Source organism: Croceitalea sp. W27 (assembly GCF_055693185.1).
Genome location: NZ_CM146327.1, coordinates 3,377,692 through 3,434,371, shown reverse-complemented (window position 1 = coordinate 3,434,371; position 56,680 = coordinate 3,377,692). Strand labels below are relative to the sequence as shown.

Genomic DNA, 56,680 nt, shown 5'->3' with positions numbered 1-56,680 from the left:
TGAAGAAACGGCCACAGCTATAATCGTAAGTACAAAGGCTGCAACTGGTAATGCCCATCTTTTGTATTTGACCAGTACATATGAATTTATATTTGATGCGCCTTTTTTTCGCTGTTCTTCAATAAAATCATTCAACTCAAAGAGGTTTTTGGTATCCGCTACATAGGATACCGGTGTTAGGTCGTCTATTTGAAAGCTGAAGATGGTATCTAAACGTCTTTTGGTTTCAATCAATTCTTTACCATCTCTGACCTTTCGCTTTCGATAGTTGGTTAATCGATACAAGCTATCTTTTTCTACCCATCTGATATTTGCCGCAGAAATTTTATAATCTAAAACCTCATTTTTGTCAAAGTGTTCGTAGGTGAAATTATACCCTATTTGTCTATCTGGGTCAAAACTGCTTACATAAATAAGGTCTTGGTCGTTAAGCTGGTTAAAGATATTCGTAGTTTGTTGTACCTGCCTGCCCTTTTTAAAGTATTTATATTCGAACTCATTATATCCAATACTCGCATTAGGCACTATGAACATTCCCATAAAAAAGATGAGAATTGCCACCAAACTAGCGCCAATCATATAGGATCTTAAAAAACGCCAATACGAAACCCCAGAGCTTAAAATAGCTACAATTTCGGTGTTACTGGCTAATTTTGATGTAAAAAAGATAATAGATAGAAAAAGAAAGATGGGTAAAAGAAGATTGCCGATAACTAACGTAAAATTACCGTAGAACATAATAACTTCGCTTAACGGAGCTTCATTATCTATAATTTTACCTATTTTCTCTGCGAGATTGGCCATAATTCCAATAGGCACAAATAGTAATAGCATTCCTAAAAAGGTAATTAGGTAGCGTTTTAATATGTACTTATCAAGAATGGTAAGCATTATAGTCTTTTATCCATTTGTTTTACCATCATTGTTTTCCATTCATAGAATTGCCCAGCAACTATTTTCTCTCTAGCCGTGCGAACAAGCCAAAGGTAAAAACCTAAATTGTGAATCGTTGCAATTTGTTTTCCCAAATATTCATTTGCAGCAAAAAGATGTCTTAAATAAGCTTTTGAATACTCCGTATCTACAAAAGTGATTCCCATTTCATCTATAGGCGAAAAATCGTTCTCCCATTTTTTGTTCTTGATATTGATGGTACCATGAGCTGTAAAGAGCATGCCATTTCTTGCATTTCGGGTAGGCATTACACAATCGAACATATCTACACCTAAAGCTATATTCTCTAAAATATTTAATGGCGTACCAACTCCCATTAAATATCTTGGTTTATCCTCAGGTAGAATATCGCATACAATCTCTGACATTTCATACATTTCATCGGCAGGTTCACCAACCGATAAACCTCCAATAGCATTACCCTCTGCCCCAACAGATGCAATATATTCTGCAGATTGTTTTCTTAAATCTTTATAGGTAGAGCCCTGAACAATAGGAAAAAAAGACTGTGAATGTCCGTATTTAAAAGGCACTTTGTCTAAGTGGGCAATACATCTATCTAACCAACGGTGCGTCATATGCATAGAGCGCTTGGCATAATTGTAATCGCAAGGGTATGGAGTACATTCATCAAAGGCCATAATAATGTCGGCACCAATTGTCCTTTGCACTTCCATCACACTTTCTGGAGAAAAAAAATGGCTAGAACCATCTATATGCGACTTGAATTTAACCCCTTCCTCTTTAATTTTTCGATTTCCAGAGAGAGAATAAACTTGATAGCCTCCGCTGTCTGTTAAAATATTTCTATCCCAACCCATGAATTTATGCAATCCGCCAGCTTGTTCTAGAATTTCCATTCCTGGTCTTAAATACAAGTGGTATGTATTTCCTAAAATAACATCAGGGTTTATCTCTTCCCGTAGTTCTCTCTGATGAACGCCTTTTACCGAAGCTACTGTGCCAACGGGCATAAAAATTGGGGTTTCTATCTTACCTCTATCCGTAAGCAACTCCCCCGCTCTAGCCTTACTCCCCGAATCTTTATGTAATAATTTAAACTGCAAAAGCAAATTTTAATTGACAAATATAGGCATCTGACCTAGAGTAAATACTTAACAAAAAAATAAAGTTCACAGCTTGTTAAAAGCTTTGTTAAAAGAATCGGAGTATGCCCTTGTATTACAGCATATATGACCTTACTTTTGAAAGTATATTTAAACAATTGACCAATGGCAAATTTGGAAGAACTGCAAGACCTTGTGGTTCAAGTTAGAAGAGATATTTTGAGAATGGTGCATAAAGTAAACTCCGGACATCCGGGAGGTTCACTCGGTTGTACCGAATTTTTTGTTGCCCTATACAATGAGGTAATGGAGTTAAAAGATGGTTTTGATATGGATGGAAAAGACGAAGACCTGTTCTTTCTTTCCAACGGACATATCTCACCGGTATATTACAGTGTGTTGGCCAGAAGAGGATATTTTTCTGTTGATGAATTAAATACGTTTAGGCTCATTAATTCTCGTTTACAAGGGCATCCTACAACACATGAGGGCTTACCTGGCGTAAGAATAGCTTCTGGTTCATTAGGTCAAGGTATGTCCGTAGCAATAGGTGCGGCACAGGCCAAAAAATTAAATGGTGATAACAAACTTATTTACAGCCTTCATGGCGATGGTGAACTTCAGGAAGGTCAGAACTGGGAAGCCATCATGTACGCCGCGGGCAATAAAGTAGATAATTACATTGCTACAATCGATTTAAACGGTCAACAGATAGATGGGTCGACCGATGATGTTTTGCCGCTAGGTAACGTAGCTGAAAAGTTTCGTGTCTTTGGATGGGATGTTGTGGAAGTTGAAAATGGAAACGACCTTGAACAGATAATAGCAGGTCTAAACGAAGCCAAAAGCAGAACTGGAAAAGGAAAGCCAGTTTGTATCGTTATGACCACCATGATGGGCAATGGTGTAGATTTTATGATTCATACCCATGCATGGCATGGAAAAGCCCCTAATGATGAACAGTTAGCAACTGCATTGGCACAAAATCCTGAAACCCTAGGGGACTATTAATTTTTTAAGCAACAAGATGACAAAATATACAGATCAAGGAAAAAAAGATACGAGAAGTGGTTATGGTGAAGGAATGACAGAATTAGGCAGAACCAACCCTAATGTTGTTGCATTATGTGCAGATTTAGTAGGCTCTTTAAAGATTCAAACCTTTATTGATGAAAATCCGGAGCGCTTTTTTCAGGTTGGTATCGCCGAGGCTAATATGATGGGCATTGCCGCTGGCTTAACTATTGGTGGCAAAATACCTTTCACCGGTACTTTTGCCAACTTTTCAACCGGTCGTGTTTATGACCAAATTCGACAATCTATAGCATACTCAGATAAAAACGTAAAAATCTGTGCCTCTCATGCAGGCATAACTTTAGGTGAAGATGGGGCTACGCATCAGATTCTAGAGGATATTGGCTTGATGAAGATGTTACCTGGTATGACCGTGATAAATCCATGTGATTTCAATCAAACCAAGGCTGCTACTTTAGCCATTGCTGAACTTCATGGCCCTGTTTACCTACGCTTTGGGAGACCGAAGGTGGCCAACTTTACGCCCGTGGACCAAAAATTTGAAATTGGTAAGGCATTACATCTTACCGAAGGAACAGATGTTACCATTATCGCCACCGGTCATCTGGTATGGGAATCTTTAATTGCGGCGGAAGCTTTAGAGAATCAAGGTATATCTGCAGAGGTTATAAACATACATACCATAAAGCCATTGGATGAGGAAGCAATCATTAAGTCTGTGAAAAAGACGGGCTGTGTGGTGTCTGCCGAAGAACATAATTATTTAGGCGGACTAGGAGAAAGTATTGCAAGAACCCTTGCCTCACACCACCCTACCCCACAAGAGTTTATCGCCACTCAAGATACTTTTGGCGAAAGCGGAACCCCAGAACAATTAATGGAGAAATATGGCCTAAACAATAAAGCCATTGAGGCCGCCGTTTTAAAAGTGATGAAAAGAAAATAGTTTACCCTCTTAGTAATCCTAAAAATTTTTTGATTATTGAAAAAATCAAGAACAATAGATGAAACACTGGGCAAATTAAATCTCGATTATTGAGTTTGGTATCGTCTTTGATACCTCTTTTCGCATAATTAAAAAACGGAACAAAATGAAAAAAACACTTATGATTGTGGCAGTTGCTCTTTTTAGTGCAAGTGCCTTCGCACAAAGCGGTTCAGGATTTGGTATCAAAGCTGGACTCAATTACAACGGTAACGGTGATTATTTTAAGTCAGCTGAGCAGGCTTTTGAAAACCCTGATCGAAACGCCGGATACCATGTCGGTTTTTACGGTAAACTTGGTAACCGAATCTACTTAAGACCAGAACTGGTCTATACAAGCACCAAATCTGGTTATGATGAGGGTGATTTAAAAATTCAGAAACTAGATGTACCTGTATTATTAGGTGCTAAGGTAATCGGCCCTCTTCATGTTTTTGCAGGACCTTCTTTCCAGTATATACTAAACACAAAATTCGACGGTATTACTATTGATGATATTGAGAATGATTTTTCAGTAGGCCTTAATATCGGTGCCGGGGTAAACCTTGGTAAGTTTGGAATTGATTTACGTTACGAACGTGGCTTTAGTGAAAACGAAATTAATTTTATTAACACCAACATCACTGAATTAGGAGCCGATAGAGTAGATACGCGACCAGATCAACTTATTCTAAGTTTTTCCCTGAAGATATAAATATAACTTCATGTTGTTTAAATAAAAAAGCCTCGATTATTTATCGAGGCTTTTTTATTTTATTAATTATCACCTGAAGTTCGTTGCACATCAGGATTCAAATAATCTGGCACTCCTCCAGTGCTAGGATATGGAAAAATAATATTTCCATCGGCATCCGATATTTCTTCTCTAGTTGGCACCCCATCGTCATCGTCGTCGGCATCTAAAAAGTTTACAGACAAAGGAAATCCAGCTGATTGTTCTGAATCTTCATCGGTGTTATCATCATATAAAAAGCCGTTTCCATTTAAATCTTCTTGAATTGAGGGAATACCATCTCTATCATGATCACTTTGGTTTATTGTAAAAAGATCTATCTCAAATATTAACGGCGCGTATTGGGGAATACCTCCTGTAGCATTACTGAAACCACCTAAGCCAGAAGGGAAAATCATCATTCCAATACCATAGTCTTCTACTGTAAAGGTTCCATCTGGATTTTCAATAACGTTATCTCCTTTAGTAAAATTAACCATGGCCTCTGCAAAACCTCTAAAACCCTGCAGCGGAGCCTGTATTCTAGCCAAATCAAACCAAATCGGATTAGTTGTTGAACCGTCAAAAGAAGTGCCATTTAAGAGTTTACCTTCATATCTGACAAAAACGGAATCTGCAACCGTAGGGCTAACCCCACTCTCGGTAGTATCGACTCGTACATTTAAATAATAGTATTGGTGCGGAATATCTTCTTCTCCATCACTTAATGCAAACTCAGACGCCGACACATTAATTATAGCAGAATCTACTTGTTGAATCAATGGAATCTTATCAGAATTATCACCTGCTATTGTATCCAATTCAATTTTAAAATCAAAACTTGCCGGAGGATTTAGAAACTCTTCATAATTGTAAAAATGTGTTTTGAGAAAAGCTATAATCTCTACCCTGTTTTCTGGCTCAACCTCACTCAATAAACGTGGTGGAACTTGTGTGAAGTTGTCTTCGTCATCATTCCCACAGGATATAAACAAAAGTGCAATACCTAGAAGACTTAAAATTCTTTTCATTTTCATTTTTTTATTGAAGGCGCAAGATACAATTTTCAGCTATTTTTGTTCTTTACCTTAACAAAGATTAGCATTATCTATGCGTATTGATAAGTATTTATGGAGCGTGCGTTATTTTAAAACTAGAAACATAGCCACCACGGCCTGTAAAAAAGGGCACGTCAGGGTCAACGATCAAGTTATAAAACCCTCAAGAGAGGTGTATCCCTTTGATAAAATCATAGTGCGCAAAAATCAAATCGATTACCGTTTAAAGGTATTGGATATACCTGAAAGCAGGGTCGGGGCCAAGTTAGTGGACATGTACAGAAAAGACACCACACCGAAAGAGGCATTTAAGCACAATGAATTATTAAAATTTTCTAAGGATTACTACAGAAAAAAGGGTGCTGGTCGCCCAACAAAAAAAGATAGAAGAAACATCGAAGACTATTTAGACGAATCGGAATAAGTCTATTCTTTATCTTTGAAGAGAAACTTGGTATCATGGTCAACAAAATTCTTACCCACAAACAGATTCAACATAAAATTAAACGAATTGCCTACCAAATATATGAGGCAAATGTAGATGAAACGGAACTGATTATTGCTGGTATCGATGGTGGTGGTCTCAGTTTTGCAAAGAAGATAAAATCAGTACTTGAAAAGATTACCCAAGCGGATATCGTGCTCTGTAAAGTTTCTATGGACAAGAAAAATCCTTTAGAGAGTGGGGTTACTACTTCACTGAATGAAAGCGAATATCAAAACAAATCGATAGTACTTATAGATGATGTTTTAAACTCAGGAACAACCCTGATTTATGGAGTACATCATTTTTTAAAGACTCCTTTGAAACAGTTGAAAACAGCAGTTCTAGTGAATAGAAATCATAAAAAATACCCGGTAAAAGCTGATTATAAAGGTATTTCACTATCCACTTCACTAAACGAGCATATTAAAGTAGAGTTTAAGGCCAAAAATGATTTGGTCTATTTAGCCTAGTACTTCTTTAATTTCTTCTACTACCTCATTCACTGTTTTAGCATCACAGGTAACAATACTATCCGCCTTTTGGTAGTGCATACTTCTTTCAAAAAGGTGCTTGCCTACAAATTCAGGTAAATCATCGTTCGCGATACCAGCAACCAATGGTCTTGTTTCCTTTTCTTTACTGATTCTATTAAGTAATGATGGTATTGACAACTTTAAATAAACGGAAGTTGAGGCATTCTCAGTAATAATTTTCATGTTATTTCCGTAACAGGGTGTACCTCCTCCGGTAGCAAGGACAAAACTTTTATTACTATGAAGCAACTTTTCCAAAACAAGTGCTTCGGTTTTTCTAAAGAAGAGTTCTCCCTTAGTTCTAAATAGTTCTGTAATTGAAAGTCCTGCCTCTTCAGCTATTGCTTTATCTAAATCAACGAAGTCAATTCTTAAAGTATTCGCCAATTCTTTACCTATTGTCGATTTTCCACTGGCCATATAACCCACTAAAACTACCTTCATTTTTACTATTTGAACACTTATTAAAAAAAAAGACAAATTTATTATTAATTCAGGTTGAAAAATGAAATTATTGATATTATATTTGCAGCCGCTTTAGGGCAATAGTCAAAACATAAAAAGCGAAATGACCTGATAGCTCAGTTGGTAGAGCATCTCCCTTTTAAGGAGAGGGTCCTGGGTTCGAGCCCCAGTCAGGTCACATAACCTTCAATTAGTTAAACTAGTTGGAGGTTTTTTTGTGGACTTCAATTTAGAATTGCAACAGTTAATCTTTAAAAATAATCCATTCTAAGAATTTTCCAATTATAATACTTTTCTTACATTTGTAATGTACAAGAAATAATTTATGTTTTACCAACTTACCTACCGCTCAGAGGCTATGAGCGATATATCTTTAGAAGATATTAGAGAATTAGTCGATACCTCAAGGAAAAATAATCAACAAAAAAATATAACCGGGTGTCTTGTGTATCGAAGCGGTTACTTTGTACAACTTATTGAAGGTAATAAAACGGATGTCAAAGAGTTATTCCATAATATCGAGGACGACATTAGGCATGAAAATGTAGAGGTATTAAACGAAAGCCACTGTCAAGAACGGATTTTTCCAGAATGGACCATGGGTTTCACGAACCTTAGTCAAGAGCAAAATGTTGAAAAAAGCAAGTTTAATATCGAAGTACTGAATACTTTAACGAACGCTAATACTTCAAAAGTTTTCACCACAAAGGTATTTTGGTATAATGTCAAACAGTTACTTGAAAATACTGGGTTTTATATCGAAAAAGTTCAAGATAACTCCTTTAGGTAGCCATTTTTACTAGGTGAATAACGTATTGTTTCAACCCCTATTTATTCGATTACAACATTTTTCTTTTTAGAAAGCTATCTTAAGTATGGCTCTCACGGAAAACAGGGAGTACTTCCATATTTAAATATATTACTTTTATTCCCTTATTTTGTATAATTTGATAATCATCCAAGGAAATAGAAGTATCGTTTACGCCATCGCTGCAACCATACTATTTAATTTTATTACAAACGCTCAAGAAAGTGTTCGCTTTCAGGCCTACGGGCATACCCCTGACGTAATAAGTGATACGCTCTACAAAGCTTTGATGAATACCTCAGAAACTAATGAGAGAGCAAATCTTTTCTATCATATCGGAAATGAACATCAAAAACATGGCAACGGAGATTCAACAATATATTATGGAAATCTTATTAACAGCCTGGTCTCATTAAAAAGCAAAGAATTAAAAAATATTCAACTCAATAAAGCTCGGGGACACTTGTTATTGGGCAAAGGCAATTATCTAAATGGCCTTCTTGATGAAGCACTAAAAGCATATATCGAAGGTGCGTCACAAACAAATTTCTCAGAATATGCAAAAGAGCACATAAATCTAAAAATGGGACTTGCGGAAACCTATGTGCAAAAAGGTTCTTATAAAGAAGCCAAGGTTATCTTTTCCGAACTACTACAAAACAGCACTGATAATACCATTAGAGCTAGGTCTAATTTCTATTTGGGTACGATAGCCCTTCAAAGAGAAGATATTGACTTGGCCAAAAAGTATTTTGAGTCAACCAAAACCATTCTGTCGGATATGGATTCCCCTCGATTAAAACTTTGGGTAAATCTAAGTTTTGGCAGATTGGCGGCCATGGAAAATAAGAACGACCATGCCTTTACCTTTTTCGAAAATACCATGGCCGCTGCTCTAGACCAAAAGTATTTTGATATTTATACCGAAGCAGTGCTTGACTATGGTAAGGTATGTACTAAATTAGAACAGTTTCAAATGGCAGAAATGGCCCTCTCGATGGCCTACGCCAATGCCATGCAATGGAATCGACTTGAGCTTCAAAAAAAGATAATCAATAGTCTACGTATAACCTATCAGAAAAAAGGGGACTTTGAGAATGCCTATAATTTGATGACGCAATACCTAAGGGTATCCAATCAAATTTTAGAACAGCAGAATAGTAAGGCTATAAAAGAAATAGAAATAAAGTATCAAACCCTTCAGAAAGAAAATCAGATCTACGAACTCAAAGAAGAACAATTGGCCAAGCAAAGCGAAATTGAACGTCAAAAAACCATTAAAAAGGCTTTTTTATATGGATTCTTGGTACTATTAGTGCCTATAATAGCGCTTCTTTTTGTCTATTATCAAAAATTGCAGACCCAAAGCCAACTGAACCAGCAACAAGAAGAGTTAAACTCCCAAAAAATCGCTTCACTTTTAAGTTCTCAAGAATTGGAACTTGCCCGTGCTTCTTTAGATGCACAGCAAGAGGAGCGCTACAGAATAGCGAAACAACTTCATGATAGTATAGGTGGTAATTTAGCCGGTATTAAACTACAATTGGCCAATTTGAAAGAAGATGCCAAATTTCAAAAAGAAGTTATGGCCCAAGTGAACGATACTTACGAACTGGTGCGGGATATCTCTCATGATTTGGTGCCAAAAAAATTTAATCAAAATGCATTTATTTCCTTATTGGAAAACTATATAAATCAGCTCAAAAAAAATTCTAAGGTTGAAATTGCCTTTTCCGCTCATCCTGAAGAAGCCATCAACAATTTAGAGCCGAAGCTAAAGGTTGAATTATATCAGATCATACAAGAGCTGTTTACCAATACCATTAAACATGCAGAGGCGAACAGTGTTGAAGCTCACCTTAACATTCACGACGGATTGTTTCAATTGATTTTTGAAGATGATGGCAAAGGTTTTGAGGTGGAAAATTTAAGAAAAGGAATAGGACTAAAAAATATTGAAAATAGATTACATAACTTGAATGCTAAGTTAATGTTAGATAGTACACCAAATCGAGGAACCGTAGTGACTATAGAAATACCTTTAAAAGATTCATAAAGTGAAAAAGTACAGATTAATTATTGCAGACGATCACAAAATGTTTTTAGATGGTCTTTTAAGTATACTCAGCGCTAAAAAAGAATACGATATTATTTTAACGGCCAATAGTGGGAAAAATGTCGCTAAATATTTAGATATCAATAATGCTGAAGAACCTATAGATCTTGTTATAACCGACGTGAATATGCCAGATTTAAATGGTATAGAGCTCAACAAGCATATCAAAGTAAAGCACCCCAAAACAAAAACTTTAGTAGTAAGCATGTTGCATGATGCAATGACAGTACAAACGCTTACCAAGGATAATGTAGATGGCTATGTACCCAAAAATGCAGAAAAAGACGAATTACTTGAGGCCATTGAAAGTATCTTAAAAGGTGATAAATATTTCTCTCAAAGTATTAAGGATGTGTATCTAAAAGGAATGTTCTCTAACGAGCAATCACTTATCGAATCACTATCGAAAAGAGAAAAAGAGGTGCTAAAACTAATTGCGGAAGAATATACCACGCAAGAAATAGCCGATAAGCTATTCTTGAGTAAACATACTATTGAAAGTTATCGGAAAAATCTTATTTCTAAACTTGATGTTAGAAACCTTGCCGGATTGACTAAATATGCCATAAAACTTGGATTGCTAGAAGAATAACTTTAAGCAAATAAGAACATCCATTCTAGTCATTTTGTTCTTACCCCCCCTGTTTTCAGGGATGTCATTTCTACTACAACTAGGGCTGTTTTAAGGTCGTTATGTGTGCAAATTTGCTTCATAAACAATTTAAAACCTTTAGTATTATGATTTATGGAATCACCCTTGTACTTCTGAGCATTATAGCAGTGCCTTCATTAGTATTGTCTAAAAAACCCAACGCCAAAGAATTATTAGAGAAAATTGAACCTTATCAAGGATGGATAGGTTTAGTATTCTGTTTTTGGGGTGTTTGGGGTATTGTAACGAGCATCTTGAATATTGGATGGTTAACATCTGCCCCAATTTGGTGGATTACCCTATTAGCGGGCAGTATAGTTGAAGCTACGCTTGGTTTTATGCTTGGTTTTGGTTTAATGAACAAACTTTTCTTAGGAAAGAATGAAAAAGCCAAAGAGAAAGCAGCCGAAATTAGAAGCAAAATTGCACCGAAACAAGGAAAGCTTGGCATTTTGGGCATAATAGTAGGTGTATGGATGATTGTAGCATCATTCTTATTCACTATTGCCTAATTCTAATAAAGAAAAAGATGAAGAAAATAGGACTGTTTATTGTGCTTTTGTGCTCATTTTGGGGCACTGCACAGCTGCAAAGCGCTGAAAAAAATACAGTTTCCGTTTCGGGTAGAACACCAGTTGAAAGAACTACTGCCCTGTATAGGGCAAGAGTATCGCTAAATATGGAACAGTTGTATTACTCAGACCCAACATGTAAAAGTCTAGATGACTTAAAGGACAAGTATTTTAAAGAGCTTAAAATTCATGGTTTGGATTCCAATGAGTTTACCGAGAAGCAAATGGATTTTCTAGCCTACGGCTATCAAAGAGACGGCACGATACTAGAATTAGAGACCGACTCGGAAGAGAAAATCAAAAGTTTGGCAAAAGTTAAAATGACCGGGGTTTCTGTGCAATATCAATTGAAAGGAGTAATTACCAAAGAGAAAAAAGAAGCTCTTTTAGAAACCGCCTTAGAAAATGCCAAACAAAATGCTGCTCGTGTATGTAAAGTAGTCGGCAAAAAATTAGGCGATATCGTTTCCATCTCAGACACCAACACCCAGATGGAATTATGGAATAGCTACGGTAATACCTATCAAGAATATATTACGATTTATGTAACCTATAAAATGGAATAAATATTTGGTTAGTTGGTTGGGTAACCGGTCTATAAGCATAGCTTTGGGCCGGTTTTTTTGTTTTTTAAAGTTAAGATGGGAGAAATAAACCAACGGGAATTATTTGCCTAAACAAGCCTTATTATCTATTGCCTTTAAAAACATATGGCTTGGGGCAAAGAGTAAGTCTTTTGAAAAACACTACAATTGCGGCGAAAACAACAATCAATATCTCTTCTAAGAAATAAGAGACTATGGGGACAGATAGCGCCTATTCAATAAGACTTCATTTTAAATAACAAAAGCATTGCCAATTGGAATTCAGTAAGAGGTAAAGACATTGTGATTTTTACAATAATAAAAATCATCTGTTTTTTAAATCGAGAGCGTAGAATGGCTATTCAAAAAAGAATGAAAATTACTTTAAATATTTAATGACCTGGTTATTTCTGGTGCATATTATAATTTTCAATTCGCAATTAAACACTTAATAATTAAAATTAAATCCCTGTTTGCTAAACATCATGGTAAGGTTGAATAAAAATCCATGAAAGAAACTAATCAACATAAAAAAACGCCATCTGCAATAGATGGCGTTTTAGGCTTTTAAAACAAGTCAATATTTTTAATATAAATTCTGATAATTGATATAAGTAAGACCTAGATTAAGTTTCTCAATATGTGATTGAATACCGACTTGAGGGATTTCTTTTGCCTTAAAGACTTCATCACCTGATTTTGAAATAAAGCCAACTTCATACAAGGCATCCGTTTTTTTACAGACAATCTTTTCTAGATCTTTTTGATCATACGAATTTGGCAACACCCAAATTTCTCCACTTTTAAATTTTCCATCAACAAAATTTGCGGTATGCATTGCTTTTCCATTAGCGTCAAATCGGGTTACCTCTCCGTTTAATACACTTCTCTTTGTGGTAAAATCATACTTCTTCACTTGGGTTGAAGGGTAATAAACCGTTACGCGCTCTTCATCATCACCGCCATAAACAGTATAAATATCACCCGTCTTATTCTCTTGAAGTTTACTAACTAACTTCCCCTTTGCATAAACCTCGGTAATAGCACCACCATAATTCCTAATAACTTGTTTTCCATCATAAGGCAAATCATTCTTAAAATTCATTGTAGAAGCAATCGTGCCATCTGCATTGAAATATGTTGCTTCACCTTCTCTTTTATCTTTGCTGTAATTGATAAAATGGGTAAGGATACCGGAAAAATTATAAAAAGTGAATTTTCCTTCTTTTAAACCTGCTGTGTAATTTCCAGACTCTATTACATGGGTTCCATAATCGAACTTTTCGTACTTTCCATTGCGTTTTCCGTTCTGATAGGTAACCCTTGTTCTTGTTTGATAATCATAAAAAGTACCTTCAAAAGGTTCTCCATTTTTATAGGTCAGTTTTGATAACAAACTTCCGTCCCTTGCATAAATAAGAGCCTCTTTTGTAACGTCTATATCCTCTAAAAGTAGATATCTTTTGTCTTGACTTCCTCTTATATATTCATCTTCATAACGAAGTAGACGCACCAATTTGCCATCGTTCCATTTCGCTATTTTTTGCACTTGGTCAGAATGATAGAAAAATTCATACAGTTTTCCATCTTTGCTCTCATAGTCGTAGCTACCTAACAGCGCCCCATCTTTATCATAATACTTGCCAAATTTTTCAGTATATCTATTATAATCGATTTCTGACTGCTTTTGACCATTTGCATAATATTTGATTTTCTTTATATAACTGTATCCATCAGTATCAAAAAAAGTCTCTTCTCGATAACCAAGATCACTTTCTCTTGCATAACTGATGTAGGCTTCTTTTACCTTCTTATCGTTCTTATATGTAATTTCAGAGGTAATTCTATCTAAATAATCTATTGTAAGCTGTGTGCCTTCTTCTAATGCATAATAGTTATCTTTTTTTAGCCTCATTACGGCAATCTGGTTTCCTTCTTTATCATAAAAAGTTTCTAACAGTCCCTTTCTGTATTTGAAGACTTTATCAATATTTCGATATTTTATGGTCTCCTCTACTACCTTACCATCTTCATATTTTCTTATTCCATAGCCCTTTGTATACTCCGTACCATTGAAAGGCACATAGTTTTTATACAAAAGAGAATCTTTAGGCGCTCCTTTTTTGTCGTAATATATAATTTTATCAGTGGCATTTTTATCGTTGTAAAGGGTATATGAGAAAAGCTTGTTCTCCTCAAAAACTTTCGTCCATCTCAAGCTACCGTTTGTGTAATTGTAAATACTGGTAATCTCTATGATTTCGTTGTTCTCTTTATTGGTCTTGTAATAATATTTTTTTCCGTTGTAGGGCGATAACCTTCCGTCTTTAACTTCATAAATGATGCTATCAAGTTTTTTACCGTTTTTTGAGAAATAAACCGATTTGTATTCTGGCTCTAAATAGAATTTTTCTCTAACCTGGCCCTTTCGATCGTAAAATGTAGTTCCTAAAAATTTACTGTTTTTGTAATAGCTAATGGTATTTATGCTATCGGTAACTGAGTAAAAATAAACCTCTCCTCCCTCTACAGGGCTTCCGTTATCATAGCTTACCTCGGTAATTAAGTCTCCGTTTTTATCAAAATGTTTTGCATACACTGCGCTATAATAGTTTGCATCTTTTACCGAAAAACGCTCGGTTCGTCTACCTTTTAGTCCATTTGAGTACGTGATTTCAATTAAAGTATCCTTTTTTAGCTCTTTGTAATACTTGCCTGAAGAAAAATCAACATTTTGCTTACCGGACAAAAAACGTCCATTCTTATAAACGGCCTTTAACTTTTTATCGCCTAAAAAAGTGATAAACTCTCCTTCCAATTTATTGTCCACATAATTTCCTTGTTGATATATGGTACCGTCCTCATTATACCAAGTCACCTTACCCTGCCAAACATCAACATTAGGGCGTTTTGAGGTACCGACCATTTGCTTATTACCACTTATATAAAAGTCTTGCATGAGAAAAAGACCGTTCTTTTCTTCTACGGGAATTCGATAAAATTTGGCATCTTGTTTCTCCGCTACTTTCCAGTTATCTGCGTACCATATCGTATCGTTCTGAGCCGTCACTTGCGTAGAAACCAAAATCAATAAAATTCCTAATTGACCTATAATTTGCTTTGATATTATTCTTGTTAATCTTGAAGTATTCATCTTAAAATTTTAAATAACGAAACAAAAATACCACTTGCAATAAGATTAGATTACCCTGTTTACCGTGTAATTTTAAATCCATAACTTTTTCAAAAACAGTAAACGAATCTTAGATGAAAAAGTTTAAATCCGCTTATGCGGATAAAATGTTCTTTCTAATATTTTGATTTTAACTATTTTTGCAGCCTATAAAATTATACCCACGTGGTGGAATTGGTAGACACGCTACCTTGAGGGGGTAGTGTTCGCACGAACGTGCTGGTTCGACTCCAGTCGTGGGTACTTGAATCCCTTAGGTCAACTAAGGGATTTTTTAGTTGAAATCATTCCCTTTTAGACCACAGTTTAAAAGACAATTCAAGGAATTCTAAAATTTTAACTACCCTTTTTGAAGTTCGCATTGTATTAATCGTAAATTTGTTTAACGATTATTAAAAAATAATGAACAACGTTAAGAAGCATTTCAGTATTAGAGATTTGGAAAATCTTTCTGGTATTAAGGCACATACTATACGAATTTGGGAGAAACGTTACAATTTATTAAATCCGGAAAGAACCACCACCAACATAAGAACTTACAGTTTAAAAAGCCTTCAAAAGCTATTGAACATCACATTGCTCTACAATAATGGCTATAAAATCTCAAAGATTGCGAGAATCGCCGAGAATGAAATACCTGTTATTGTCAGAGAAATAGTTGCTAAAAACAGTGAAAAAAGCCATGCTATCAATGCGTTTAAACTGGCTATGATCAATTTTGACCAGAACCTGTTTTTTAGTACGTATAATAGTTTATTGAACGAACGCTCTTTTAGGGAAATCTTTAATGAAGTTTTTATACCCCTATTGAATGAGCTCGGCCTTTTATGGCAGACAGATACCATTAGTCCGTCTCATGAACATTTTATCACGCATTTAATTAAACAGAAAATATTTATTCATACCGAGAAGCTTCAAATAATAGAGCCCACCAAAAAAGATAAAGTATTTGCACTGTTTCTACCCGAAAATGAAATACACGAATTAGGCTTGCTATATCTTAATTATGAAATCGTTCTTAGAGGCTATAAATCAATATATCTAGGGCAAAGTATGCCAATTGACAGCCTTGTTGACCTCTTAAAATATTATGAGAATATTCATTTTATTTCATACTTTACGGTCTCGCCAAACAAAGACAATCTAGAAAAGTATATTTCCGAATTTGCCGATAATTTAAGACACACTGGCAATAGCAAACTATGGATACTCGGACACCAAATTCAACATTTATCTCATGTAGATTTACCAGATTACATTCAAACATTCAGCTCTATAGAGCGATTAACAAATTCTCTTTAAGCACCGTCATACCCTAAATGAATACTATATCGATAATCGGTTCCGGTTTCTCGTCACTGTCTGCGGCATGCCATTTAGCAAAAGAAGGATTTAAAGTATCTCTATTTGAAAAAAATAATACCGTTGGCGGTAGGGCAACACAGCTTATAAAAGACGGTTTTACTTTTGATATGGGACCAAGTTGGTATTGGATGCCAGATATTTTCGAAAAGTTTTTTGCAGCTTTTGATAAAAAACCATCAGATTATTACCAACTTGATAAATTGGATCCCGCTTACAAAATTTTCTTTGCTGATGATACCATTACCATTGGCGATTGTATGGATAAAATATGTGTGGAATTTGAACGAATCGAACCCGGAAGTGCAATCCATCTTAAAAACTTTATCGCTAAAGCACAGACCAATTACGATATAGCCATAAACAAAATAGTTTTAAAACCAGGTCTCTCACCACTTGAACTGGTTACCAAAGAAACGGTGCTTCGTGTTGACCAATTCTTTAAGACGATTAGTCAAGAAGTTAGAAAGAGATTCAAAAACCCTAAGTTGGTTTCAACGTTAGAGTTCCCAGTATTGTTTTTAGGTGCTAAACCTAGTAAAACACCATCTTTTTACAGTTTTATGAACTTTGCCGACTTTGGTCTTGGTACTTGGCACCCAAAAGGAGGAATGTATGAAGTAATAAAAGCAATGCGAAGTCTGGCCGAAGAACTTGACGTTACGATACTAACCAATGCCAATGTTGAAAAAATAGTGGTTACCAACGGAAAAGCAGTGGGTATTGTAGCTAATGGCAAGACATTCAATAGTGATTGGGTCATTAGCGGTGCCGACTACCATCATTCAGAAACCCTTTTGGATAAAAAATTTAGGCAGTATTCTGAAAACTACTGGAACAAAAAAACTTATGCCCCCTCATCTTTGCTATTCTATGTAGGTTTCGACAAAGAATTGACCAATGTAAACCATCACAATCTGTTTTTTGATACGGACTTTGAAAAACATGCCGAAGAAATCTATGATAATCCACAATGGCCGAGCATGCCGTTATTTTATGCTAATTTTCCTTCGGTTACAGACAAAAGTATGGCTCCAACTAATTGTGAGACAGGATTTTTCCTTATTCCCATCGCTCCAGACCTCGAGGATACGCCCGAGTTACGCAGTAACTATTTTAATATTATCATTGATAGATTTGAAAAACGTACTGGACAAGAAGTGAAAAATAACATTATATTTAAGGAAAGCTTTTGTGTGAACGACTTTATCGAAGAATACAATTCATATAAAGGAAACGCCTATGGTATGGCCAATACGCTATCGCAAACAGCTTTCTTAAGACCAAACCTAAAAAGTAAAAAAGTAAAGAACCTGTTCTTTACTGGTCAACTTACTGTACCAGGCCCCGGGGTACCGCCCGCTTTAATCTCTGGTAAATTGGTTGCCGATTTAATTATCAACAAACACTAGAGAAAATGAAAACCATTTTTGACAATGTATCTTATAGCTGTAGCAAGATTGTAACCGAATCTTACAGCACTTCTTTTACCCTTGCGACTAAAATGCTTGCCACCTCAATACGATGTGACATTTACAATATTTATGGTTTTGTGCGCTTTGCAGATGAAATTGTAGATACCTTTCATAGCTACGATAAAGAAGTTCTATTCAATGATTTTGAAGATCAATTAGAAAAAGCCTTAACCGATAAAATTAGCCTGAACCCTATTCTGAATTCGTTTCAGCATACCTACCATAAATACGGCATACCACATCATTTAGTCGCCTCTTTTATGAAAAGCATGCGAATGGATCTGGCAAAGAAAGAATACAGAACTAATGCAGAGTATAAAGAATATATCTATGGTTCTGCCGATGTGGTCGGCCTAATGTGCCTTTGTGTTTTTGTGAATGGCGACCAAGAAAAATATGAAAGTTTAAAGGAGTCGGCAATGGCTTTAGGTTCCGCCTTTCAAAAAGTAAATTTTCTTCGTGATTTGAAGGATGACTATGAGCTTTTAGAACGTTCTTATTTTCCTAACACCAATTTATTGGAGTTAGATGAGGCCTCAAAAAAGCGCATTGTAGATGAGATAAGGGCAGATTTTCAATTAGGTTATTCTGGAATCGTAAAATTACCGGCAGAAGCTAAATTCGGGGTTTACACAGCCTACAAGTATTACAACAAGCTGCTACAAAAACTACAAAAAACACCGCCTCTTGAAATTAAGAATACTAGAATAAGAGTGCCCAATTACCAAAAATTTGGGCTACTCGCAAAATCATATGTTAACTATAAATTACAATTAGTTTAAAATGAATATTATTATCGGAATCGTCATTTTTCTAGGTACTTTTTCCATTATGGAGTTTATGGCTTGGTTTACCCATAAGTATGTCATGCATGGTTTTTTATGGAGTTTGCATAAAGATCACCATAAAAAAGACCATGATTCTTGGTTTGAAAGAAACGATGCTTTTTTTATTTTTTATGCGATTGTTAGTATGATTTGTTTTTACCTAGGTGCAGAAACCACATTTTGGTATGGTTGGCCCTTAGGTTTTGGAATTCTAGCTTATGGTATTGCTTACTTTATGGTTCATGACATTTTTATTCACCAACGCTTTAAAATGTTCAGGAATGCCAATAATTGGTACGCCAAAGGAGTAAGACGTGCCCATAAAATCCATCATAAACACTTGGGTAAAAAAGATGGTGAATGCTTCGGAATGCTCTTTGTTCCTTTTAAATATTTTAAGCGATAGGCTAATGCTCAACTAGCAAAGTATCCAATAAATCCTTGACTGCCTTAGCATTCCAATCGGCCGCGCCAATTTCTTTTAGCACAATATTTCCTTTTTTATCCAAAATATAGGTGGTCGGTAAGCTTGATGCTTTAAGTGCGGTAGGGGTTTGAGTATTTTCAAAAAACACAGGTATTGCGTAGTCTTTTTTATTTAAATAAGACCTAACTTTTGCGCTATCATCATTCGCCAGAAAAATAAATTTCACTTTTTCTCCATAGTCCTCATGCAAAGCTACTAGACTGGGCATTTCTGCAATACAAGGCGGACACCAAGTAGCCCAATGGTTTATAATAACAACCTCACCACGATTGATACTGAAATTACTTCGATTCCCTTGAACATCAAGAAGCTGCCAATTATAGTCCGTAAGTTTTTGAGATGTTTCCTGTTTTTCAATACTTGGGGCAAATGAAAACAAACGCATCAACTGCACTTTTGCATAAAAACCTAAAGGTGTAAACAAAAATAACAGTATCAGCAATATCCAAATTGCATCAGAAAGTTGCCCTTTTTTAAGTGTCATGAATCTACTTTGCCAGTAAGTCGTCTAAAAGTGTTCTTACCTTACTGGTATTCCAATCGGCAATTCCCTCTTTATCTACCGCAATAAACCCACCTTTATCGATAATATATGTATGAGGTGGTTTTTCAGGAGCTTTAACTGAAGATTTATCGCCAATTATGAGATAGGTTACAGGGAAACTAAATTCGTTTTTCTCCATAAATTCTTCAACGGGAGGTCTATTTTCATTGGTGATGATGTAAAAATCCACTTTGTTTTTATAGTCATCATACAATGCCTGAACACTTTTTAACTCTGCCTCGGAGGGGAGTCTCCAGGAAGCCCAAAAATTAATAAAAACCACTTTCCCTTTTGACCTATCAAAATTGAAAAAATTCCAATCGGCGTCCTTTAACCGCCAAGAATAATCGGTTATTTTTTCCCGATTTACCTCCTCGACAATAGGTGGGGAAAATGCAAAAAGTTGGTTTAAAAATAATTTCCCATAATGGCCTAAAGGGGTAACAAAAAAAGAAAGTATAAAGAGTATTAGAACAATATTAAGTACTGTCTTTTTTCTTGTTTTCATTAATATGTATTTGCTTGAAAAAAAGAAACTCCTGAAAAAATCAGGAGTCTCCATAAATATTAGTTACTGTGCGTTCTCTTTCTTAATTACATTAAGAGCAGAACCTTCTTTGAACCAGTTTATTTGTGCATCATTATAGGTATGGTTTGCCATAATTGTGTCTTTACTGCCATCACTATGCACGACTTCTAGAGTCAATGGCTTGTCCGGTGCAAATTCCGCAATATCTATAAAATTGAAAGTATCATCTTCTTGTATAAGGTCGTAATCATTTTCATTGGCAAATGTTAAACCAAGCATGCCTTGCTTTTTCAGGTTGGTCTCGTGGATTCTTGCAAACGATTTTACCAATACGGCACCCACGCCAAGATGTCTTGGTTGCATTGCCGCATGCTCTCGTGAAGAACCTTCGCCATAATTATGGTCACCAACCACGATAGACTTGATACCCTTTGCTTTGTAAGCTCTTTGCGTATCTGGAACGGCACCATATTCACCGGTCAATTGATTTTTAACAAAATTTGTTTTCTTATTAAAGGCATTGACCGCTCCAATAAGGGTATTATTTGCGATATTATCTAAGTGCCCTCTAAAACGTAACCATGGCCCGGCCATTGAAATATGATCCGTAGTACATTTACCAAATGCCTTAATAAGCAGTTTAACACCTTGTAAACTTTCTGGCTGCATTGGAGTAAACGGTTCAAGCAACTGCAATCTTTCCGAACTTGGAGAAACCACTACTTGTACCCCACTACCATCTTCCATTGGCGGAACGAAACCAGCATCTTCTACCTCAAAACCTTTTGGTGGCAATTCCCAACCTGTTGGTTCATCAAACTTTACTTCTTCTCCATTCTCATTGATCAACGTATCGACTAGCGGATTGAAGTCCAATCTACCTGCTACTGCAATTGCAGCTGTAAGTTCAGGAGAGGCTACGAAAGCGTGTGTATTCGGGTTACCGTCGGCACGTTTTGCAAAGTTTCTATTAAACGAGTGTACAATGCTATTTTTAGGTGCATTCTTTGGGTCGCTATATCTTGCCCATTGGCCTATACAAGGTCCGCAGGCATTTGTAAATATCTTGGCATCGAGCTTTTCAAAAATGCCCAAAATTCCATCTCTTTCCGCTGTAAAACGCACTTGTTCAGAACCTGGATTAATACCCAGTTCTGCTTTCATTTTCAACCCTTTGTCTATAGCCTGCTGCGCTATGGATGAAGCTCTTGACAAATCTTCATAAGAAGAGTTCGTACAAGAACCTATTAGTCCCCACTCCACTTGAATCGGCCAATCGTTCTTAGTCGCTTTTTCGGTCATAGAAGTTCCTACCTCGGTAGAAAGGTCTGGCGTAAAAGGTCCGTTTAACAATGGGCCTAACTCAGACAGATTAATTTCTATTACTTGATCAAAATATTGTTCTGGGTTTGCGTATACCTCATCATCTGCGGTCAAGTGCTCTTTTACTTCGTTAGCTGCATCTGCAATATCTGCTCTATCGGTCGCTCTTAGATAACGTTCCATAGATTCATCATACCCAAAAGTAGAAGTTGTAGCCCCTATCTCTGCGCCCATATTACAAATTGTTCCTTTACCTGTGCAGGATAAAGCCTTGGCTCCAGGGCCAAAATATTCTACAATAGCTCCGGTACCACCTTTGACGGTAAGAATTTCCGCCACTTTAAGAATAACATCTTTTGGTGCGGTCCATCCTGAGATGGTACCCGTTAACTTTACACCGATAAGTTTGGGAAATTTAAGTTCCCATGCCATTCCTGCCATTACATCAACAGCATCGGCACCACCAACACCGATGGCGACCATTCCTAATCCACCTGCATTTACCGTATGTGAATCCGTTCCTATCATCATTCCTCCAGGGAACGCGTAGTTTTCCAACACCACTTGATGTATAATTCCCGCACCTGGTTTCCAGAAACCTATTCCATATTTATTTGATACCGACTCTAAGAAGTCAAATACCTCGGCACTCGTACTGTTTGCAGACTTTAAATCAGCTGCAGCGCCACTTTTAGCTTGAATCAAGTGATCACAATGCACAGTCGTCGGCACCGCTACCTTTGGTTTACCAGCTTGCATAAATTGCAAAAGCGCCATTTGGGCCGTTGCATCTTGACAGGCAATACGATCAGGAGCGAAATCAACATAATCTTTTCCTCTAGTAAAAACTTTATCCGGATTTCCGTCCCAAAGGTGGGAATACAGTATTTTTTCTGCTAAGGTTAGCGGTTTTCCAACCAATTTTCTTGCTATGTCTACCCTTTCTCCCATGGTAGCATAAACTTTCTTTATCATGTCGATGTCAAACGCCATTCTGCTATGTAGTTTTGAAGATTATAGTTGTTAAAATTACGAAATAGAAATGGGGGTATAAAACTTTTAATTCCGTATTCAAGAAAAATTAAGGAATAGTAAAAATTTGAAGCTCACTTTTATTTTAACCTCAGCTATAAAAGTGTTTCGATAATAATTTCTTCTGAGACCCCTTCAGCCTCTGCTTTATAGTTTTTTAGAATACGATGCCTTAATATTCCAATGGCTACCGCTTTTACATCTTCGATGTCTGGCGAAAACTTTCCATTGATCGCAGCATGCGCTTTTGCTGCCAACACCAAATTTTGAGAAGCTCTAGGGCCTGCACCCCAGTCAATATAATTTTTAACATACTCTGATGCATTCTCCATATTTGGGCGAGTACTGTTTACCAAACGAACGGTATAGTCCACCACATTATCGGGCACAGGAATACGTCTTACCAAACGCTGTACTTCATTAATTGCATCTGCACTAAATAATGTATTAAGTACCACTGAACTATCGGAAGTGGTAGATTTTACAATCTGTATTTCTTCTTCAATCGATGGGTATTCAAGTTTGATAGCGAACATAAAACGGTCTAGCTGGGCCTCTGGTAAAGGATAGGTGCCTTCTTGTTCGATAGGATTCTGCGTTGCCAAAACAAAATAAGGAAGGTCCAGTTTATGCTGCTGCCCAGCAATGGTAACAGCTCTTTCTTGCATAGCCTCTAAAAGAGCTGCTTGTGTTTTTGGAGGTGTACGGTTAATTTCATCAGCTAAAATAATATTGGCGAAAACTGGGCCTTTGATAAATTTAAAATTTCGGTCTTGATCTAAAACCTCGCTCCCTAAAATATCGCTTGGCATCAAATCTGGAGTAAACTGAATGCGTTTAAAATCTAGCCCCAAGGTCTGTGCAATGGTGTTCACCATCAAAGTTTTTGCTAAGCCAGGTACGCCAATCAACAAGGCATGGCCTCCCGTGTAAATAGCCAATAAAATCTGGTCAATAACTTCGTCTTGACCAACAATTACTTTTGAAATTTCATTTTTTAAGGCCTGGTGTTTTTCAACCAAGTTTTGGATGGCAGTTACATCTGACATTAATTTATTCTTTTACCCAGTTGTTGGCAAAATCGCAATCCCTATTTTCAGCGTCTACATGAATGTAGGTGTCTTCAATATGCTCATCCATCCATTCTTTAATCGCTTTATATTGCTTTTCTCGAAGTGCGAGTTCTTGAATCTTTAAATAGTCTTGGGCAAAATCTGCCTTATGCTCATCATACCTATTTGTAATTTTCATGATTTTAAACTTAGGTGCTCCTCCTCTTGGGTCGTCTTCTCTAAGTGGCCTTGAAATTTCATTATCCTTTAAATCACGTATTTGATTGTAAAGTGTCGGGTCCATTTTTGTGAGTTCAAATCGAGATCCAAAATCAATAGGGTTTCTCAGTACCCCCCCATCATTTCTAGTTTCTTTTTCATCCGAAAAATTTTGCGCTGCTTCCGCGAATGTATACTTTCCGTCTAAAAGCTGATTACGAATACTATCAAGTTCTTTCGCAGCCTCTTTCATTGCGCTATCTGGAATTTCAGGAATCATTAAGATATGCCTTAAATCTACCTCTCTACCCCTAATTTTTTCTACCATTATAATATGGTATCCATACTGGGTTTCAAAAGGTTCTGAAATTTCACCTTCTCTTAAACTAAAGGCAACGTCTTTAAATTCTTTAACAAATGGCGTCTGTCTGGTAACTGTATAAAACCCTCCATTAGCCCTAGACGGCTCATCCCTGGTATTTAATACCGCCTTAATTCTAAAACTAGAACCATTCTCCTCTACATCTTGCTTAATACGTTTTAACCTATCTATTATTTTTTGAACTTCGGCTTCAGGAGCTTTTGGTTGTTTAACTATTTGGGCAATCTCTAACTCCGCTCCAAAAATAGGACGTTCCTCTTCGGGTATTCTATAAAAAAACTGCCTTACTTCTTCTGGAGTCACCTCTACATCCTTAGTGATTTCGGTCTGCATTTTCTCTGAAAGAATACGAAGCTTGTTTATTTCAAAAAGTTCTGTTCTAAAACTCTCTATATCGGGTTTCTTATAGAATTTCAACACTTTCTCCATAGAACCGACTTGCTGCACCAATTGTTGAATCTGTCTATCGCTGGTTGCATTGACCTGATCATCAGAAACTAGAAGACTATCTTGAACCGCCTGATGCGCGTACAAACGATCTTCCATTAGCTTACCCAATAACTGACAATGGGTCACATCTTCAGTAGAAGCTCCTTGATTTCTTAAGTCGACAAGTGTTTTTTCGATATCAGAATCTAAGATTACATAGTCACCGATTACGGCAGCAATACCATCTAATTTCATTCTTTTTGCAACCACACTATCTTTTACCGATACTTCGCTCACTAAAGTTTCAGTAGTTTCATCCGTTGCTTCTTGACCAAAAGCTGAAGTAAAAATCACTACAAATAATAGTCCTATATTTTTTCTAATCTTTTCCATAAATCTCAAACTCATTTTTCTTGATGGCCTCATCAATAATTTCTGTCTCTATTTTTTTTATTTGTGAAAGTCTTCTGCGATTGATAATAATCTGTTTTATATCTGGAGTAACGTAAGACAAAGGTGCGGTGTCGTTTATATCCAGTACATTGCTCACCCTTCCCAAATATACCCCGATTGAATCCTGCAATTCAAAAAATTGTGAATTTTTTAAGTACTTCTCCTCGTTCTGTGATGTCAACGGCGGAATTTCTTCGATCAAACGTGATGCGCTTACCCAAATAGAATCATTAAAATGAAGCTTTTTAAATTGTACGGCAATCGAATCTAGATAATTCTTATCGGCTGCTTTAAAACTTTTGAGTTTGGTTTCAACAATATCCTTATCTAAAAATTGAAGTGGTAATGCAACAAATCGCAATTGCACCAATTTTTCACTGAGCCTAAAATTCTCCTTTTCATTATTATAAAATCCTTGCAACTCTTGCTTGGTAACAGATGTATCTGAAGACTGTTGTACCAAGGCCTCTAAATATGCCCTGGTGTAGAGGTCTGTTCTATAGTTATCCACCAACCTATTAAACTCTTGAAGCTGCTCTTCAGGAATGTTTATTTTTGATTTATCAAGTAGAAGCTCCTTAGATGCCCAATTGTTGATGTAATTTACGACAAAGGCAGCGCTATCGCGACCTTTTAAACCCTGAGGAATTAAATTTGCAACATCATCCTTATATAAATAAGAATCTCCGACTCTAGCTATAGGTTCTTTCTCTGGCTCTTCTTTAAATAAAGAATTGCATGAAGCCATGCTTAGAACTAAGGCAAGACAGTAAACCAAAACAACTTTACGGTTTAAAAAATACATTCAGCAAAAATAACAATAACTTAAAGTCGTGCAAGCGATGGCCAAAACCATTAACAGATTTTTAGTAGCTTCTCAAAATCAATATTTTAGTACATTAGTTCAATTAAACCTGACCGATATGAAATATACAACCGAAATAACCATTGACCTGCAACGAGAAGAGTTTATTAAGATATTGGATAACCCAGATAATATGCAGCATTGGATGCGTGGTTTGCTTGGTTACAATATGATTTCGGGTGAACCAGGCCAAGAAGGGTCAACGATGAACATGAAGTTTAAACGTGGTAAAGGAGAAATGGAAATGGTGGAAACTATACTAAAAAGAAATATGCCAGAAGAATTCCATGCCACCTACGACACTAAGGGAGTGCATAACATTCAGCGAAATTATTTTAAAGAAGAAAACGGAAAAACGAGATGGATTTCTGAAAGTGAATTTCTATTTTCTGGATTTGGAATGAAACTAATCGGGTTTTTAATGCCAGGTGCATTTAAAAAGCAGTCTATGAAATATGCACAAGATTTTAAAAATTTTGCAGAAAAAGGAATTTCAGTAACCAACTCATAAAAACCAATGAAACCAGTACTTGACAAAAAAATTAAATTAATTTGGGACTTTAAAGGACCTGCTGCGGCCAAAACGGCCGAGCATCATGAAAAACACTTAAAAGAATATATTGTAATTGAAGAATTAAAATTTAATATCACAGGGGTGTCGCATATCAACGAAATGCACAGCATTGCTTATTTGGTCGCGGCTGAATTCGAAATGATTTCGGTTAGGGATATGCTTAAACCTCACCGTGGAGAAATTTTTAATGATTGAGAGCATGCTTAAAAAAAACCATCTTTTATACCTATACATTTGTCTTACAGTCTTTTTAGCAGTTTGCTGTTCTGAAAAAGCAGTAGTAAATCCGTTAGAAAAAGCCTTAGCTTCCAAAGACATTCGTATAAAACGAGTAATAGATAGTTTAGACCAGTACGAAGTTCAGATTAGGTATACTCAAATAGATAGAAGAAACGATAGTGTTTTATTTACAGATTTTGACTTTCAGGTAAACCCAAACCATTATTTCTACCCTGCAAGTACCGTTAAATTTCCTGCAGCTGTTGCAACTTTAGAAAAGTTGAATGAAATAGATTCTATCAACAGAAACACCAAATTCTATATTGAAGGTGATTCTGTTGAAACTACCTTTGCTAAAGCAATACTAGAAATTTTTGCGGTAAGTGATAATGAAGCTAATAATAGATTGATAGAATTCCTAGGTTTTGATGCTCTTAACCAACAAGCACGTAAAAGAGGGGTAAATCCAATACGGATTTCGCATAGGCTTTCTACAAAAAATGCCGATGATGTTACTACAAAGCCTTTGGTAATTTATGTCAATGACAGCACTACCGTAAGCTCTAAAAGCATTGTTAGTTCATACCCGGTAAATCTGCCCATGCAGAAAGTGTTAAAAGGAACAGGTTTCTATGACGAAGATTCACTCTATAATGAACCGTTCGATTTCAGCTTAAAAAACTTTTATGCTATCCCTGCACAGCACAAGCTGTTGAAGAAAATTATCTTTCCAAATCATTTTCCAGAAAAAGAACGATTTAATATTAGCGAGAATCAGCATACATTTTTACTAAAAGCAATGAGCGATTTACCTAAAGTAGCGGGGTATGATAAAACCGAGTACTACGATAGTTATGTAAAATTCTTTATGTACGGTGATTCTAAAGAACCTATACCCGACCATATTAAAATCTATAATAAAGTAGGATATGCCTATGGCACCTTAACCGATTGCGCCTATATTAAAGACACCAAAAACAAAGTAGACTTTATGTTATCTGCAACCATTTTGGTTAATAAAGACGGTGTTTTTAATGATAATGTCTATGAGTATGATGAAATTGGCATACCATTCTTGGCTCAATTGGGAAGAGAATTATATAATATAGAACTAAAACGTAAAAGATGAGTACGCTAAGTTTTGATCAATTCACGAAAAAAATATACATAAAGACCACTATCGAGAAACTGTTTTGGTGCTGGGGTACTGCGGAAGGAATCGAATCTTGGTTTTTAAGCAAGGCCATTTATACATCACCAGAAAATCACGTAAGAAATGTATCGGAGTACGTTCAAGTAAATGACAATTATGTTTGGGAATGGCATAATTGGGATGGACAAGAGAAAGGAAGCATCTTGCAGACAAACAATTTAAATTTCATAGAATTTTCTTTTGCTGAAAGCTGTAAAGTGTCCGTTAGGTTAGCGCAAAAAGATAATGCAGTATTACTCACTTTACGACAGTATGATATACCTACGGATGAGAAAAGCAAATTGAATATCCACTTTGGTTGCAGTAATGGTTGGACGTTTTGGTTGGCAAACCTTAAAGCGTACCTTGAGCATGGCATCTTACTAAATGAGAGAGAATTTGATTTAACCAAAATACCATCGGCAGGTTTTGAGTTTGTAAACATTTAAAAAGCACCGCGATGCGGTGCTTTTCTTTTAATCAAATTATTTTTTAGGCATCACCACATTTTCAATGGCATGTATTACCCCGTTAGAGGCCATGACATCTGCAATAATAACTTTAGATTTGTTTCCTTTAGAATCCGTTAAAATTACATTACCACCAGATAATTCTCCATAAATCGCTTCTCCTTGTAATGTTTTGGCCATAAATCCGCCGCCATTGGCTTTAATAGACTTTACAATATCCGCTGCAGTATATTTTCCTGCTAGTACGTGATAGGTAAGAATTGAGGTTAAAGCACCTTTATTTTCGGGCTTCAATAAGGTAGCCACAGTTCCTTTAGGTAACTTATCAAATGCGGCATTATTTGGTGCAAAAACCGTTAATGGTCCCTCACCTTTTAATGCATCGACCAAATCTGCCGCCTTTACCGCTGCCACCAAAGTTGAAAAATCATCCATTGAAGCGGCGATATCAACAATATCTTTAGATTTTTGCGCTTCGGTTGTTTGTGTATAAAAAGCGAAAGTTGCAATTGTTAGAATAAATACTAATTTTTTCATGTTTCTGTTTTTAAGATTTAATTATTAATTAAAATTATTTGAGCGCTTCTATTCTATTTACACGGCATTTTAGCATTTGGATGAACGCATTATGATTTTATCATATCTTTAACAAAGTATATGGCGAACTACCCAGAAGATGAGCAACTAATTCGGCAATTATCCAATAAGGATAGGCTTGCACTATACACCATATATGATAAATATGCTGGTGCCCTGTACGGTGTAATTCTGCGGATGTGCAGAAACGAGGCTATTGCTAAAGATTTACTACAAGAGACGTTCATTAAGATTTGGCAGAAAATCGATAGTTATGATGCTGCCAAGGGAAGATTTTATACGTGGGCCTATAGAATTGCAAAAAATACAACCCTAAATGCCTTAAGAAAACCAGATTTGCTCATCCAATCAGAAGATTTAGGTGTATATAAAAATAAAACCCAAGAAGAAAAATTACCAGATTACACGGAATTAAGTGGGGCCATCAAAAGGTTGGAGCCACATCATCAAGAAGCTATAGCGCTAGTTTATTTTAGGGGATATACCCATAGAGAGGCCTATTTAGAAATGGGTGTTCCCTTAGGCACTTTTAAATCTTACATAAGGCAAGCCCTGAATTTACTACGTGATAGCTATAAGAACGAATTGGTCGTAGTTTGGTTTTGTATAGAAATTTTGGCATGATGGACAGAAAGAAAATATTGGACGAAGGACTTCTAGAAAAATATCTATTGGACGAGCTAAGCACTTCCGATAGGGATTATATAGAACATGCATTAAAAACTGATAAGGAGCTGCTTAAAAAGTTTAGCGAATTAGAGGAGGATTTTGAAAAGATGGCTTTTGAAAATGCCATACCCCCTCCGCTCCAAGTAAAAACCAAGCTCAAAGAACAGTTAGATACTAAAAAAGTAAGAAATATATCGAACAGCCCATTATTGGTAGCGGCAAGCCTCGGAGTCTTATTTCTATTATCATCTATTTGGATGTATACCAAATGGCAAAATACAAGAGCTGAATTTGAATCGCTACAAAATCAAACCACTGCCTTACAAGAGCGTTTAAATACTTTAGAAGAAAACTATGTTTTAACCAATACAAGATTAAAAACCATAAATAGTCCTAAAACCATTCCCCTTGTTTTATACAGCAATGAAGCCGTACCTAATTCTAGAGCCGTCGCCTATATAAATCATGAAAGCAAAATGGTTCATGTGAATGCTCAAGGACTACCAGTGTTGCCAAAGGATAAAACCTATCAAATGTGGAGTGATGTGGATGGCGAAATGATTGATATGGGAGTGCTAAAAACTGATAAAGAGCTTATTAGCTTAAAATATATCGATAAAGCCGAATCGCTGAACATTACGATAGAGCCGGCTGGCGGAAATGACCACCCTACGGTAGCGAATTTGATTGCATATGTGACTTTATAATTATAATTGGTTCTTAATTAGCATACTAACTAATAATTAGAACCTTATGAAAAAATTAATCGCAGAATTTATTGGAACTTTTTGGCTTGTGCTTGGCGGATGCGGGAGCGCTGTATTAGCCGCAGGATTCCCTGAACTTGGAATCGGATTTTTAGGCGTAGCCCTTGCCTTCGGACTTACTGTAGTCACAATGGCCTACGCTATCGGCCATATCTCTGGCTGCCATTTAAACCCTGCTGTTTCTATTGGCTTGGCAGTTGGAGGTCGTTTTGACAAAAAAGATTTAATACCCTACATTATCGCCCAAGTCATGGGTGCAATTGCCGGTGCCGGTGTTTTGTATTTAATTGTTAGTGGTAAATCTGGTTTTGAAATTGGTGGCTTTGCCGCAAATGGTTACGGAGAACATTCACCTGGTGGTTATGATATGCTATCGGCTTTTGTTACCGAAGCGGTCTTAACCTTCTTTTTCTTGATTATCATTTTAGGTGCCACACATTCAAAAGCGCCAAAATATATGGCAGGCTTAGCGATAGGTCTTGGTTTAACCTTAATCCACCTTATCAGTATTCCTGTAACGAACACGTCCGTAAATCCAGCGCGAAGTACGAGTCAGGCATTATTCGCTGAAGGTACCTGGGCTATTCCACAGTTGTGGTTATTTTGGGCCGCACCTATAGTAGGTGCTATTTTAGCTGGCATGGTCTATAAAATGATTTCCCCCGAAAAAGAATAAAATTTACTAAATAAAGGCAAAGCTCAATATTTGGTTTTGCCTTTACTTTTTTAAACAGGAGCCCCGTACAAGTCAAAATCAGATGCTTCGGTAATTTTAATAGTGGTAAAGTCACCGATTTTCACATAAAACTTTGTAGCATCGATCAATACTTCATTGTCAACATCAGGCGAATCGAACTCGGTCCGTCCGACAAAGTGATTACCTTCCTTTCTATCAATAATACATTTAAAGATTTTCCCTATTTTCTCTTGATTCAGCTCCCAAGAGATTTGAGACTGAATTTCCATAATTTCATTGGCGCGTTGTTGCTTTACTTCTTCCGGCACATCATCCTCTAGGTTATAAGCATGGGTATTTTCTTCATGGCTATAGGTAAAACAGCCCAAACGCTCAAAACGCATTTCTTTTACCCAATCCCTTAGAATTCTAAAATCTTCTTCCGTTTCACCTGGATAACCTACAATCAATGTTGTTCTTATGCTCATCTCTGGTACCACTGACCGAAAATCATGAAGTAGTTTCGTGGTCTTTTCATAAGTAGTACCACGGCGCATACTTTTTAAAATAGCATCCGATATATGTTGTAGAGGAATATCTATATAGTTGCATATTTTGGGCTCCTTTTTCATAAGATCCAATACATCCATCGGAAAACCTGTTGGGAAGGCATAATGCAAGCGAATCCATTCGATACCTTCAACCTTAACAAGTGCTGCCAGCAGCTCGGCCAGATTTCGTTTCTTATATAGGTCTAACCCGTAGTAGGTTAAATCTTGGGCTATCAAAATCAATTCTTTAACCCCTTTAGCGGCCAGTTTTTCAGACTCAGCAACCAACTCTTCGATAGGTTTACTCTTGTGCTTACCGCGCATTAAGGGTATCGCACAGAAGGAGCATGGCCGATCGCAACCTTCGGCAATTTTCAAATAGGCATAGTTTTTAGGGGTGGTGGTCAAACGTTCACCAATAAGTTCGTGTTTATAATCGGCCCCTAAAGCCTTTAATAGATTCGGCAAGTCGCTTGTGCCAAAATATTCGTCTACATTGGGTATTTCTTTTTGCAAATCTGGTTTGTAGCGCTCACTTAAACATCCTGTGACAAACACCTTATCCACATCTCCGGCTTCCTTCTTTTGAACGTATTCCAAAATAGTATTTACGCTCTCTTCTTTGGCATTGGCAATAAATCCGCAGGTATTGATGACCACCACGTTGCCTTCTTCCTCATGCACAACTTCTTTGTTATTTGCCCTAAGCTGCCCCATAAGCACCTCAGAATCGTAAACATTTTTGCTACAACCTAAGGTTACTACATTGATTTTGTTCTTTTTAAGTGATTTTGTGCGCATACCTATATAAATGGAGGGCAAAAATACAACAAGCCCCTGCAATTGGTCGATTTTAATGCATATTTCTTTAGCCTTTGCGTTAAACCCTTATGTAGTAATTAGGTCTTATTGAAAAACAAAGCCATGAAAAACCTAGTATTTACGCTAAGTATAGTGTTCGTTTTAAGCGCTTGCTCAAGTGACTCTAGCGATAATGAAAATCAGGTAATCACCCTAAATCCAACAAATCTTGAGATTTATTTTCCGCCGGCAAATTCTAATGAATGGGAAACCATCTCTATTGAAGATTTAGGCTGGAATTCAGCTGGGGAACAGCCTTTATATGATTTTTTAGCGGAAAGGGAAACCGATGCTTTTCTGGTTCTTAAAAATGGCAGGATTGTCATTGAAAGATATTTTGGCGATTTTCAGCAGAATGACAATCATGCATGGAATTCAGCAGGAAAAACCTTAACTGCAATGACCGCAGGAATTGCCCAAGAGGAAGGTTTTTTAAGTTTAAATGATTCTTCGGCAGCTTATTTGGGTACAGCATGGTCTAGTTTATCAACGGAACAAGAAGCACAAATCACGGTTTTTAACCATTTGACCATGACTACTGGTCTTGATTATGATGTTGACGACACCTTTTGTACCAACCCTGAATGTTTGTTATACAAAAACGAACCAGGGCAATTCTGGTTTTACCATAACGGCCCCTACACCTTATTGGATAATATTATTACCAATGCCGTTGGGCAAGATTTTGAGGATTATTTTTCGGCCAAAATAAGTTCTCGTATCGGAATGCAAGGAGCTTGGCTTTCTATCGGATATAACAATGTCTATTTCAGCAATGGGCGCAGTATGGCGCGTTTTGGCATTCTTAACCTCAACAACGGGGTTTGGGACGGACAAACCATTTTAGGCGATGCCACTTTCTTGACCGCTATGAAAAATACGTCTCAAAACATGAACCAAGCCTACGGTTACCTCTATTGGTTAAACGGAAAAGATAGTTATCGGGTGCCTGGCAGTGAAATAGAATTCTCAGGAAAATTGATACCAAATGCACCCAATGATTTATATGCCGGATTGGGCAAAAACGACCAAAAATTATATGTAGTACCTAGTGAGGAATTAGTAATTGTGCGCTTGGGCGGTGATGCCGGTGAAACCCTTTTAGGGCCTTCAAGTTTTGACAATGAACTCTGGGGATTGCTTGATGATTTGATGGATTAATGGTTCCGCTATGAGTAGTCTCGTAAATCAGAAAGTACATACCAAACTGAAAATCCTTGCGGATTTTCAGAAGAAGTCAAGAACAAGTAATTACTTATTACCATTGTTAGCTGTTGGTTTTTATTCATTTTTAGTTGTCCAAATACCCGTTTTCCCATACTCTTTCAGGGTTGTGATTCCTTAAATCAATTCCGAAATCCACAGCTCCTTTCATTGCCATCAATACTGAAATCCAACCTGCAGTCATTTCATTTTTCACACTGTCATTAGGCGTCATTGCTTTCAAATAGAGGTCAGTTCCGTTGTCATCCGTTTTGAATAGTTTAAAGGTTACATCAGTTCCAAAGTATTCTAATCTGAAAAGTTCTTGAGGTTTCTTCTCAATTATTTTCGATTTGTATTTCGGGTAGTTAAGTATTTTAAATTCAACAAAATCATTTTCTTCTTTCGTTTCTTCCGCCCAATATTTACTTCTTCCTTTGTCCGTTGTCAAAAATTCATAGACTTTCTCGATTTGTAGCCTTACCTTTTTTGTAGCCTTCCCTAAAAAAGGTAAGGCTACAGTGAACTTTCCCGTTACTGACGCACCTAAATTAGCATACGTGTTGAATTTCGATTAGGAAATTCCTACCCAATTAATTATACACTGCATTGTAGAGCGTTTTTATTTCATTTCGTAAATTGGAACACTCTCTTTAGAATCAGAAATTAATATCGCATAATCTAAAAAATCTAAAGTAGACATTCCTTTTACAGCTTCTCCATTCGATTTTTCATCTTTCATAATAACCTCAATTAGGTCAGGTTCATTTACTAAATATGGTGAATTCTTTTTATTTAATCTGAATAGAGTTTTTTCTGATATTTTATTGTCTTTTAAATTTTGAATACCTCTAAAATATTCTTTTTCATAATCTCCTATTCCATAACCTGCTTCAACAGTATAACCGCTGTAATTTCCTTTATCATCATAAGTTTCGTCCCAAACTACTTTACTATTCGTAAGATATCCAATTATTGATAAAACTTTATCCCTTTGGTATATTTCGTGCTCAATAAGTCTTGCAAAAAATGAAGGGTTACCCTTTTTCCCTTCTCTGGATTTCTCTAGGTGAAAAAAGCCAACTCTCATAAATTGAGGTTTATTTTTGAAATCATAGATGGAGCCAAGGCTTAAATAATTTTTATAAATAACTTCCTCTCTATTTACGTTCTTTTCAAAAGAAATTTTAATATTTTCTAATATATACTCAAATACTTTAACATCATTGATTTTTGATTCGTACAACTCTTTGTTCTCTTCATAATCAACGATAAGCCTTTTTAGTTTATGAAAGGCAAAACTTAAATCTCCTAAACTATAACTTGTAGTATCTAGCTTAACCATTTCTTTTATTTCCCTAATTGGTGTTAAGGTTTCATTGTCATCTTCAACAAGTTCTAAAATGTGTTTTGAAACGTATTTGTAATTCCTTATCCATTCAATTCCAAGTACTTTAATTTTAGATTCTAGAGGTAATGAATCATTTAGAATTTTAATTTTTTTCCATTTCTCATAAAATTCAATAGTACGTTCTTGAGGTGTGTGATATCCATTATAAACAACTAACTCCTTTAAAAGATTTGTATCTCCTGTTTGTAAGAAATGATTAAAAAAGTGCGCAGTACTATAATCGACTTCAGGTAAATAATATTTTATTGTTCCTTCTTTTGTTAGAGATTCTAAAAGTTTCAATTCTACATTTTCTGTTTCAGCACTTCCGTGATAAGCCCCAAACCCAATTATTTTAAAATCTTTTTGTGGAAATTCGAATTTAGATGACGTTAAGTCATATCTATTTTTTTTTAAATAATCTTTTTTCGTTTGTGTGCAAGATTGTAAAACAGCAAGGGTTAAAAGGACGGCAAAAGTTTTTTTCATTGCTCTAATTTCTTACAAAGATTGTATTCTTATCAAAATGTTACTGTTTAGTTGTGAATTTTCTTCAAATGCTCTACAACCATTACATCAAGTTACTAGTAACTATATATCTTTTTTATGTCAACTACTTTTTATACCCTTCTGGCTGCCTACGCACTTTAGTCAAATCTTCAAAAGACTTGCCCATTCGCAATAAACTACCCTCTGAGAATTGCTTGCCTATAAAAGTTAAGCTAATAGGCTCCCCAGTAGCTTTATACCCCATAGGTATTGTTAGTGCCGGGTATTTCGCCACCGCAGCGTACCCTGCATGGTAATTGTTGATGGACAAAATAGCGTCCAAATCGTGTTTTTTCATAGCATCATTAAAATACAAGCGGCCATTCTGTTCTAAGGTGTTTTTTATCTCCGCTAAGCCTTCAGCAGTTGTTGAATCTGCCAATATACCTTCGAACAAGGCCTGCCCATAGGGAATACGAACCAAAGAATCTTGCTTGTTAAATGCCACCGCATCTGCTATAGAAGTAATTTTAACCGCATCTTTATCTTGAACTTGACTATCGATATAATCAGGTAAATCGTTTTTCATATCAATATTCAAAATGGATAAAAATCCGTTCATCTGAACTTCTGGGGGTGTGAACTCTACGATTTCCGCTCCTGCATTCTTAAGTTTTTCAATAGTCGCCTTGTAAATAGAGTCGCCCTCCATAAGATTTTTAAAAACACCTAGTCGCACTTCATTTAATGGTATCGGTCTTTCACCTGAAGTAAAGATTCCCGAAAAATTTTCTCTAGTCGAAGCCTTATCATCATAGTCGTGCCCCATCATTGCAGATAGTAAAATAGCATTATCGGAAACATTTTTTGTCATTGGCCCTGGTGTATCTAAAGTACTTGAAATAGGTACGATACCGGTTCTACTCAACAGCCCAATTGTGGGTTTTAGACCTACCACCGAATTTTGACTAGAAGGTGATAAAATAGATCCAGATGTTTCCGTGCCTACCGCAGCCACGGCATAATTGGCGGCAATAGATGTACCACTACCAGAACTGGAGCCCCCGGTCTCAAATATTCTACGACCATAGGGGTTCAGTGTTTGGCCACCAACGGCACTATACCCCACCGGACAGCCGCTACATAAAAAGTAGGCCCATTCACTAAGGTTTACCTTACCTAAAATTAAAGCCCCGTTTTCTTTTAAACGATTTACAATAAAGGCATTATCGGTAGTATTATGCTGCAAAGCGATAGCGCCAGCAGTTGTTTTCATGTTTTGTGTACCAATATTATCCTTTAAAAGAATGGGCATTCCGTAGATAGGGTGCAATCCTTTCTTATCCTTATCAAGTTTTCGTGCTTCTTTAAGTACATTGGGGTTGAGCGCAATCACTGTATTTAGGGTGGTACTGTTATCCAATTCGTACTTATAAATCCGTTTTAGATAAAAAAGCACCAATTCTTCATAGGTCAATTTCTCTGCTTCAATATGTCCTTGAATTGTTGGGATGTCTTGTTCTAAAACCAATGGTTTTATTTGCTCATAGCGCTCTTCAGAAAACTGGGACACCTCATTATACAAGGGCCTAAAAACATCGTTTTTATCCAATACTTTTGATTGAATGAGCTTGTAACGCATTCTACCATTCTCATGTTCGGCATTGGCAGCAACTTCTGTAGAGTCGTTATAGGGCGACCATAATACTACATCTGTATTCTTTTCTTGTGGTTTTTTTTCATTTTTACAAGCTGTACCCAAGCAAAGAATTAATAGAAAAACTACTAAAGTATTACCTATTGAAGCGATTGATTTTGTCATTTTTTAAAGGTCTTTTGAGAATTCTAAATATAAGATTTCTCCCTTAGGCTTAAAAATGACCGGCTAGTTATTTTGTGAAAGTGTTTGCCACTTTTTAATGTTCTTTTCATTCATTCTCACAAACTCATCTTTCCCCAGTTCTGAGGCTATTTTTAAGGACTTTTTAGCCGAAGCTATTGCCCCTTTAAAATTTCCTAGTTCAGCCTCTACCAGAGATTTCACCCTATGAAAATAATAGGTGTCACCACCAAGCTCAAGTGCTTTATCAAGATATGCCAAGGCTCTTTCAAAATCTTTTTCCTGTTCTTGAAGATAACGGGCAGCCTCATAATAGGTTTGTGCAGTCGGATTTTCTTTCAGTTGTTTTGCTATTTCCAATTCCATCTGGGTATCGGTATCGACTTTAAAAGGAATGGTCACTTTTGTACTCGCCCAAATCAAATTGAGGTTTACTGTATTATGCGTGATGGAATCAAAAGCCATCAAAAAGTTTTCTTGGTGATAGGGAATGGATTCGGGTTTTACGGTTATCCGAAATAAGTCTTCAGCAGGATTATACCTTTTTCGGCCATCACCCCAATGAGAAATATTGGTATGAAAGGCAATTTGCCATTCCTCTTTTTCTGGGAAGGCATAAAGCGCGTAGATTCCCATCGGTAATAGTTTTCCTAAAATCTCCATATCGGTATCTACCATGATTTTGGTACTCTCATTGGCACCTACTCGCCAAATACGACCATAGGGCACTATACCTCCGAAAATAGCTCTTCCTCTAGCCGCTGGTCGTGAGTATTGAATCGAAATCTTAGCTAAACCAACTTCTTGCATTATGCTTGTTGCGGGGCTGGCCTTTGGGTGCGCTATCTGTCCGTAAGAAAAACTTAAGAAAAAGCTTAGTAATAGAGTAGTTATTTTAAATAGTATTGACATCTTATCGTAATTTTAAAATGAGAATCAACCTGTCGCAGATGCTTTGGTTATGTCAATAATACAGTAATAGCCTAAAACTTAAAAGTTTTAGGCTATTGAATGTTACCTTACTAAAGCTTTCTTACTTGCTATTAGTGGCATTAAACATCTCTGCCTTAGAAGGTCTAGGCCGTATTCTGGCATCGGTCGGTAAACCGGTTTCCCTATCAAAATCATCGGGAGTTCTTGTTTTTGGCAATACATCTTTACTTTTCTTTCTAATGTAGGCCATTCGTTTTCTCAAATCATTTATAGCGGACTTATATTCTGGAAGCATTGCTAAATTATTGAGTTCATTAGGATCTTTGGTGACATCATACAGTTCCTCTTCAGGGCGTGGTACAATAAAACATCGCATTTGAGCCTCGTTTAAGAGGTTAGCATCTTTTTGTTCTAGCATACTTTGATACGTAAGTCCTCTAAAAGCGTCCGCAGAAGGCGTATTTGGTAAATCTGGATAAAAATTACGGATGTATTTTAGACTATCGGTTCGAATGGCCCTTGTATAATCTTCATAATCATGCCAATGGTCTTCGGCATAAATTTCTTTATGCACGACAGTATCTAGATTGTTTAGCATAGGTGAAAAATCCGAACCTTCAAATTCATCTAAAGCTTCTAGTCCCGCCATTTTCAAAAAGGTTGGGGCGATATCAATTGCGCTTATCAAATTTTCATTTCTAGTGCCAGCGACTACATTCTTTGGCCATTTTACAATCCACGGGGTTTTTATACCGCCTTCATATAAGGTAGTTTTGTCTCGTGGAAAAGGTCTTCCATTATCTGAAATGAATAAAATCATGGTATTCTGTGATACCCCTTGCCTATCAAGTTCAGCAACCACATCACCAACATATTTATCCATCCTAGAAATTTCATCATAATACAAGGCCAAGTCTTTTCTGACTTTTGGAGTATCTGGAAAATAAGGTGGCACTATAACCTTTTCAGGACTGTGGGGTTCATCAATTATCCCCTCATAATAGGGTCTATGCGGGTCTACTGCGGCCAACCACAAGAAAAAAGGAGTTTCTTCTTTTCTTGCTTTTACTAATGAAACCCATGATTCGCAACCGCTTCCGTCGCCATTTAGCTTTTGTTGCTTACCATCGGCTCCCAATTGAAAACCGGCGGTTCCGACTTCTAGAATAGAATCAAAATGACTTTTAACAGCATCCCCAAGGTGATACTTACCGGCCAGACCGGTCCAGTACCCAGCTTTTTTCAATTCTTCGACGAAGGTGCGATGCTCCTCAGGTAAAGGCCAATGTAACTGTTCTGCATCTGTATTATGCGGATACTTTCCTGAAATAATACTTGTTCTACTTGGGCTACATGAGCTTGTAGTTAAAAAGGCATTGGAAAAAAGCATGCCTTCTTTTGCCAGCTTATCAATATTTGGAGTTCTAATGACAGGGTTTCCATAGGCCCCACTGTCATTCCAATTCATATCATCTGCGATGATAAGTACTAAATTTGGTCTTGAGGTTTCTTCTTTGGGCTTCTCTTTGCAAGAAAAAAAGGTAAGTACTAGGCCTAAACTGAAAAGTATTCTTTGCAGATTCATAAATACCGATTAAAAAGTTATACCTGCAAAATAGTTCTTGAAGACTATTGTAGCCCACTAGGTATCACAACTTTAACCATATGTTCTGCATTTTACAGCTTAAAAAAAGAATCTACGAACTCATATTTATTGAACACTTGCAAGTCTTCAATACCTTCACCTACACCAATATACTTTACCGGAATTTGAAACTGGTCCGAGATACCTATAACAACGCCACCTTTGGCAGTACCATCTAATTTGGTAACGGCCAATGAAGAGACCTCCGTAGCCTTTGTAAACTGCTTGGCCTGCTCAAAAGCATTTTGACCAGTAGAACCATCTAAAACCAATAAAACCTCATGTGGAGCATCTGGTACTACCTTTTGCATGACCCGTTTTACCTTAGAGAGTTCATTCATTAGGTTTACTTTATTGTGAAGTCGGCCAGCGGTATCAATAAGTACAACATCGGCGTCATCTGCAACCGCAGAATTTAGTGTGTCAAATGCTACAGAGGCAGGGTCGCTGCCCATTTTCTGTTTTATTATGGGCACATCGACTCGATTTGCCCAGACTTCTAATTGGTCGATTGCGGCTGCCCTAAAGGTATCACCGGCACCTAATACGACTTTTAGACCTTTGTTTTTAAATTGATTGGCCAACTTGCCGATAGTAGTTGTTTTACCTACTCCATTTACACCGACCACCATGATTACGTGTGGCTTATGCGTTTTGGGTAAAGTAAAATCAGTATCCTCACCAACATGGGTTTCAGAAAGTAATCCTGCGATTTCCTCACGAAGAATCTTGTTCAATTCTTCAGTACCCATATATTTATCTCTAGAGACACGTTCTTCAATGCGCTCAATAATCTTAAGGGTGGTGTTTACACCAACATCAGAGGTTACCAAAACTTCTTCAAGGTTATCAAGCACTTCATCATCTACCTTTGACTTTCCGGCAACTGCCTTGCTCAGCTTACCAAAAAAGCTGGTCTTGGTCTTTTCCAGACCTTTATCCAGCGTTTCTTTTTTGTCTTTGGAGAATATATTTTTAAACAGACTCATGATGTGTTTGGTTGAAATTCAAAGATAGGAAAGTACCGTGAGTTTTATAAACTAAAAAAGCCACTCCGTAGAGTGGCTCCTATGTATTTTAATATTGCTTGCCTATTGTTTAGACAACCAATCGTTTACCAATTCTGGTGACATTACAGATTCTACAAAAGTATAGGCCCCAGTCTTTGGAGACTTTACCATTTTGATAGCTTTTGTCAATCTTTTTGAACTTCCCTGTAGTGTTGCTACTGTCTTCTTTGCCATGGGTATTGTACTTTACGTTTCTGTAAAAACAGAAACTTTACTTAATTTCTTTATGAACGGTCATACGCTTAAGAATAGGATTGAATTTTTTAATCTCCAATCTATCTGGCGTGTTCTTTTTATTCTTTGTAGTTATGTATCTAGAAGTACCTGCCATGCCTGACTCTTTGTGCTCTGTACATTCTAATATAACTTGAACTCTGTTGCCTTTCTTTGCCATTTTCTAATACTTTTTACTTAACAAAACCTTTGGCTCTTGCATCTTTTAAAGCAGCATGAATACCTTTTTTGTTAATTATTTTGATTCCTTTTGAGGAAACATTAAGCGTTACCCACTTATCTTCTTCAGGGATATAGAATTTCTTCTTAGAGATATTAACGTCAAACCTTCTCTTCGTTTTATTGATGGAGAAGGAAACATTATTACCAAACATCACCTTTTTACCTGTAACTTCACAAATTTTGGACATCTGCCTAACTTTTGAGTGATTTTATTGAGGCTGCAAATTTAGTTATTTCTCTTAGACACACAAAATTAAAGTTCAGAAATTTAGAATTTCTTTCTGTAATAATTCAAAAGCTTTATTTACGGACTTTTGAACGATTCTTTCCCGATGATTTCCCATGGTAAATTTTTGGGCAAAACTGCGCTCCGGAGAACTAATTGCAATAAATACCGTACCGACCGGTTCTTCAGAGTCTCCTCTGGTCGGGCCTGCATTTCCGGTAGTGGCTATCGCGAAATCTGTACCTAGCAGTTGTTTGGCATTGCGGGCCATAGCGACCGCAACTTCTTCACTAACTACAGAATATTCATCCACAAGGTTTGCATCTACTCCGAGAAGGTTGATTTTGGTTTCAGTAGCGTAACTTACTACCGTACCCTTATAATATTTTGATGCTCCCGGAAGTGCCGTTATTTGCTCTGCAATTTTACCTCCGGTAAAACTTTCTGCTGTAGCCAATGTCATTCCCTTTTCCGTTAACATATTGGCAATGCTGGCTTCTATACTTTCATCTTCTTCCTCTCCGTAAATAATGTCACCAATTAATGGATAGAGTTTTTTTGCTTCGGATTGGACGAGCTCTTGTAGCGCTTTTTTATTTTTGCTTTTACCGGATAAACGTAGTCTTACCCTACCTAGACTTGGCAGATAGGCAAGTTTTATCGCTTCGGGAAGGTTATTTTCCCAGTCCTCAATCTTTTCTGCAATCGCACTTTCTCCAAGACCGTAAGTCATAATTGTTTTGTGTACAATATGAGGACGTTCGTATTGCGAAATAATTCGTGGTAAAACTGCAGATTTGATAATATTTTTCATCTCAAAGGGAACACCTGGTAAGGAAACAAAAGAAGTCCCATCCTTTTCCATCCAAAGTCCGGGGGCGGTACCAAATTCATTTTTTAGTACATCTGCCTTGGTGGGCACCAATGCCTGTTGCCTGTTTAAATCAGAAATTGGGGTGGAAATGTATTTGGCGAACAACATTTCTATATGTTCTAAGACCTCCTTGTTTTGTACGAGGTTGTCTTCGAAATACTCGCATAGGGTGTGCTTCGTAATATCATCTTTTGTAGGCCCTAAACCACCTGTTACTATGACAACTTGTGAGCGGCTATTGGCTTCGGCAAAAGCCTGCAAAATATGTTGTCTATTATCTTGTATGGATGTAATTTGATATACAGAAACTCCTATTTTATTGAGTTCTTTGGCGATAAATGCTGAATTTGAATCAACTATTTGTCCGATAAGAATTTCATCACCAATCGTAATTATCTCTGCTTGCATGCACTGAAATTAAGCTTGAAAATGGTTCAAGATATTCAGCTGCAAAAGTAACTAAAAAGGGAGTTTGGTAAGTGAATTATCGTATTATACCTGGAAGTCTTTGTGAAGTTCGGCAACGACTTGTTCCACATCTTTCTTCAACAAAGGGAATTTTTCTTCTATGGTTGCCAAATTGTCTTCACTTTTACCTAATGTTTCTATCTCTAGAGCAGTTGCACGTGTCTGTTCCATGCCTAAAAGATCTACATTTGGCTTTATTTTATGCGCCATCTTGTAGACCTGTTCAAAATTTCTTTCTTCAATGGCTTTTTCTAAATTTTGAAGATCTTCAGGTACCTCCTCCAAAAAAACGGTTACCACAGAAATCACAAAATCTTGATCGCCTTCGGCCATCTCATTTATTTTATCTAGACTATATATCATTAGCGAACATTGATTGCAAAAAATTCCTCTCCTTCAATTCTTCCTTCAAGGTAGTCATTTGCTACAACTTTACCAACACCTGCTGGAGTGCCTGTAAAGATAATATCACCCTTTTTGAGCATAAAATAGGTAGATACATGCGCTATTAGGGCATCTATCTTCCACAACATCAAGCTAGTATCCCCTTTTTGCACTATTTCCTTATTTTTTAACAAGGAAAACCTTAATTTGTCCAAATTTTCGTACTTTTTTTTGTCAATCCACTTACCAACTACTGCGGCGCCATCAAATCCCTTCGCTTTTTCCCAGGGCAAACCTTTCTCTTTTAACTTCGATTGAAGGTCTCTTGCAGTAAAATCGATTCCCAAACCGATTTCATCGTAATACTTATGGGCAAATTTTTCATCTATGTGTTTCCCCACTTTTTTAATCTTTACAAGCACCTCAACTTCGTAATGTATTTCATTAGAAAATTCAGGAATATAAAAATCTTGCTCCTTTGGTAAAACGGCCGAATCGGGTTTTATGAAAACAACCGGTTCCGTTGGTCTTTCATTTTTTAATTCATCAATATGCGCGGCGTAATTTCTGCCAATACAAATTAGTTTCATTTGAGCTGTAATATTAGATAAGACTATCCCTTAGCAACCTTAACACTGATTGCTGGAATAAAGTTTTCTGTATTGTTCTTTGATTTCACCATAAAATCTTGCCATTCACCCATACCATATATCATGACCTTAAAGTTTTGATTCTTGGTGTACATGCCTCCAAAAGTAGGTGCAAAACGATCCTCTAATCGTTGCTTGTTGGTTAGTTGGTCTTTTTCATCTTTATTATACCAATTATAGGGTATAAAAAGCCATTCTAAACCAATATAGATACCTTCTTTAGGAACTTTTATTTTTAAGGATGATACATCAATAGAAGTATAATCATAAGATTTTAGTGATTCAAGAATGATGCTCTTTTGCACCAAATCTTTTTCCGGTTTTTTCGTATCTGGATTCACACCATAAACACGCAACCTAAATTTAGCACGTTCTCTTGTAAATTCATTTTTCTCCCTAAAAAATACCGTAACCGTCTCCAGATATTTTTTACTTGCCCCGATATTAGGAAAGTACAGTGCCAAAACCCAAGGTGTGGAAGAAGAATCGAATCCACTAGTAATGCTATAACTCGAAATAGGGTTGAGCACCTGTGCTTCTCCTAAGTTTTTGGCAACCACAACTTCTTCCAACTCAAAAGTAGCCTCTTCCATTTTAAGAAGTTTTTTGTCATATAGCCGTTGTGCTAATAAAATGGTGTCTTTATAACCTAATGAAGAAACATGTATCTTTTTCTCTAAATATTCTTTGGGGATTTCCAAAGCGTATTTTCCTTCCTCTGTAGTAGATGTTCCTGTTAAGGTGTTTAAAAAACTAATGTTTACATATGGTATAGGTTCATTGGTCTTAGCATCTACAACCCTACCATCAAAATCAATATTCTGTGAGAAGCAGAATACCGAAAAAAACAAGAATAAAAATGTCAATCGCATTAAGACAACTTATTATTTAGCTTGCTCAACTTCAATTGCGTTAGCACTTTTTTAGTATAAAGCGGAAAATCGGCATTCAGCATCCAACCAAAATAACCCGGCTCTTTCTCCAATACCTCATCTACTGTTTTGCCCTTGTGCTTACCAAAGGCAAAAGTCGGATTATCATTTTCATCAACCCCTATAAAACCAGCAAAATCTAATGATTGTTTGCGCGTAGTGAATTCAGAAAGTTTCTTAACATTGTTCTCCAGATCTGGGTAGCGGTCTAGTTGCGATAGCAGCACTTCATAAGTGGCCATGGTATCTGCTTCTGCACTATGGGCATCTTCTAAATCTTTATTGCAATAAAACTTATAGGCTGCACCTAAAGTACGCTTCTCCATTTTATGAAATATAGTCTGCACATCGACTGAAACCATGTGCTTCATATCAAAATCTACTTCTGCCCTAAGCATTTCTTCAGCCAATAAAGGAATATCAAAACGATCAGAATTGAAACCCGCTAGGTCACTATCCTTAATCATGGTATAGATTTCTTTGGATAATTCTTTAAAAGTTGGTTCGTTGACCACCTTTTCGTTCGAGATACCATGAACTGCAACAACCGCAGGAGGAATTTCCATTTCGGGATTGACCAACCATGTCTTGCTTTCCTTATTTCCGTTAGGAAAAACCTTAAGAATGGAAATTTCTACTATTCTATCTTTAGCTACATTGACCCCTGTAGTTTCTAAATCGAAAAAGCAGATAGGTTTCGTTAAGTTTAATTGCATTTTGGAATATCATTTTCCACAAAGATAGGTCTTCAATAAAAGTCACCTAGTAGATGCAATAAAATTTAGTTCGAATCAGTATGGAGCAACATTTCTAAATCTCGCGATTCACATCCCATGACTCAAGGTAATCGGCCACTGTTTTAATAAACATGCCACCCAAGGCACCATTTACCACTCGATGGTCATAACTGTGCGACAAGAACATTTTACTGCGTACACCAATAAAATCACCTTCAGGGGTTTCAATTACAGATGGCATCTTACGAATAGCACCTAAAGCCAATATACCTACTTGAGGTTGATTGATTATTGGAGTGCCAAAAACACTACCAAAAGTACCTACGTTTGTTACCGTATACGTACCATCTTTAATTTCATCAGGTTTAAGGGCATTATTTCTAGCGCGATTCGCCAAATCGTTTATTGTTTTGGCCATGCCCACCAAATTCAATTGATCTGCGTTTTTGATTACAGGAACAATTAGATTACCATCGGGCAAAGCTGCTGCCATACCTAGATTGATGTTCTTTTTCTTGATGACATTATCGCCATCTAATGAAACATTGATTAACGGAAACTTCTTTATGGCCACAGCAACGGCTTCCATAAAAATTGGTGTAAAGGTCAATTTTTCACCTTCGCGTTCCTCAAAGGCTTTTTTGACTTTATTTCTCCAATTAACCACATTGGTGACATCTACCTCAATAAAGCTTTGAACATGTGCAGAAGTAGATACACTTTCTACCATGTGATGGGCAATTAATTTGCCCATTCGAGATAATGGTATAATTTCATCTCCACCTGAAACTTGTACCGTACTTGTTTTTGGAGGACTAGCCACCGGTGCAGCTTTTGGAGTTTCCTTTACTTCAGCTACCCTTGGAGCTTCTTCTTTCTGTTCTACAGCAGGAGCACTGCCATTGGAACCTCTATTTTCAATAAATGCTAGAATATCGTTTTTGGTTACGCGTCCTTCCTTTCCAGTACCAGGAATTGTATCCAATTCCGCCACAGATATATCTTCTTCTTTGGCAATATTCTTTACAAGAGGAGAATAAAAACGTTCTGAACTTGAGAAATCTTGAACAGCTGTCGCAACAGTTTCTCTTGCTGCAAAAACTTGTTGTTGAATTTGTGCTACTGGCTCTTCAGCATCAATCTCTACCTCCTTCTCAGCAGGGCTTTCAACTTCGGCATTTGGTGCATCTCCTTCAACTTCAATGACAGCAACCACTTCACCTACCTTAATTACATCATCAACCTCGAACCTTTTTTCAACTAAAGTTCCCTCTACTTCACTAGGTACTTCAGAATCCACCTTATCGGTTGCAATCTCAAAAATAGCTTCATCCATTTCGATGGTGTCACCAACTTCTTTGAGCCAAGTAGTTAGCGTTGCTTCTGCAACACTCTCTCCCATTTGCGGTAATTTCAATTCAAATTTTGACATATTCTTAATTAACGTATCAATTGACGCTTATATTTTGCAAAAATAACAAAATAATGACCTTATCATTAATTTTTATGTATTAAATAACACTTCTTTCATCAATCTATTTTGATTGATGGTCAATTGGCTTTAATAGAGCTTTCAAATGGAACACGGTTTAAAATACTCCTTCCTAAAGTAACCTCATCGGCATATTCCAATTCATCTCCCACAGAAATACCTCTGGCAATCGTAGAAGTAGTTATGTCCGTACCCTCTAATTGCTTATAAATATAAAAATTAGTGGTATCGCCTTCCATAGTTGAGCTTAGCGCAAAGATGAGCTCTTTAACCTTTCCCATTTTTACTTTGGTCACTAATGAAACAATATTCAAATCTTGCGGCCCTACACCTTCCATTGGAGAAATCTTTCCACCAAGAACATGGTACAGCCCTTGATATTGCGAGGTGTTTTCAATAGCCATTACATCTCTAATATCTTCTACAACACAAACAAGACTTTCATCACGTTTTGGGTTAGCGCATATTTCGCATAGTGCCGTATCAGAAATATTATGACAAGAACTACAAAAATTTATTTCTTCTCTCAGCTTCATTAATGAACCGGCCAAAAATGCTGTCCGTTCTTCCGGTTGTTTTAATAGGTGCAACACCAAACGTAACGCCGTTCGTTTACCAATACCGGGTAATTGCGACATTTCATACACGGCATTTTCCAAAAGTTTAGAAGAGTATTCCATTGCTGTAAAATTACAATTTTACATTTATTGGCGTCGCCAAAATATATAATACTCTGGGGCTTTACTTAAATTAAAATTCAATTCTGTTTAAAGCTTCGTTTTGCCGCACCAAGGTAGCTTAGCTAGCTAGCTTTTTGTATTTTGCCAAACAAATAGATTTTATGTCTGCAATTCAGATATTACTGCTTATTGGAGGGTACTTTTTAGTACTTCTACTTATCTCTTACGTTACAGGCAAAAATGACTCCAACACCGATTTTTTTAAGGCGGGTCAAAAGTCTCCATGGTATTTAGTCGCGTTCGGAATGGTTGGGGCCTCACTTTCTGGGGTAACTTTTATTTCTGTGCCAGGTTGGGTAGAGGCTTCGGAGTTTAGTTATATGCAGGTGGTCTTGGGTTATTTGGTAGGCTATTTTGTTGTGGCCTTTGTCTTATTACCTGTTTATTATAGACTAAACTTAACCTCAATCTATGAGTATCTTTTAGAGCGCTTCGGCCATGTAAGTCACAAAACAGGAGCTTTTTTCTTTTTTGTTTCTCGCGTTTTAGGAGCCGCTTTCAGGCTATATCTAGTAGCAATAGTATTACAGCAATTTGTATTTGATGACTTAGGCGTACCTTTTGAAATAACAGTTGTAATTTCTATAGCCTTAATATGGATATACACCAATCGCGGAGGTATAAAAACTATAGTCTGGACGGACACACTACAAACCACTTTTATGATTGCAGCGGTAATTCTCTCTATCATATTAATCAATAGAGAGCTGGACTGGAGTTTTGGCGAGTTCTTAGAATCTGATGAATTAAAAAATTATAATAAGTTTTTCTTTACCGATAGTCTTTTGGCTAAAAACCATTTTATAAAATCGTTTCTTGGTGGAATGTTCATTACTATCTGTATGACGGGGCTTGACCAAGATATGATGCAAAAAAACCTAACCTGTAAAAATCTTAAGGATGCCCAAAAGAACATGGTTTCTTTTAGTTTTGTTTTGGTAGGCGTCACCTTTCTTTTTATGCTTTTAGGAGCTTTACTATTTATTTACAGCAAACAAAATGGAATAGCAATTCCATTAATGGATGGCGCACCAAAAACAGATTTGCTCTTTCCGGAAGTTGCTCTGAATAGCGGATTAGGTCTTACGCTTTCCATTACATTTATGCTCGGTCTAATCGCTGCGGCCTATAGCAGCGCAGATAGCGCATTAACCTCTTTGACCACTTCTTTTTGTGTAGATTTTTTAAACATTGAACAAAAATCTGAAATTGAGCAAAAAAAGATTCGCAAAAAGACACATATTGCGATGAGCCTTGCTTTAATCTTGGTTATTATCTCTTTTAAGTATATCTTAAGTCGGAATGTTATTGACAGCCTCTTAATTGTAGCAGGATATACCTACGGCCCACTTTTAGGCCTCTTTGCCTTTGGCATTTTTACAAAACACAAAATAAAGGACAAGTACGTATGGATTGTCGCAATTCTATCGGTTGTGATAATAGCAATTATTGGAAATATAGATGCGAAATTTCTAGGCGGTTATGCCGTAGGCTATGAATTACTGCCTTTAAATGGTCTACTTACTTTTATTGGCCTATGGCTCATACGGGATAGAAAGCAAAAGGCACCTCTTTAAAACATAAGAAACTATGAAAACAATGACCTGTAAACAATTAGGTGGAGCCTGTAATATTGAATTTAGGGCTGATACTTTTGAAGAAATAGCCGAATTAAGCAAAAAACATGGCATGGAAATGTTTCAAAAAAATGATGCAGCACACTTAGATGCTATGAACGAGATGAAAACACTCATGAAATCACCAGAAGCCATGCAGGCATGGTTTCAAAACAAAAGGGAAGAATTTGAAGCCTTACCAAGCGAGTAAGATTCCTTTTTTAATATTGGCCGGTAGCTAATAAAACCAGGGTGCAGGCAACCTCAACTTGTATTCCTTTTTCTCCTAACAATTTATAAAATTCTGGGTTCTCGGTACCAGGGTTAAAAATCACTCTTCTCGGTGCCAATTCCGTAATTTGATAGTAATACTCGCTTTGTCGAGAAGGGTTCATGTATAGGGTGATGGTATCTATGTTTTTAATATCCGACAAATTGGTTTTAATTTGCACCGAACCTACATATCCGGCCCTTAACCCAAATGCCTTTGTATCAATATTATTCTCCTGTAAACGGTGAATAGCTATGTTACTGTAACGATTGGTTTTTAAAGAAGCACCAAAGACTAAAGTTGTTTTCATTTGTTATTTATCTGTTAAACTAGGTTAAAAGTCGTAACGATTTACGAAAAATATCGTCTATTGGTAATAGACTTAAAATTTTAATCATTGGTAAGACTGTATTTTTTATAGTTAATGGTTAGTGTTTAGTATAGCTTATCAATGACAAAACCCTGACTTCTTTATTGGAGTCAGGGTTCTTTTTTAAATGCTTACCTAAGAACAGCATCAACCGCACTCTTAAAAATTGTTAAAGCCAGGTTTTAATGTAACATCATTTAGATATTGGCGTCTTTTTAAAAAGGAATTAAAGTATTGGTTTGTTTGAGATAGAAATTGGTTGGTTAGTTCTACATCAAGAAATCAATAAGAAACCCTAGTGTAAAAACTAGGGTTTATTTTTACCATCTAATAATGGCACTGCCCCAAGTAAATCCACTACCAAAGGCTGCCAGTACTACTAAATCACCGTCATTAATTTTACCTTTTTCCCAAGCTTCGGTCAAAGCTATAGGTATTGAGGCCGCAGTTGTATTGCCATAGTGCATAATGTTATTATACACTTGATCGTTCGAAAGCCCAAACTTCTTTTGTACAAACTGAGAAATTCTAAGGTTTGCCTGGTGCGGAACCAACATATTAATGTCAGAAGGATTTAATCCGTTTATCTGCAGGCCTTCCATTATCACTTCGCTAAAACGAACTACAGCGTTCTTAAAGACAAACTGCCCGTTCATGTAAGGAAAATAGGATTCATCATTAGGATCATTGTCATCTATAATATCGGTTACCCATCGTTTGCCCATGCCTGGCGCAATAAGCGAAAGTTCTTCTGCGTGTTGCCCTTCGGAATGCAAATGGGTTGAAAGAATACCTTTTGTGGTATCTTCTTCTCTACTCACAACGGCAGCGCCTGCACCATCCCCAAAAATAACGGACACTCCCCTACCCCTTGTTGTCATATCCAACCCTGTAGAATGTACCTCAGAACCAATGACCAAAACATTTTTGTACATACCACTTTTTACATATTGGTCGGCAACCGATATTCCATATACGAACCCAGAACATTGGTTTCTAACATCCAGGGCACCTACAGTTTTGATACCTAAATCTCGTTGCACCAAAACGCCCGGGCCAGGGAAATAATAGTCTGGACTCAAGGTTGCAAAAACAATAAAATCAATGTCATCTTTATCTATTCCTGCTCGTTCTATAGCTACTTTGGCTGCTTTGACCCCCATTGTAGTCGTAGTATCTTCACCTTTTACTACATGTCTTCTTTCTTTAATACCTGTACGTTCTTGAATCCATTCATCATTGGTATCCATTAACTTAGAAAGATCATCATTGGTTACAACATTCTCAGGAACGTAATGGCCAAGGCCTATAATTTTAGAATTATACATAAAAAACGTGTTTGAAACCCATTAGAGATGAGTAATTGAATCGGTAAAGTAAAAAATAAATTGATGGTACTAAAACATTCGGATTTATTTTAAACCTTGGATATTACATTTAGTCCAGATACTGTCTAAAATTATTTACCGTGACCTTGGCCTTTAAATCGTGCAAAAGATTGTAGAGACCGAAGAAAGTACGGTTCATATATAAAAAATGTTTTGAGCCACGATTACCGTTCATTTTTCGTATTTGCTCGTCTTTGGAATAGCGTTCGCTAAGGTCTGCTATTTTAGCCCAAAAGACATCAGAACCAAAGTCGAACTCTTCTTCATGAAAAGGCGAGGTAAATAGACTTAGCATCTCTTTAAACAAGGCCGTGAAAAAATCTAGTTCTTTTTGAGAATCTGTTGGCGTCAATATTTCAAGTTCATAGAGCTTTTCCATAAAGATTTCATCGTTATTGATGTTTTCTTTCTTGGCCAACTCAAAATAGGGAATATAAAACTCATCTGGAATCTCTTTAATACAGCCAAAATCGATAGCGATTAAAGTATTTTCTTTACTGACTAGAAAATTACCTGGGTGGGGGTCGGCATGCACTTTTCGCAAACCGTGAATTTGAAACATGTAAAAGTCCCAAAGGGCTTGCCCTAGCTTATTTCCGATTTTTTGTGCGAACCCGGCTTTAGCAAACTCACTTAGATGAACTCCTTTCATCCAGTCCATCGTAATGATTCGTTCGCTAGAAAGTTCTTCATAATATTTAGGGAACTCCATATTGGGTATAACCGAACAAGCTTCAGTTATCTCCTTACTTTGTTTTAACTCTAAAATGTAATTGGTCTCTTCCACCAATTTATTCTCAACTTCCTTAAAATATTTATCGGAGTCTTTTCCCTGCAAGTTGAACATACGAATGGCAATAGGTTTAACTATAGCTAAATCACTGCTTATACTTTCCGCAACACCAGGATATTGAATTTTAACAGCTAGTTTTCTGCCATCTTTAGTGGCTTTGTGTACTTGACCGATACTCGCAGCGTTAACCGAATCACGCTCAAAGGTGTCAAAAATCTCCTCTGGATATTTGCCAAGATATTTTTTGAAGGTTTTACGGACCAATGGTGCAGAAAGTGGTGGTACAGAAAATTGGGAGAGTGAAAATTTCTCTACGTAGGCACTAGGTAGTAGGTTTTTCTCCATGCTTAGCATCTGGGCTACTTTAAGTGCACTGCCTTTTAAACTTTTTAGCCCGTCATAAATATCACCTGCATTATCCTCATTAAGTTCATCTTTACTTAAATTAGGATTGACTAGTTTTTTACTATAGTATTTGGCATAGTTACCACCTATTTTCACACCAGTTTTTACCAATTTCCCAGCACGCTCAATCTTTCCCGTAGGTATCTTATCTAGTGTCTTCATATTTATAGTACTAAGCGAAGTTCTCTTTGTATAAAAACTTACCGAAATCGATAATACTTTCTAAGGGGGTATTATCAAAAAGGTCAAATATTGTGGTAACCGACTTTTCTATTGCTAAATCAGTTTTTTCAAAACCAGCTGAAGAGTCATCTATCCAAAATTTCAGCAAAAACAAAAATTGCACCCAAGCACCCTCTGAAAATATTCTCGGACTCTGCTTTGTTATCTTTAGGGTCTTATCTGCATTACCTTCTTCAATAAGCTCCGTTGCAAAACCTTTAAGATGTGACCTTAGCTCTTTAAGTTCTCCCATCTTATCCAATAACTGTCTTTTTCCGTCCAAAGAAAAAAGTACATAACTGCGATTTAGGGTTAAAAGTTCAAAAAAGGTGTAAAAATAAGTGAGCATTTTGTCTTTGTTGCTAAAGCTACCGTACTCCTTATTTTTATTCAGAAGATGAATTGTATTAGAATGAAACTTATTCCATATCCCTTTTTGCAAAGCTTCGAAAGAACCAAAAAAGCCGTAAAATTCATCTTCTTTGATTTTATTTTCTTTACAAAATTTATAGACCGATTTCGGATGCATTTCGTGTTCCAAAACGTAATCCATATAAAATGCGATGATTTTATCTTCTGTTATTTTTGTCGTGCTTGCCTTTGTAGCCATATTCAATTTTTTGTTAAAACGAATTTACAATATTATAAACATAGATTCTGTTAATAATCTAACAAAAAGAGAAAACGTGTTCCCTTAGCAAGAACACGTTTTCAACAACCTAACCAATAAATAAACAAACTTGTTGTAATAAACTTTTTCATAGCAAAATTTATCCTCACAACTGTGTAAAGATATATAATGTTCAACTAATTTTAAAATTAATTAAACAAAATATTTGTTAAACTTTTGAGCTTAAAAATTATTGACCTTATCCTGGTGTCAGTTTGTCACTTTTTTCGGCTATGGTACTTTTTTTGAAAAGTAGTTTGTGAATTATAAATAAAGAAAATCCGCGTTTGCGGATGAAATACAATAAAATCAAAGTAATTATGGCGACAGGTAAAATTAATGTTTCGGTAGAAAATATTTTTCCGCTAATTAAAAAGTTTCTCTACAGCGACCACGAAATATTTTTACGTGAGTTGATTTCAAACGCGACAGACGCTACTTTAAAACTCAAGCATCTTACTTCCATTGGAGAAGCGAAAGTAGAATATGGCAATCCGCTAATTGAAATCAAAGTGGATAAGGATGCCAAAAAAATCCATATTATCGACCAAGGCATCGGTATGACCGAAGACGAAGTCAAGAAATATATCAACGAGGTAGCTTTTTCAGGTGCAGAAGAGTTTTTAGATAAGTATAAAGATGCCGGTAAAGACGCTGGTATTATCGGGCATTTTGGCCTAGGTTTCTATTCAGCTTTTATGGTTGCTGAAAAAGTTGAGATTATCACCAAAAGTTTTAAAGACGAACCAGCAGTGCATTGGTCTTGTGATGGATCACCAGAATTTGAATTAAAAAAGGCTAAAAAGGAAGATAGAGGTACTGAGATCGTGCTTCATGTTGCCGAGGATTCAACTGAATTTTTGGAAGATTCTAGAATACGTGAACTTTTGACCAAGTACAACAAATTTATGCCTATTCCGATCAAGTTCGGAACAAAAACAGAAACACTGCCCAAGCCAGAAGGTGCAAAAGAAGAAGACCCTGCTCCTACCAAAGAGGTTGATGATATTATAAATAATCCAAATCCTGCATGGACAAAAAAACCGTCAGATTTAAAAGATGAAGATTATAAAGGTTTCTACAGGGAACTGTACCCCATGCAGTTCGAGGAGCCATTGTTCAATATTCATTTGAATGTAGACTACCCATTTAACTTAACAGGTATTTTATACTTCCCTAAGTTGACCAATGACCTCAATATTCAAAAAGATAAGATACAATTATATCAGAACCAGGTATTCGTTACCGATAATGTCGAGGGCATAGTACCAGAGTTTTTAACCATGCTACGTGGTGTAATAGATTCTCCTGATATTCCCTTAAATGTATCACGCTCTTATTTGCAGGCTGACGGTGCCGTTAAAAAGATTTCATCTTACATTACTAAAAAGGTGGCCGATAAGTTAAGCTCACTTTTCAAGAATAGCCGTGAAGACTTTGAGCAAAAATGGAACGACATTAAAGTAGTCATTGAATATGGTATGCTTTCTGAAGATAAATTCTTTGAAAAGGCCGACAAATTTGCCTTGTATCCAACCATTGATGGTAAGTACTTCACTTTTGAAGAGCTAGAGGCTAAAATAAAGGATACCCAGACCGATAAAGATGACAAACTGGTTATTCTTTACGCATCTGACAAGGAAGCACAACACAGCTACATCGAAGCTGCAAAAGCAAAAGGTTATGAAGTATTATTATTAGACTCGCCTATTGTACCTCATCTAATGCAAAAATTAGAGACTTCGAAAGAAAAGATTTCTTTTGCCCGTGTTGATGCCGACCATATCGATAATCTTATCAAAAAAGAAGACACCACTATTTCTAAACTTTCTGATGAAGAAAAAGAAAAGTTAAAAGGTGAGATTGAAAAAGTAATTGACCCATCTAAAGGTTTTACGGTGCAATTAGAAGCGATGGACAGCTCGGCACAACCATTTATCATCACTGAGCCAGAATTTATGCGTAGAATGAAAGATATGCAGCAAACAGGGGGCGGAGGAATGTTCGGTATGGGCAATATGCCAGATATGTTCAACTTAATCGTTAATACCAACAATGAATTGGTAGGTGAAATTTTAAATACCAAAACAGCCAAGAAGAGGGAGCGACTAATTAATCAATCTCTTGATTTAGCTCGCTTATCTAAGGGACTTTTAAAAGGTGAAGAACTTACTAATTTCATTAATCGTAGTTACGATATGATAAAGTAATTAACTCAAACCCAGTCTGAATTTTAGCATATAAAACGCTCATAGCTACTATGAGCGTTTTTTTTTGTAAAAGCTTTATATTAGAACATCAAAAAACCAACCATGAGTAACGATTACAATAGTTCTTCTTTTAAAAAATTACTTGATAAACTACAACAAGAAAGTTGGCAGTTAGAACTATTAATATCTGGTTTCGCCATTTTTGGGCTTTTTCAAGTAATGCATCCGCTTAAAGAAGAACTAATGAAGGCCATTGGCAATGATGACTTCATTTATCGTTTTTTTATACAAACGGTATACCCCGCACTTAGCATTTTACTGGTGGTGCTTTTGGTGCATGTGATTTTGAGAGGTGTATGGATCGGGGCTCTTGGACTTAGATATGTTTCGAATGAAATTGATTATGATGAATTGCAATACTCCAAAAAAT

At 36.5% G+C, this 56,680-nt stretch carries 59 protein-coding genes and 2 tRNA genes (2 of these 61 running past the window's edge); 28 read left to right on the top strand and 33 right to left on the bottom strand.

Annotation, left to right across the window (positions count from 1 at the left end; genetic code table 11):
- Together ACZ1GR_RS15550 and tgt are read right to left on the bottom strand one after the other, a co-directional pair.
- A protein-coding gene (locus tag ACZ1GR_RS15550; protein ID WP_472609792.1) for an LptF/LptG family permease crosses the window boundary here: on the bottom strand, positions 1-891 show its 5' portion. The gene continues 192 nt to the left of window position 1, outside the view; 891 of the gene's 1,083 nt are visible here — the first part of the coding sequence; its start codon is at positions 889-891; the stop codon falls past the left edge of the window.
- On the bottom strand, positions 891-2,021 hold the full coding sequence (gene tgt, locus ACZ1GR_RS15545) for a tRNA guanosine(34) transglycosylase Tgt (RefSeq protein WP_472609791.1): 1,131 nt from the start codon (positions 2,019-2,021) through the stop codon (positions 891-893). Before tgt ends, ACZ1GR_RS15550 begins: the two co-directional genes overlap by 1 nt.
- Before the next feature lie 165 nt (positions 2,022-2,186).
- On the opposite strand from tgt, the gene ACZ1GR_RS15540 reads away from it, so the two are divergent.
- The 3 genes from ACZ1GR_RS15540 to ACZ1GR_RS15530 all read left to right on the top strand — a co-directional run bounded on the left by ACZ1GR_RS15540 (position 2,187) and on the right by ACZ1GR_RS15530 (position 4,735).
- Complete coding sequence (locus ACZ1GR_RS15540) at positions 2,187-3,032, top strand: transketolase (protein ID WP_472609790.1); 846 nt, start codon at positions 2,187-2,189, stop codon at positions 3,030-3,032.
- Positions 3,033-3,048: 16 nt separating this feature from the next.
- Entirely contained in the window at positions 3,049-4,002 is a 954-nt protein-coding gene (locus ACZ1GR_RS15535; RefSeq protein ID WP_472609789.1) for a transketolase family protein, read from the top strand.
- A 145-nt stretch (positions 4,003-4,147) separates the two neighbouring features.
- Positions 4,148-4,735, top strand: a complete 588-nt coding sequence (locus tag ACZ1GR_RS15530; protein ID WP_472609788.1) for a porin family protein — start codon at positions 4,148-4,150, stop codon at positions 4,733-4,735.
- 62 nt (positions 4,736-4,797) lie between these two features.
- Here ACZ1GR_RS15530 and ACZ1GR_RS15525 read toward each other — a convergent pair whose 3' ends face one another.
- A complete protein-coding gene (locus ACZ1GR_RS15525) occupies positions 4,798-5,784 on the bottom strand; it encodes an FKBP-type peptidyl-prolyl cis-trans isomerase (RefSeq protein WP_472609787.1) in 987 nt (328 codons plus the stop codon).
- A 79-nt stretch (positions 5,785-5,863) separates the two neighbouring features.
- Here ACZ1GR_RS15525 and ACZ1GR_RS15520 point away from each other — a divergent pair, with 79 nt between their 5' ends.
- Both ACZ1GR_RS15520 and ACZ1GR_RS15515 read left to right on the top strand, forming a co-directional pair.
- Positions 5,864-6,235, top strand: coding sequence for an RNA-binding S4 domain-containing protein (locus ACZ1GR_RS15520; RefSeq protein ID WP_472609786.1), 372 nt, complete (start codon positions 5,864-5,866; stop codon positions 6,233-6,235).
- A gap of 35 nt (positions 6,236-6,270) precedes the next feature.
- Complete coding sequence (locus ACZ1GR_RS15515) at positions 6,271-6,768, top strand: phosphoribosyltransferase domain-containing protein (RefSeq protein WP_472609785.1); 498 nt, start codon at positions 6,271-6,273, stop codon at positions 6,766-6,768.
- Here ACZ1GR_RS15515 and ACZ1GR_RS15510 read toward each other — a convergent pair.
- Positions 6,760-7,275 carry a shikimate kinase gene (locus tag ACZ1GR_RS15510; protein ID WP_472609784.1) on the bottom strand — a complete coding sequence of 172 codons (516 nt, stop codon included), beginning with the start codon at positions 7,273-7,275 and terminating at the stop codon, positions 6,760-6,762. The genes ACZ1GR_RS15515 and ACZ1GR_RS15510 overlap by 9 nt on opposite strands.
- A gap of 126 nt (positions 7,276-7,401) precedes the next feature.
- Between ACZ1GR_RS15510 and ACZ1GR_RS15505 the strand changes: the two genes are divergently transcribed.
- From ACZ1GR_RS15505 to ACZ1GR_RS15480, 6 genes are all read left to right on the top strand, one after another.
- Positions 7,402-7,474 (top strand) — tRNA-Lys (locus tag ACZ1GR_RS15505).
- Positions 7,475-7,621: 147 nt separating this feature from the next.
- Positions 7,622-8,086, top strand: a complete 465-nt coding sequence (locus ACZ1GR_RS15500) for a BLUF domain-containing protein (RefSeq protein ID WP_472609783.1) — start codon at positions 7,622-7,624, stop codon at positions 8,084-8,086.
- Positions 8,087-8,243: 157 nt separating this feature from the next.
- Positions 8,244-10,160 (top strand): ATP-binding protein, encoded by a 1,917-nt coding sequence (locus ACZ1GR_RS15495; RefSeq protein WP_472609782.1) that lies wholly within the window; start codon positions 8,244-8,246, stop codon positions 10,158-10,160.
- A 1-nt stretch (position 10,161) separates the two neighbouring features.
- A complete protein-coding gene (locus ACZ1GR_RS15490; protein WP_472609781.1) occupies positions 10,162-10,812 on the top strand; it encodes a response regulator in 651 nt (216 codons plus the stop codon).
- 146 nt (positions 10,813-10,958) lie between these two features.
- Positions 10,959-11,384, top strand: a complete 426-nt coding sequence (locus tag ACZ1GR_RS15485) for a hypothetical protein (RefSeq protein WP_377764766.1) — start codon at positions 10,959-10,961, stop codon at positions 11,382-11,384.
- Positions 11,385-11,401: 17 nt separating this feature from the next.
- Positions 11,402-12,010, top strand: coding sequence for an SIMPL domain-containing protein (locus ACZ1GR_RS15480; protein ID WP_472609780.1), 609 nt, complete (start codon positions 11,402-11,404; stop codon positions 12,008-12,010).
- Positions 12,011-12,614: 604 nt separating this feature from the next.
- Here ACZ1GR_RS15480 and ACZ1GR_RS15475 read toward each other — a convergent pair.
- Positions 12,615-15,182, bottom strand: a complete 2,568-nt coding sequence (locus ACZ1GR_RS15475) for a toxin-antitoxin system YwqK family antitoxin (RefSeq protein ID WP_472609779.1) — start codon at positions 15,180-15,182, stop codon at positions 12,615-12,617.
- A 198-nt stretch (positions 15,183-15,380) separates the two neighbouring features.
- Here ACZ1GR_RS15475 and ACZ1GR_RS15470 point away from each other — a divergent pair.
- The 5 genes from ACZ1GR_RS15470 to ACZ1GR_RS15450 all read left to right on the top strand — a co-directional run bounded on the left by ACZ1GR_RS15470 (position 15,381) and on the right by ACZ1GR_RS15450 (position 19,291).
- Positions 15,381-15,464: transfer RNA gene (locus ACZ1GR_RS15470), tRNA-Leu, on the top strand.
- 159 nt (positions 15,465-15,623) lie between these two features.
- A complete protein-coding gene (locus ACZ1GR_RS15465; protein ID WP_377764763.1) occupies positions 15,624-16,523 on the top strand; it encodes a MerR family transcriptional regulator in 900 nt (299 codons plus the stop codon).
- A 17-nt stretch (positions 16,524-16,540) separates the two neighbouring features.
- Positions 16,541-17,995: a phytoene desaturase family protein gene (locus ACZ1GR_RS15460; RefSeq protein WP_472609778.1), complete on the top strand. Its 1,455-nt coding sequence runs from the start codon at positions 16,541-16,543 to the stop codon at positions 17,993-17,995.
- Between the two features lie 5 nt (positions 17,996-18,000).
- The gene (locus ACZ1GR_RS15455) at positions 18,001-18,840 is read left to right on the top strand and encodes a phytoene/squalene synthase family protein (RefSeq protein WP_377764761.1); all 840 of its coding nucleotides are present in this window, start codon (positions 18,001-18,003) and stop codon (positions 18,838-18,840) included.
- A gap of 1 nt (position 18,841) precedes the next feature.
- Positions 18,842-19,291 carry a sterol desaturase family protein gene (locus ACZ1GR_RS15450; protein ID WP_377764760.1) on the top strand — a complete coding sequence of 150 codons (450 nt, stop codon included), beginning with the start codon at positions 18,842-18,844 and terminating at the stop codon, positions 19,289-19,291.
- 1 nt (position 19,292) lies between these two features.
- Here ACZ1GR_RS15450 and ACZ1GR_RS15445 read toward each other — a convergent pair whose 3' ends face one another.
- The 6 genes from ACZ1GR_RS15445 to ACZ1GR_RS15420 all read right to left on the bottom strand — a co-directional run bounded on the left by ACZ1GR_RS15445 (position 19,293) and on the right by ACZ1GR_RS15420 (position 26,083).
- Positions 19,293-19,856, bottom strand: a complete 564-nt coding sequence (locus tag ACZ1GR_RS15445) for a TlpA family protein disulfide reductase (RefSeq protein WP_472609777.1) — start codon at positions 19,854-19,856, stop codon at positions 19,293-19,295.
- Between the two features lie 4 nt (positions 19,857-19,860).
- Positions 19,861-20,424, bottom strand: a complete 564-nt coding sequence (locus tag ACZ1GR_RS15440) for a TlpA family protein disulfide reductase (RefSeq protein ID WP_472609776.1) — start codon at positions 20,422-20,424, stop codon at positions 19,861-19,863.
- 63 nt (positions 20,425-20,487) lie between these two features.
- Positions 20,488-22,761, bottom strand: a complete 2,274-nt coding sequence (locus ACZ1GR_RS15435) for an aconitate hydratase (protein ID WP_472609775.1) — start codon at positions 22,759-22,761, stop codon at positions 20,488-20,490.
- 134 nt (positions 22,762-22,895) lie between these two features.
- Positions 22,896-23,849 (bottom strand): AAA family ATPase, encoded by a 954-nt coding sequence (locus ACZ1GR_RS15430; protein WP_472609774.1) that lies wholly within the window; start codon positions 23,847-23,849, stop codon positions 22,896-22,898.
- A 4-nt stretch (positions 23,850-23,853) separates the two neighbouring features.
- A complete protein-coding gene (locus ACZ1GR_RS15425) occupies positions 23,854-25,275 on the bottom strand; it encodes a peptidylprolyl isomerase (RefSeq protein WP_472609773.1) in 1,422 nt (473 codons plus the stop codon).
- On the bottom strand, positions 25,262-26,083 hold the full coding sequence (locus ACZ1GR_RS15420; RefSeq protein ID WP_472609772.1) for a peptidyl-prolyl cis-trans isomerase: 822 nt from the start codon (positions 26,081-26,083) through the stop codon (positions 25,262-25,264). Before ACZ1GR_RS15420 ends, ACZ1GR_RS15425 begins: the two co-directional genes overlap by 14 nt.
- A 175-nt stretch (positions 26,084-26,258) precedes the next feature.
- On the opposite strand from ACZ1GR_RS15420, the gene ACZ1GR_RS15415 reads away from it, so the two are divergent.
- The 4 genes from ACZ1GR_RS15415 to ACZ1GR_RS15400 are packed head-to-tail and all read left to right on the top strand — an operon-like array spanning position 26,259 to position 28,634.
- Entirely contained in the window at positions 26,259-26,711 is a 453-nt protein-coding gene (locus tag ACZ1GR_RS15415) for an SRPBCC family protein (protein ID WP_472609771.1), read from the top strand.
- Positions 26,712-26,717: 6 nt separating this feature from the next.
- A complete protein-coding gene (locus ACZ1GR_RS15410) occupies positions 26,718-26,969 on the top strand; it encodes a hypothetical protein (protein ID WP_472609770.1) in 252 nt (83 codons plus the stop codon).
- A 4-nt stretch (positions 26,970-26,973) separates the two neighbouring features.
- Positions 26,974-28,122: a serine hydrolase gene (locus tag ACZ1GR_RS15405; RefSeq protein WP_472609769.1), complete on the top strand. Its 1,149-nt coding sequence runs from the start codon at positions 26,974-26,976 to the stop codon at positions 28,120-28,122.
- Entirely contained in the window at positions 28,119-28,634 is a 516-nt protein-coding gene (locus ACZ1GR_RS15400; protein ID WP_472609768.1) for an SRPBCC family protein, read from the top strand. Before ACZ1GR_RS15405 ends, ACZ1GR_RS15400 begins: the two co-directional genes overlap by 4 nt.
- A gap of 36 nt (positions 28,635-28,670) precedes the next feature.
- Here the strand turns inward: ACZ1GR_RS15400 and ACZ1GR_RS15395 are convergent, their stop codons facing one another.
- A complete protein-coding gene (locus ACZ1GR_RS15395; protein WP_472609767.1) occupies positions 28,671-29,192 on the bottom strand; it encodes a fasciclin domain-containing protein in 522 nt (173 codons plus the stop codon).
- A gap of 120 nt (positions 29,193-29,312) precedes the next feature.
- On the opposite strand from ACZ1GR_RS15395, the gene ACZ1GR_RS15390 reads away from it, so the two are divergent.
- From ACZ1GR_RS15390 to aqpZ, 3 genes are read left to right on the top strand one after another with little or no spacing between them, the layout of a single operon-like run.
- Positions 29,313-29,876 carry an RNA polymerase sigma factor gene (locus tag ACZ1GR_RS15390; RefSeq protein WP_472609766.1) on the top strand — a complete coding sequence of 188 codons (564 nt, stop codon included), beginning with the start codon at positions 29,313-29,315 and terminating at the stop codon, positions 29,874-29,876.
- Entirely contained in the window at positions 29,873-30,628 is a 756-nt protein-coding gene (locus ACZ1GR_RS15385; RefSeq protein WP_472609765.1) for an anti-sigma factor, read from the top strand. Before ACZ1GR_RS15390 ends, ACZ1GR_RS15385 begins: the two co-directional genes overlap by 4 nt.
- Positions 30,629-30,674: 46 nt before the next feature.
- Positions 30,675-31,364, top strand: a complete 690-nt coding sequence (aqpZ, locus tag ACZ1GR_RS15380) for an aquaporin Z (protein ID WP_472609764.1) — start codon at positions 30,675-30,677, stop codon at positions 31,362-31,364.
- A gap of 50 nt (positions 31,365-31,414) precedes the next feature.
- On the opposite strand, the gene rimO is transcribed toward aqpZ, so the two are convergent.
- Complete coding sequence (gene rimO, locus ACZ1GR_RS15375) at positions 31,415-32,716, bottom strand: 30S ribosomal protein S12 methylthiotransferase RimO (RefSeq protein WP_472609763.1); 1,302 nt, start codon at positions 32,714-32,716, stop codon at positions 31,415-31,417.
- A 123-nt stretch (positions 32,717-32,839) separates the two neighbouring features.
- Here rimO and ACZ1GR_RS15370 point away from each other — a divergent pair, with 123 nt between their 5' ends.
- Positions 32,840-33,937 (top strand): serine hydrolase domain-containing protein, encoded by a 1,098-nt coding sequence (locus ACZ1GR_RS15370; RefSeq protein ID WP_472609762.1) that lies wholly within the window; start codon positions 32,840-32,842, stop codon positions 33,935-33,937.
- Positions 33,938-34,067: 130 nt separating this feature from the next.
- Here the strand turns inward: ACZ1GR_RS15370 and ACZ1GR_RS15365 are convergent, their stop codons facing one another.
- The 16 genes from ACZ1GR_RS15365 to recR form a co-directional block, all read right to left on the bottom strand.
- Complete coding sequence (locus tag ACZ1GR_RS15365; RefSeq protein WP_472609761.1) at positions 34,068-34,430, bottom strand: hypothetical protein; 363 nt, start codon at positions 34,428-34,430, stop codon at positions 34,068-34,070.
- Positions 34,431-34,601: 171 nt separating this feature from the next.
- Positions 34,602-35,858, bottom strand: a complete 1,257-nt coding sequence (locus tag ACZ1GR_RS15360) for a TraB/GumN family protein (protein ID WP_472609760.1) — start codon at positions 35,856-35,858, stop codon at positions 34,602-34,604.
- A 124-nt stretch (positions 35,859-35,982) separates the two neighbouring features.
- On the bottom strand, positions 35,983-37,680 hold the full coding sequence (locus ACZ1GR_RS15355; RefSeq protein ID WP_472609759.1) for an amidase family protein: 1,698 nt from the start codon (positions 37,678-37,680) through the stop codon (positions 35,983-35,985).
- Positions 37,681-37,743: 63 nt separating this feature from the next.
- Entirely contained in the window at positions 37,744-38,610 is an 867-nt protein-coding gene (locus tag ACZ1GR_RS15350; protein ID WP_472609758.1) for a DUF2911 domain-containing protein, read from the bottom strand.
- 121 nt (positions 38,611-38,731) lie between these two features.
- The gene (locus tag ACZ1GR_RS15345; protein ID WP_472609757.1) at positions 38,732-40,216 is read right to left on the bottom strand and encodes a sulfatase family protein; all 1,485 of its coding nucleotides are present in this window, start codon (positions 40,214-40,216) and stop codon (positions 38,732-38,734) included.
- 92 nt (positions 40,217-40,308) lie between these two features.
- A complete protein-coding gene (gene ftsY / locus ACZ1GR_RS15340; RefSeq protein WP_472609756.1) occupies positions 40,309-41,265 on the bottom strand; it encodes a signal recognition particle-docking protein FtsY in 957 nt (318 codons plus the stop codon).
- Between the two features lie 102 nt (positions 41,266-41,367).
- Positions 41,368-41,520 (bottom strand): DUF4295 domain-containing protein, encoded by a 153-nt coding sequence (locus ACZ1GR_RS15335; RefSeq protein ID WP_350291264.1) that lies wholly within the window; start codon positions 41,518-41,520, stop codon positions 41,368-41,370.
- A 37-nt stretch (positions 41,521-41,557) separates the two neighbouring features.
- Positions 41,558-41,740 (bottom strand): 50S ribosomal protein L33, encoded by a 183-nt coding sequence (gene rpmG / locus ACZ1GR_RS15330; protein WP_377764738.1) that lies wholly within the window; start codon positions 41,738-41,740, stop codon positions 41,558-41,560.
- A 13-nt stretch (positions 41,741-41,753) separates the two neighbouring features.
- Positions 41,754-41,990 (bottom strand): 50S ribosomal protein L28, encoded by a 237-nt coding sequence (gene rpmB, locus ACZ1GR_RS15325; protein WP_377764737.1) that lies wholly within the window; start codon positions 41,988-41,990, stop codon positions 41,754-41,756.
- A 72-nt stretch (positions 41,991-42,062) separates the two neighbouring features.
- Positions 42,063-43,310 (bottom strand): competence/damage-inducible protein A, encoded by a 1,248-nt coding sequence (locus ACZ1GR_RS15320; RefSeq protein ID WP_472609755.1) that lies wholly within the window; start codon positions 43,308-43,310, stop codon positions 42,063-42,065.
- Positions 43,311-43,394: 84 nt separating this feature from the next.
- Positions 43,395-43,733 carry an Hpt domain-containing protein gene (locus tag ACZ1GR_RS15315; RefSeq protein WP_472609754.1) on the bottom strand — a complete coding sequence of 113 codons (339 nt, stop codon included), beginning with the start codon at positions 43,731-43,733 and terminating at the stop codon, positions 43,395-43,397.
- Entirely contained in the window at positions 43,733-44,344 is a 612-nt protein-coding gene (locus tag ACZ1GR_RS15310) for a fumarylacetoacetate hydrolase family protein (RefSeq protein ID WP_472609753.1), read from the bottom strand. The genes ACZ1GR_RS15315 and ACZ1GR_RS15310 overlap by 1 nt, the downstream gene beginning before the upstream one ends.
- 23 nt (positions 44,345-44,367) lie before the next feature.
- Complete coding sequence (locus ACZ1GR_RS15305; RefSeq protein ID WP_472609752.1) at positions 44,368-45,276, bottom strand: carboxypeptidase-like regulatory domain-containing protein; 909 nt, start codon at positions 45,274-45,276, stop codon at positions 44,368-44,370.
- Positions 45,276-46,052 (bottom strand): 3'-5' exonuclease, encoded by a 777-nt coding sequence (locus ACZ1GR_RS15300; protein ID WP_472609751.1) that lies wholly within the window; start codon positions 46,050-46,052, stop codon positions 45,276-45,278. Before ACZ1GR_RS15300 ends, ACZ1GR_RS15305 begins: the two co-directional genes overlap by 1 nt.
- A gap of 94 nt (positions 46,053-46,146) precedes the next feature.
- Entirely contained in the window at positions 46,147-47,505 is a 1,359-nt protein-coding gene (locus ACZ1GR_RS15295; protein ID WP_472609750.1) for a dihydrolipoamide acetyltransferase family protein, read from the bottom strand.
- 119 nt (positions 47,506-47,624) lie between these two features.
- Positions 47,625-48,245, bottom strand: coding sequence for a recombination mediator RecR (gene recR, locus ACZ1GR_RS15290; RefSeq protein ID WP_377764730.1), 621 nt, complete (start codon positions 48,243-48,245; stop codon positions 47,625-47,627).
- 161 nt (positions 48,246-48,406) lie between these two features.
- Between recR and ACZ1GR_RS15285 the strand changes: the two genes are divergently transcribed.
- Positions 48,407-49,882: a sodium:solute symporter gene (locus ACZ1GR_RS15285; protein ID WP_472609749.1), complete on the top strand. Its 1,476-nt coding sequence runs from the start codon at positions 48,407-48,409 to the stop codon at positions 49,880-49,882.
- 13 nt (positions 49,883-49,895) lie between these two features.
- On the top strand, positions 49,896-50,132 hold the full coding sequence (locus tag ACZ1GR_RS15280) for a DUF1059 domain-containing protein (protein WP_377764728.1): 237 nt from the start codon (positions 49,896-49,898) through the stop codon (positions 50,130-50,132).
- A gap of 10 nt (positions 50,133-50,142) precedes the next feature.
- On the opposite strand, the gene ACZ1GR_RS15275 is transcribed toward ACZ1GR_RS15280, so the two are convergent.
- The 4 genes from ACZ1GR_RS15275 to ACZ1GR_RS15260 all read right to left on the bottom strand — a co-directional run bounded on the left by ACZ1GR_RS15275 (position 50,143) and on the right by ACZ1GR_RS15260 (position 53,980).
- Complete coding sequence (locus tag ACZ1GR_RS15275; RefSeq protein WP_472609748.1) at positions 50,143-50,502, bottom strand: CoA-binding protein; 360 nt, start codon at positions 50,500-50,502, stop codon at positions 50,143-50,145.
- Between the two features lie 380 nt (positions 50,503-50,882).
- Complete coding sequence (locus ACZ1GR_RS15270; protein WP_472609747.1) at positions 50,883-51,890, bottom strand: beta-ketoacyl-ACP synthase III; 1,008 nt, start codon at positions 51,888-51,890, stop codon at positions 50,883-50,885.
- A gap of 109 nt (positions 51,891-51,999) precedes the next feature.
- Entirely contained in the window at positions 52,000-53,310 is a 1,311-nt protein-coding gene (locus tag ACZ1GR_RS15265) for an ABC1 kinase family protein (protein ID WP_472609746.1), read from the bottom strand.
- A gap of 10 nt (positions 53,311-53,320) precedes the next feature.
- On the bottom strand, positions 53,321-53,980 hold the full coding sequence (locus ACZ1GR_RS15260) for a TetR family transcriptional regulator C-terminal domain-containing protein (RefSeq protein ID WP_472609745.1): 660 nt from the start codon (positions 53,978-53,980) through the stop codon (positions 53,321-53,323).
- A 380-nt stretch (positions 53,981-54,360) separates the two neighbouring features.
- Between ACZ1GR_RS15260 and htpG the strand changes: the two genes are divergently transcribed.
- Both htpG and ACZ1GR_RS15250 read left to right on the top strand, forming a co-directional pair.
- Entirely contained in the window at positions 54,361-56,250 is a 1,890-nt protein-coding gene (htpG, locus tag ACZ1GR_RS15255) for a molecular chaperone HtpG (RefSeq protein WP_472609744.1), read from the top strand.
- A gap of 102 nt (positions 56,251-56,352) precedes the next feature.
- Positions 56,353-56,680, top strand: partial view of a hypothetical protein gene (locus tag ACZ1GR_RS15250; protein ID WP_472609743.1) — the 5' end (the start) only. 1,025 nt of this gene lie beyond the right edge of the window; the window shows 328 of its 1,353 coding nt (coding positions 1-328); it begins with the start codon at positions 56,353-56,355; its stop codon lies beyond the right edge, outside the window.

What these genes read in the sequence shown, in the direction of transcription:
- rimO (WP_472609763.1), bottom strand. Translation starts at nt 32,716, where the DNA reads ATGCGCACAAAATCACTTAAAAAGAACAAAATCAATGTAGTAACCTTA.
- ftsY (WP_472609756.1), bottom strand. Translation starts at nt 41,265, where the DNA reads ATGAGTCTGTTTAAAAATATATTCTCCAAAGACAAAAAAGAAACGCTG.
- ACZ1GR_RS15285 (WP_472609749.1), top strand. Translation starts at nt 48,407, where the DNA reads ATGTCTGCAATTCAGATATTACTGCTTATTGGAGGGTACTTTTTAGTA.
- ACZ1GR_RS15390 (WP_472609766.1), top strand. Translation starts at nt 29,313, where the DNA reads ATGGCGAACTACCCAGAAGATGAGCAACTAATTCGGCAATTATCCAAT.
- ACZ1GR_RS15420 (WP_472609772.1), bottom strand. Translation starts at nt 26,083, where the DNA reads ATGGCTTCATGCAATTCTTTATTTAAAGAAGAGCCAGAGAAAGAACCT.
- ACZ1GR_RS15425 (WP_472609773.1), bottom strand. Translation starts at nt 25,275, where the DNA reads ATGGAAAAGATTAGAAAAAATATAGGACTATTATTTGTAGTGATTTTT.
- ACZ1GR_RS15260 (WP_472609745.1), bottom strand. Translation starts at nt 53,980, where the DNA reads ATGGCTACAAAGGCAAGCACGACAAAAATAACAGAAGATAAAATCATC.
- ACZ1GR_RS15450 (WP_377764760.1), top strand. Translation starts at nt 18,842, where the DNA reads ATGAATATTATTATCGGAATCGTCATTTTTCTAGGTACTTTTTCCATT.
- ACZ1GR_RS15320 (WP_472609755.1), bottom strand. Translation starts at nt 43,310, where the DNA reads ATGCAAGCAGAGATAATTACGATTGGTGATGAAATTCTTATCGGACAA.
- ACZ1GR_RS15430 (WP_472609774.1), bottom strand. Translation starts at nt 23,849, where the DNA reads ATGTCAGATGTAACTGCCATCCAAAACTTGGTTGAAAAACACCAGGCC.
- ACZ1GR_RS15270 (WP_472609747.1), bottom strand. Translation starts at nt 51,890, where the DNA reads ATGTATAATTCTAAAATTATAGGCCTTGGCCATTACGTTCCTGAGAAT.
- ACZ1GR_RS15415 (WP_472609771.1), top strand. Translation starts at nt 26,259, where the DNA reads ATGAAATATACAACCGAAATAACCATTGACCTGCAACGAGAAGAGTTT.
- ACZ1GR_RS15535 (WP_472609789.1), top strand. Translation starts at nt 3,049, where the DNA reads ATGACAAAATATACAGATCAAGGAAAAAAAGATACGAGAAGTGGTTAT.
- ACZ1GR_RS15300 (WP_472609751.1), bottom strand. Translation starts at nt 46,052, where the DNA reads ATGCAATTAAACTTAACGAAACCTATCTGCTTTTTCGATTTAGAAACT.
- rpmG (WP_377764738.1), bottom strand. Translation starts at nt 41,740, where the DNA reads ATGGCAAAGAAAGGCAACAGAGTTCAAGTTATATTAGAATGTACAGAG.
- ACZ1GR_RS15515 (WP_472609785.1), top strand. Translation starts at nt 6,271, where the DNA reads ATGGTCAACAAAATTCTTACCCACAAACAGATTCAACATAAAATTAAA.
- ACZ1GR_RS15475 (WP_472609779.1), bottom strand. Translation starts at nt 15,182, where the DNA reads ATGAATACTTCAAGATTAACAAGAATAATATCAAAGCAAATTATAGGT.
- ACZ1GR_RS15315 (WP_472609754.1), bottom strand. Translation starts at nt 43,733, where the DNA reads ATGATATATAGTCTAGATAAAATAAATGAGATGGCCGAAGGCGATCAA.
- ACZ1GR_RS15350 (WP_472609758.1), bottom strand. Translation starts at nt 38,610, where the DNA reads ATGTCAATACTATTTAAAATAACTACTCTATTACTAAGCTTTTTCTTA.
- ACZ1GR_RS15345 (WP_472609757.1), bottom strand. Translation starts at nt 40,216, where the DNA reads ATGAATCTGCAAAGAATACTTTTCAGTTTAGGCCTAGTACTTACCTTT.
- ACZ1GR_RS15465 (WP_377764763.1), top strand. Translation starts at nt 15,624, where the DNA reads ATGAACAACGTTAAGAAGCATTTCAGTATTAGAGATTTGGAAAATCTT.
- ACZ1GR_RS15405 (WP_472609769.1), top strand. Translation starts at nt 26,974, where the DNA reads ATGCTTAAAAAAAACCATCTTTTATACCTATACATTTGTCTTACAGTC.
- ACZ1GR_RS15480 (WP_472609780.1), top strand. Translation starts at nt 11,402, where the DNA reads ATGAAGAAAATAGGACTGTTTATTGTGCTTTTGTGCTCATTTTGGGGC.
- ACZ1GR_RS15455 (WP_377764761.1), top strand. Translation starts at nt 18,001, where the DNA reads ATGAAAACCATTTTTGACAATGTATCTTATAGCTGTAGCAAGATTGTA.
- ACZ1GR_RS15510 (WP_472609784.1), bottom strand. Translation starts at nt 7,275, where the DNA reads ATGAAGGTAGTTTTAGTGGGTTATATGGCCAGTGGAAAATCGACAATA.
- ACZ1GR_RS15410 (WP_472609770.1), top strand. Translation starts at nt 26,718, where the DNA reads ATGAAACCAGTACTTGACAAAAAAATTAAATTAATTTGGGACTTTAAA.
- ACZ1GR_RS15265 (WP_472609746.1), bottom strand. Translation starts at nt 53,310, where the DNA reads ATGAAGACACTAGATAAGATACCTACGGGAAAGATTGAGCGTGCTGGG.
- ACZ1GR_RS15295 (WP_472609750.1), bottom strand. Translation starts at nt 47,505, where the DNA reads ATGTCAAAATTTGAATTGAAATTACCGCAAATGGGAGAGAGTGTTGCA.
- ACZ1GR_RS15485 (WP_377764766.1), top strand. Translation starts at nt 10,959, where the DNA reads ATGATTTATGGAATCACCCTTGTACTTCTGAGCATTATAGCAGTGCCT.
- ACZ1GR_RS15500 (WP_472609783.1), top strand. Translation starts at nt 7,622, where the DNA reads ATGTTTTACCAACTTACCTACCGCTCAGAGGCTATGAGCGATATATCT.
- ACZ1GR_RS15440 (WP_472609776.1), bottom strand. Translation starts at nt 20,424, where the DNA reads ATGAAAACAAGAAAAAAGACAGTACTTAATATTGTTCTAATACTCTTT.
- ACZ1GR_RS15445 (WP_472609777.1), bottom strand. Translation starts at nt 19,856, where the DNA reads ATGACACTTAAAAAAGGGCAACTTTCTGATGCAATTTGGATATTGCTG.
- ACZ1GR_RS15360 (WP_472609760.1), bottom strand. Translation starts at nt 35,858, where the DNA reads ATGAAAAAAACTTTTGCCGTCCTTTTAACCCTTGCTGTTTTACAATCT.
- ACZ1GR_RS15525 (WP_472609787.1), bottom strand. Translation starts at nt 5,784, where the DNA reads ATGAAAAGAATTTTAAGTCTTCTAGGTATTGCACTTTTGTTTATATCC.
- rpmB (WP_377764737.1), bottom strand. Translation starts at nt 41,990, where the DNA reads ATGTCCAAAATTTGTGAAGTTACAGGTAAAAAGGTGATGTTTGGTAAT.
- recR (WP_377764730.1), bottom strand. Translation starts at nt 48,245, where the DNA reads ATGGAATACTCTTCTAAACTTTTGGAAAATGCCGTGTATGAAATGTCG.
- ACZ1GR_RS15530 (WP_472609788.1), top strand. Translation starts at nt 4,148, where the DNA reads ATGAAAAAAACACTTATGATTGTGGCAGTTGCTCTTTTTAGTGCAAGT.
- ACZ1GR_RS15520 (WP_472609786.1), top strand. Translation starts at nt 5,864, where the DNA reads ATGCGTATTGATAAGTATTTATGGAGCGTGCGTTATTTTAAAACTAGA.
- ACZ1GR_RS15395 (WP_472609767.1), bottom strand. Translation starts at nt 29,192, where the DNA reads ATGAAAAAATTAGTATTTATTCTAACAATTGCAACTTTCGCTTTTTAT.
- ACZ1GR_RS15540 (WP_472609790.1), top strand. Translation starts at nt 2,187, where the DNA reads ATGGCAAATTTGGAAGAACTGCAAGACCTTGTGGTTCAAGTTAGAAGA.
- aqpZ (WP_472609764.1), top strand. Translation starts at nt 30,675, where the DNA reads ATGAAAAAATTAATCGCAGAATTTATTGGAACTTTTTGGCTTGTGCTT.
- ACZ1GR_RS15335 (WP_350291264.1), bottom strand. Translation starts at nt 41,520, where the DNA reads ATGGCAAAGAAGACAGTAGCAACACTACAGGGAAGTTCAAAAAGATTG.
- ACZ1GR_RS15400 (WP_472609768.1), top strand. Translation starts at nt 28,119, where the DNA reads ATGAGTACGCTAAGTTTTGATCAATTCACGAAAAAAATATACATAAAG.
- ACZ1GR_RS15305 (WP_472609752.1), bottom strand. Translation starts at nt 45,276, where the DNA reads ATGCGATTGACATTTTTATTCTTGTTTTTTTCGGTATTCTGCTTCTCA.
- ACZ1GR_RS15280 (WP_377764728.1), top strand. Translation starts at nt 49,896, where the DNA reads ATGAAAACAATGACCTGTAAACAATTAGGTGGAGCCTGTAATATTGAA.
- htpG (WP_472609744.1), top strand. Translation starts at nt 54,361, where the DNA reads ATGGCGACAGGTAAAATTAATGTTTCGGTAGAAAATATTTTTCCGCTA.
- ACZ1GR_RS15435 (WP_472609775.1), bottom strand. Translation starts at nt 22,761, where the DNA reads ATGGCGTTTGACATCGACATGATAAAGAAAGTTTATGCTACCATGGGA.
- ACZ1GR_RS15460 (WP_472609778.1), top strand. Translation starts at nt 16,541, where the DNA reads ATGAATACTATATCGATAATCGGTTCCGGTTTCTCGTCACTGTCTGCG.
- ACZ1GR_RS15310 (WP_472609753.1), bottom strand. Translation starts at nt 44,344, where the DNA reads ATGAAACTAATTTGTATTGGCAGAAATTACGCCGCGCATATTGATGAA.
- ACZ1GR_RS15275 (WP_472609748.1), bottom strand. Translation starts at nt 50,502, where the DNA reads ATGAAAACAACTTTAGTCTTTGGTGCTTCTTTAAAAACCAATCGTTAC.
- ACZ1GR_RS15385 (WP_472609765.1), top strand. Translation starts at nt 29,873, where the DNA reads ATGATGGACAGAAAGAAAATATTGGACGAAGGACTTCTAGAAAAATAT.
- ACZ1GR_RS15355 (WP_472609759.1), bottom strand. Translation starts at nt 37,680, where the DNA reads ATGACAAAATCAATCGCTTCAATAGGTAATACTTTAGTAGTTTTTCTA.
- ACZ1GR_RS15370 (WP_472609762.1), top strand. Translation starts at nt 32,840, where the DNA reads ATGAAAAACCTAGTATTTACGCTAAGTATAGTGTTCGTTTTAAGCGCT.